We start from the raw sequence: 55,487 nt of genomic DNA on the forward strand, positions 1-55,487 counted from the left end.
GGGAAACGTTGCACGGAAACCCACAACTACATAACAACACCACCCCTGGACCCGCCCGGTCCAGGACGTTGTAACCACACAAATTTCCCACCCCCGGCCCCACGGCCAGGGCGGTGCGGTAACAGGGTTACGGCGGTCATAGCGTGGGGGAAACGCCCGGTCCCATCCCGAACCCGGAAGCTAAGACCCACAGCGCCGATGGTACTGCACCCGGGAGGGTGTGGGAGAGTAGGTCACCGCCGGAACATCATTAAACGGTCGAGGACCCCAACCACCACGTTGGGGTCCTCCCGCATTTAACCCTAAAATCGTCGGCCGGCATCCTGGCCGGGACCCCTTGTAGAGTTGTTGCTCATGGATAACCTCTTCAGCCACGTTGCGTCAGCTCCGGCACCCGGGCCCTCCGAAGGGCTGGACCCCGTGGTGTTCGCTGTCGTCGTCCCGGGAACCCTTGCGAGGGCGTTCGTGGGTTTCACCGAGCACACGCACCTGTGGTGGCCGCTGGACGGCCACAGTGTCTTCGGCGCTGGTTCCTACGTGGAGTTCGAGGAAAACCTGATTCTGGAAACCGCGGAGGACGGCCGGAGCGCCATCTGGGGATCGATTGACGACTGGCAGCCGCCGTTGTCCTTCCACGCCAGCTGGCACCCCGGTACCCAGGCCCTGTGGTCTACCGAGCTGCGGGTTGCCTTCCGGGCCGTCGACGGCGGCACCGAGGTGCGGTTGGTGCACAACGGCTGGGAGGGCGCCCAAAATCCCGCGGCCACCCGCATGGAGTACCAGGCCGACTGGCCCGGGGTGCTGCAGCGGTTTGTCCGGTTCATGGGAGGTTCTGGTGAGTAGCAGCTACAGGCGCCCCAGGGCGGGTGCCCTAGATTAAATGCCGGCACCAAGGACCGGGGCTGAATGCCGCCGGATTTGACGAAGAACTGGAGAGCGCATGCGCAGCATTGTCGATGAGCTCGTCTCCGTACTCGGTGCGGATAAAGTTTCCGTGGATGAGGCCACTTTGGCCGCATACGCCATGGACCGGGCCCCCGTGCTGGACTATCAACTGCCGGTAGCCGTGGTGCGTGCCGGGTCCGTGGCCGACGTCCAGGCGGCCGTCCGTGCCTGCACGGCCCGCCGGGTGTCGTTGGTGGCCCGAGGCGCCGGAACCGGGCTATCCGGCGGCGCCCACGCCAGTGAGGGCTGCGTGGTGCTGAGTCTGGAACTGATGAACCGCATCCTGGATCTCAACCCGGACGACGAGACCGCCGTCGTCGAACCGGGCGTCATCAACGCCGATCTAAATGCGGCGGCAGCGCTCCACGGACTGATGTACGCTCCGGACCCTGCCAGCTATAAGCTCTCCACCATCGGCGGCAATGTCGCGACCAATGCCGGCGGACTTCGCTGCGCTAAGTACGGCGTCACCCGGGACTCTGTGCTGGCGCTGGACGTTGTGCTCGCGGACGGCACCCTGATCCACACCGGACACCGGACCTTCAAGGGGGTGGCCGGCTACGACCTTACGGGGCTGTTCGTTGGATCCGAGGGAACCCTCGGGATCGTCGTCGGGATTACGGTGCGGCTGAGGTACCTCCCGCGGGAGGTCCACACCATCGCCGCGTTTTACCCGGACTTCCGCAGTGCCGCCGCGGGCGTCCTCACCGTCGGCAACGCGCGGGTGCAGCCGGCCATCATGGAACTGCTTGACGGCGGCTCGCTCGCCCAGCTGGACCGAATCCACGGCTCCGAGCTGGCCTCCCGGGGTGCCTCGCTGTTGCTGATCCAAACGGACGGCTTTGGCGCCGCAGCCGAAGCCGCCGCGATCCGGCCGCTTCTCGCTGCCGGCGGGGCCGTGGTGACCATGGCGGCAAGCGCCGAGGCCGAACAGCTCGTGGAACTGCGCCGCAACAGCCGTGGCGTGGAGGTCGACGACGAATACCGTGTGGGCGAGGACGTGGCGGTGCCCCGGTCCAGGCTGGTGGACTACGTCGCGGAGCTGCAGGCCATGGCCGTGAAGCACGCGGTCCAGCTCAAGGTGGTGGCGCACGCCGGCGACGGCAACCTGCATCCCACCTTTTGGGTGGACCGGACCGGCACTGGCGTGGACGCGGACGCTATGGAGCGCCTCGGCGCAGCCCTGGACGATTCCGTCACCGTGGCCCTCGCGATGGGTGGCACCATCACCGGTGAGCATGGCGTGGGCCAGTACAAGCTGCGCTGGCTCGGCCTGGAGCAGAAGGAACCGGTGCGCGAACTCCAGCGCCGGATCAAGGAGCTCTTCGACCCGGCCGGGATCTTAAACCCCGGGAAGGCGATTTAACCCTGCAGTGCTCGTAACGCCCAACTGACTGGCAGCTAAGGGCGTTTTGGGTGCTCAAAACGGCTTTAACTGTGAGCTAGTTGGGCCGGAGACGGTTAGTCGTCGGAGTCCGGGTATTCCTCGACGGGCTCCTCGTCGCCGCCGTAGCGGGACTCCTCGGTCTCCACCTCGAGGATCTTGAGAAGCCCGGTGTCCGGGTTCAACATGATGGCGGCCTCGTCCCGGCGGTGCCGGAGCTCGGAATCGATGTAGGACTGCACGGCCTCGGCGAGCGGAATGTACCGGTTTTCCTTCTCTGACATGTACCAGCGATGCTCCAGGATCTCGTGCACGGCCTCCGCCGGCTCAAGTTTCCCGGAAAGGTCGCGGGGGATCGAGCGGACAATCGGCTCGAAGATCTGGCTCACCCACAGGTGCGCGCTGTATTCCTCGTCCATGCCGGGATTGTTGTCCGCCCGGAAGGTGTCCATGTCGTTCAGCAGCCGCCGGGCCTGATTTTCCTGGACATCCAGTCCGGTCAGGCGCAAGAGCCGGCGCTGGTGGTGCCCGGCGTCCACCACCTTGGGCTGGAGCTGGATCGTGGACCCGTTTTGAGTGGTCTTAATATTGTATTCCTCGACGTCGAAGCCCAGATCGTTGAGCCGCCGAATGCGCGCAGTCACCCGCCAGCGCTCACCGATCTCGAAGGACTCCTTCGCCGTCAGCTCGGTCCAGAGCCGCCGGTAGCTGTCCATGATGAGCTCACTCGTGGCAACCGGGTCCACCTTCTCCTCGATCAGGCCGCCGTCCAGCAGGTCCATCAGCTCGCCGGCGATGTTGACCCGCGCAATCTCCAGGTCGTACTCCCGCTGCCCCGTGGACAAGTCGGGGTACAACTCGCCGGTCTCGGCATCGACGAGATAGGCGGCGAAGGCGCCGGCGTCGCGGCGGAACAAAGTGTTGGAGAGCGAGACGTCGCCCCAGTAGAAGCCGATCAGGTGCAGGCGGACCAGCAGCAGGGCCTGGGCGTCGATCAGCCGGGTCAGCGTGTCCTTCCGCAGCATCTGGGAAAACAGTGCGCGGTACGGCATGGAGAACTTCAGGTGCCGGGTAACCAGCACTGGGTTCAGCGGCCGTCCGTCCGGGGTGGTCCGTCCGGTGATGACAGCGACCGGTTCCACGCAGGGGACATCCAGCCGGGCGAGCTTACGGAGCATGTGGTACTCGTGCCGGGCAACGTGCTCCGAGGTTTCCTTGATGGCGATCACGGAGCCGCCCAGGTGGGCGAAGCGCACAATATGCCGTGAGATGCCGCGGGGGAGGGCGGCGAGGTATTCCGCCGGCCAGTCCTCCAGTGCGGTGTGCCAGGGCAGGTCCAGCAGTTCGGGCTCCGTCGCTGCGGCCGTGATGCTCAGCGAACTCGCGACACTCTTTTCGTCGTTGCTGGCAGCCACGTACCGGGGCAGCTTGCCGATCTGTCCGTAATCAGTGGGTTCGTCGTGCCACTGGGCACCGTTGTCCTCGGTCATGCGGTTCTCCTCGGTCATGCGGCAATTCTCCCGTACGTGGGCGGATTGCGCCCACCTTCCGCCGGATAACGGCCGACGGCGGCCCTCCCGTGGGAGGACCGCCGTCGGAAACAGCCGGTGGCTGGATCAGCCGGGGATCAGGCGCCCAGGCGCAGGCCGGTCTGGGTGTCGAACAGGTGCACGTGGCCCGACTGCGGCCGGACGCAGATGGACTCGCCCTTCATCGGGGGGCGGCGGCCGTCGACGCGGGCCACGATGTCGTGGCTCTTGCCGTCGAGCGTGGTGTGGCCGTAGACGTAGGCGTCGGCGCCGAGCTCCTCGACGACGTCGACCTCGACCTCGAGGCCTTCGCCCTGCGGCGCGGTCTCGAGGTCCTCGGGACGGGAGCCGAGGGTCACAGTGTTGCCCTTGGTACCCTCGAGGACGTCACGCGGAACCGGGTAGACGGTGCCGCCGAACTGCACGCCGCCGTCGACGACGGGAAGCTCGAGCAGGTTCATCGCGGGGGAGCCGATGAAGCCGGCGACGAAGACGTTTTTCGGCTTGTCGTAGAGGTTGCGCGGGGTGTCCACCTGCATCAGGAGGCCGTCCTTAAGGACGGCGACGCGGTCGCCCATGGTCATGGCCTCGACCTGGTCGTGGGTGACGTAGACGGTGGTGACGCCAAGGCGGCGGGTCAGCGAGGCGATCTGCGTGCGGGTCTGTACGCGGAGCTTGGCATCGAGGTTGGACAGCGGCTCGTCCATGAGGAACACCTGCGGGTTACGCACAATAGCGCGGCCCATGGCAACACGCTGGCGCTGGCCGCCGGAGAGGGCCTTCGGCTTCCGGTCCAGGTACGGCTCGAGATCCAGGAGCTTGGCCGCTTCACGGACCCGCTCGGCGCGCTCTTCCTTGCTGACGCCGGCGATCTTCAGCGCGAAGCCCATGTTGTCCGCGACCGTCATGTGCGGGTACAGGGCGTAGTTCTGGAAAACCATGGCGATGTCCCGGTCCTTCGGCGGAAGGTCGGTGACATCCCGGTCGCCGATCAGGATCCGGCCGGAGTTCACATCCTCAAGGCCCGCGAGCATCCGCAGGGAGGTGGACTTTCCACAGCCGGAGGGTCCAACGAGGACCAGGAACTCGCCGTCAGCGATTTCAATGTTGAGCTTGTCAACAGCGGGCTTCTCTGTGCCCGGGTACAGACGCGTAGCGTTATCAAAAGTAACTGTAGCCACAGTTATCAATCCCTTCACCGGCAGGTACGTGCCGGACGATCCGTAGTGAATGGTTCTTTTTATTCAGTTATGGGTGTCAGTCTCACAAAAGGATGCGCATGCTCCCCGGCCGAAGCCGAGGAGCATCCATGACGCCGCACGGTAGTTGTGCGCCACATCACATACAGAGTATGTCAGACATTTAACTTTTGCGGAAAACGGTTACAGATCCCACAGGTGAGGCTCCTTACCTTTGCCCCCCGGCGGCCCGCCGCCGCCAGCCGAACCTAGGCGCCAACGGCTATCGTCCGTTCGCGCAGCAGCGCCTCCAGCAGTTCGGAGATGTGCGCGGGCGCTTCCACCCGAAACTCGGCCCGGGTGAAGTCCAGACCCACCTTCACGCCCAGGTCCCCGCGGACCAGGCTGCCCAAAGCGTCCTCGTCGGTGGTGTCGTCGCCGGCGAAGACGACGACGGTGGCCCCGGTAGACTGCCGCAGGAACGCGACGCCGTCGCCCTTGGAGGCGTGCACCACGGAGGTCTCCAGCACCCGGTTTCCGGTCTTGAGGAAAACCCCGGGGCGGTCCTGGAGAGCGGCCTTCGCGGCGGCCACAGCATCCTCGGCGACGTCGTCCGCCGCCAGCCGGGTATGCAGCACGACGCCGGCCGGCTTGTCCTCGAGGAGAGTGCCGGGAGCGACGTCGACAATCTCGGCCAGCTGCTGCCGCACCTGCGCCAGCAGCTCCCGCTGGCCGTCGTCGAGCTGAAGTTCGGCGGAGCCCGGCCCCATCCAGACCTCAGCGCCGTGGCTGCCAATCAGCAGGGTCTGCTCCGGCGGCGAGGCGACCGCCCGCAGGCTGTCCAGGGCCCGGCCCGAGATGAGCGCCGTCGTCGTTCGCGGCAGCTCAGCGAGGGCAGCGAACGCGGCGGCTGAGCGGGGGAGCGCCCGGGAGTCCGCCGCGTGGTCCACCAGCGGGGCCATGGTGCCGTCGAAATCCATCGCCACCAACAGCTGCTCCGTGCCGGCGACGCGGTGCACGGCCGCCAGCAGCTCCGGGGACAGTGAAAGCCCATCCCCGGCGGGGCTGGCCTCAGGAGTCATCGCGGACCACCTTTTCCTGCAGCGCCCGGAGGAAATCGGCGGACCAGAGGTCGACGTCGTGGTCCAGGATCTGCTTGCGCATCGCGCGCATCCGGCGTGCGGCCTCGGCGGGCTGCATGTTGACCGCCCGCATGATGGTGTCCTTGAGTCCGTCGATGTCGTGCGGGTTCATCAGGAGCGCCTGTTTGAGCTGGTCCGCGGCTCCGGCGAATTCGCTGAGTACCAGGGCACCGTCGTTGCTGGTCCGCGCCGTGACGTATTCCTTGGCGACCAGGTTCATGCCGTCGCGCAGAGCGGTGACGAGCATGACGTCCGCCGCCAGGTAAAGGGCGACCATTTCCTCGATCGGGTAGCTGTGGTGCAGGTAGCGGACTGCGGTGTTCTGCATCGTGTCGTAGGTGCCGTTGATGTGGCCGACCGTTCCCTCGACTTCCTCGCGCAGCAGGCGGTATTGTTCGACGCGCTCGCGGCTGGGGCTGGCCACCTGGATCAGGGAGGCGTCTTCCACCGTGACCTTGCCGTCCTGCAGGAGTTCCTCATAGGCCTTCAGCCGGTGCCGGATGCCCTTGGTGTAGTCCAGCCGGTCCACGCCCAGCAGGATGGTCTTAGGATTGCCAAGGTCGCGACGGATCTGCCGGGCCCGCTCGATGATCTCCGGCTTCCGCGCCAGTTCAGTGATCTGCTTGACGTCGATGGAGATCGGAAAGGCCTGGGCACGGGCAATGTGGGTGGTTTGGCCGTCAGGACCCTTGACATGGACCTGCTGCCGCTTGACGCTGGCTCCGAGGAAGCGGCGGGCGGAGCGCATGAAGTTGCCGGCGTCGCTGCTGCGCTGGAAGCCCACCAGATCTGCGCCCAGCAGGCCGTCGATGATCGCGTGGCGCCACGGCAGCTGCGCGAAAATCTCCGGCGGCGGGAAGGGAATGTGGTTGAAGAAGCCGATCTTGAGGTCCGGGCGCGCCTCGCGAAGCATCCTGGGCACGAGCTGGAGCTGGTAGTCCTGCACCCAGACGGTGGCGCCCTCGGCGGCGTGGCGGACGACGGCGTCGGCGAACCGTTTGTTGACCTTGCGGTACGAGTCCCACCAGGCACGGTGGAATTCCGGCGGCGCGATCACGTCGTGATAAAGCGGCCAGAGGGTGGCGTTGGAGAAGCCCTCATAAAACAGCTCGATGTCCCGCGTACTGAGCTGGACCGGGACGAGGTCGATGCCGCGGTGGCTGAACGGCTCGAGGTGTTCATCGGGGGCGCCGTGCCAGCCCACCCAGGCGCCGTCGGTCTTGGTCATCATCGGTGCAAGCGCCGTTACCAGGCCACCTGGTGAGCGGCGCCAGCCGTCTTCGCAGCCGGGCTCATCAGCGGAGCAGCGGTCCACGGGCAGGCGGTTGGACACGACCATGAAGTCGAAGGTCGCGGTCTGGTGTGCAGTGTCGTGCCCGGCGCGGTCGTGCTCGGCGCGCGGCTCGACGTCCTGCCCGGCATCCGTTTCTACGTCCTGCTCGGCGCGCTGCTCGGCGCGCTCGGTTGCTTGCATTTGGTGCCCCCTGGGATCGCTGATGGCTCTCATCCACCCTAGCGGGGCGGAATCTTCTGTGCTATCCGTCCGTTGGGCATACCGATGAAACTTGAAAGCGCAAGCTCCCGGGTTTCTCCCCTAAAATGGTGGAGTTGCCACCAAGTGGACCATTCAGGCCGATCAACACGAGGAATCAATGAGCCCCGCAAACGAACCCCGACAGTCTAAGGCAGAGCGCACTGCCGCGGCGCGTGAGAAAGCCCGTGAAATCCGCGCGGCGCAGCTGAAAAAGGACAAGCGCACCAAGCGGCTGATCGGCTGGGGCATTGTTGTCGCCGTCGTCGCCATCATCGCGATCGTTGCGCTGGTGGTCACATCCAACATCAAGAACAGCGCTCCGATTGCCGACTCCGGTCCGACGCCGGCAAACGGCAACGTGCACGGCGGCGTCACTTTGCTCGCCAACACCGAGGTGGTGAAGTCAGCCCCGGCCACGATCAATCTCGCGGACCTGCCTTCGGCGCCCGCCACGCCTCCGGCGCAGATCAAGGTTCCCGGTGCCGACGCGGAGGCCGGCAAACCGGTCAAGGTGGTCCTCTACATCGACTTCATCTGCCCGGTGTGCAAGAACTTCGAGACCCAGTACAACCCCACGCTCACCAAGCTGCGCAACGACGGCAAGATCACTGTCGAATACCGGCCGCTGGGCTTCCTGGACAGAAGTTCCAGCACCAACTACTCGTCCCGGGCAGCCAACGCCGCTGCCTGCGTGGTGAACGAATCCCCGGAGAAGTACTCGGACTTCGTCGACGCGCTCTTTGCCAAGCAGCCCGCCGAGGGCAGCGCCGGCCTTTCCGACAACGAACTGAAGAAGCTGGCCACTGACACCGGGGCCAAGAACATCGACCAGTGCGTGGATGACAAGACCTACCGGCCGTACGTGAAATACGCGACGCAGGAGGCAGCGGCGATCGGGGTTACCGGAACGCCCACCGTCTTCGTCGAGGGCAAGCAGTGGGGCACCGGCGACAGCGCCAAGACCCCGTTCGACCAGTTCCTGCAGGCCGCGGTGGACGCCAAGAAGTAGCACCTCGCCCGCGGAAGCAGCCCGGCTCCGGTTACGTCCGGGGCCGGGCTGCTTTTTTGTGCCACTTTTTACCGGCAGGCCTCCGTGGGCTACCCTTATCTAGCGCCCCGCGTCCGGCCCTTTCAAAGCCGGACGACGACGGCGCGGATTGCCTCCTTAGCTCAGTTGGCCAGAGCACCGCTCTTGTAAAGCGGGGGTCGTCGGTTCGAATCCGACAGGGGGCCCAGAAAGCCCTCCGCTCCCGCGATTTTGCCCGGAACGGAGGGGTTTCGTGCACGACACGCTTTGGATGTGCACTACGGGCCTAAACCAAATGACGGCGGGTACGCACATGAAAACCACCGCAGTCGCGGCCCGGGCGGTTTGGTCCGCGGTCGCAGGGGCCAGCCTGATCCTGCTTTGCCTAGGTCTGGGCCAGAAGCTCTACGTGGGGTCCGTCCCGGACGCATTTACGCGCGACCAGGCCGGCAACACCCTCATCCTGGCCGGGGCAGCAGCGGGGTTTGCGGCTGCCGGCTGGTCCCGCTACCGGGGTGACCGGGTGTGGATGACCAGCCTGGTCGCAGTCCCGGCCGTCGTCATCGGCGGGCTCAATCTGGTTGCTGGTTACAGTTTGCTGCCACACCTAAGCGCCCTCGTGGCTGTGCCGCTCGGGCTGGCCGGGATCATCGGGGGAATGACGGCCCGTCTGCGCTAGCCGGGACCGACTCCTCCACGCGGAATGTCTGTCATGCTGACGCCAACCGCAACGGGGCCAATACCGTACGGAACATGGGCGCCGGGCAATGATCCGCAGTAGCTGACAGCGGCACGCTTGCGACAAGCTTTTGAACAAAACTGTCGGGAAGCCCCGGTGTACGACTTCGACATCAACAGTCACAAAACCGCTGGTCAGGGCCGGATGCGAAAAGCCGGTCCGGTCATCACCGGGATGACCGCACCGGCTTTCTAGCGCCGAAACGAGCATCTAAGGAACCCGGCCATAACCGCACCGCGAAACGGCACCTTCACAAAGTGCCCTAACCGTCCGGGACTAATCCGGTGACTTTTGCAGTTGTGCACTGGGACGCGGGAAACCGGGTCGGCGCGCAACGCGCTTTTGGCGACGACGGGAGCATGATCACGTGACAACAACGACTGCCGAGGGAGTCGGCTTCCGCTCCCGGCGGGGACCCGTTCTCATCGCCCTGATGCTTTCGACCGGATTGGTGGCAATAGACTCGACGATTGTCGCGACGGCAGTGCCCTCGATCGTGGCTGACGTCGGCGGGTTCACGTCCTTCCCGTGGCTTTTCTCGGCCTATCTGCTGGCGCAGGCCGTGTCCGTGCCGGTCTACGCGAAGCTCTCCGACGTTGTTGGCCGCAAGCCGATCATCCTCATCGGCATCGGTCTATTCTTGCTCGGCTCGATCCTCTGCGGAGTGGCCTGGAGCATGCCGGCCCTCATCGCGTTCCGGGTGCTGCAGGGCCTCGGCGCGGGAGCCGTTCAGCCGGTGGCGATCACCATTGCCGGCGACATCTACACGCTGACTGAGCGTGCGAAGGTCCAGGGCTACTTGGCGAGCGTTTGGGCGATCTCCTCAGTGGTTGGCCCGACGCTCGGCGGCGTGTTCTCCACACTGGGCATCTGGCGCGGGATCTTCTTCGTGAACATCCCGCTGTGCCTGCTGGCGGGCTGGATGCTGACGCGATCGTTCCATGAGAGTGTCGAGCGAGCGAAGCACCGGATCGACTACCTGGGCGCCGGACTGCTGACCGTCTCGCTCAGCCTGATCATCCTTGGGGCCCTCGAGGGCGGCCAGGCCTGGGCCTGGAACTCCGCCATCAGCATCGCCGTCTTTGCGGTCGGAGCAGTCTTGTTCGCCGCGTTCCTCGTCGTCGAGCGGCGGGCGGCGGAGCCCGTGCTGCCGCCGTGGGTCGTGTCGAGGCGGTTGCTGGCGACGACGGCGATGGTTTCCTTCGGCGTCGGGGCCGTCATGCTCGGCCTCACGTCCTACGTCCCCACGTTCCTCGAGGGAGCCCTCTCGACCTCCCCGATCCTGGCCGGCCTCGCCCTGGCGGCTTTGACCATCGGGTGGCCGATTAGTGCGTCCCAATCGGGCCGGTTCTATCTTCGGATCGGGTTCCGGAGGACCGCGCTGATCGGCGTCACGGTCACGGTCATTGGCACTGCCTTGCTTGCGTTGACCGCTTCCTCACCCAACATTTTGTTGGTGGCGGCGGGCTGCTTCACCGTCGGGCTGGGTCTTGGACTGGTGGCGACCCCGAGCCTGATTGCCGCCCAATCCAGTGTCGAATGGAATGAGCGCGGCGTGGTCACGGGGACGAATCTTTTTGCCCGGTCCATAGGCAGTTCAATCGGTGTAGCCGTTTTCGGGGCGGTGGCCAACGCGATCTACGCCGGTAACCCGGGCGGCGAAACTGATCCGCACACGATCGTGTCTGCCTCCGGCGCCGTGTTCCTGGCGGTTCTGGCCGGTGCCCTGCTCACCGTGGCCGCCGTCATCGCTATGCCCGCCATGGCCGGCCAGACCGCCACCCGGGTGCCGGCCGCGAACTCCGGTGCGGCGTCAACTTAGGTTCTCCCCCAGGACGGGGCCAGGGGACAGTATTTAGACGGCAAGCAATTCAGCCACGTAGTGGAGCTGCTTGACCCAGTGGTGTTCCTGGCCGCCCTCGTGGTTGTTGAAGCGGTAGACCTCCACGGACTTGGCGGGAACGGGCTGTGGGTTCCAGGCTGGGGCCCCGGCTGTGCCAGGGCCTCCCGCGCCCGAACCGTAGGCGTTGTAGGCGGCAAAGACCGTTGACGGCGGGCAGACATCGTCCATGAGTGCCACGGAGAACAGCGCGGGCGCCGTTGCCCGCCGGCCCAGATGGACGCCGTCGAAGTAGTTCAGCACGGCCAGGGCGGCCTCGTAGCGGTCCCGGTGGCGGGAGAGAAAGCCTGCAATTTCCGTGTAAGGCCCGCGCGGGGCCAGATCAATGGCACGGGGAAAATCCTGCAGGAACGGCACGTCGGCCATGGTGCCGAGGATGCCGTCCAGGCGTCCCGCGGCCAAGCCGGCGGCTGCGACGGCCAAGCCTCCACCCTGGCTGATGCCGGTAAGGAGCACCTTCGCGGCATCCACCTCGGGATGGCTCTGCGCAGCTTCGATCGCCCGGAAGGCGTCGATGAACACGCGGCGGTAGTAGTAGTCCTCCCTGCCGGAAATGCCGCGCGTCATCAGCCCGGCATAGGACACCTCACCGGCCGACAGGTGCGGGTCCGCAGTGTCGCCCAAAATACCGCCGTAGCCCTGGCCCCGGGTGTCCATGATGAAGTGCGCATATCCGGCCTGCGCCCATTTGGTGTCCTGTTGGACCAGGCCGCGGCCGCCCGAATAGCCAACGTACTGGACCACCGCGGGAAGTGCGCTGCCGGCATCCCGGTTGGCCGGAAGATGCAGCCAGCCCTTGATCCGGGCCCCGCCGAACCCGGCGAAGCAGACATCAAAACTGTCGATCACGCGCAGCTGGTTTTCGACCGGCGTGTAGACGGCATCGAGGGGAAATTCACGGGCCTCGGCAACGGTCTCCGTCCAGAACTCGTCGAAGTCCAGGGGCTCGACTGCGGCTGAGCTGTACGCACGCAGTTGGTCCAACGGCATGTCAAACAAGGGCATGGCGGTCTCCGGGTTGTGGCGGACGTTCGATAGGTGATCCTACGTCCCGCCTAAAAATTGTGGGACACTTCCATGAAATCTTGACGCATGGCCCTGGGTTTGAAACAAGTTTTTCTCAACACTAGGACAAAGGACGTCCCATCTCCGCTAGGATGATGGAGACTAGCTGCCGCGTCCAGAAGCGCGGGCGAAGGAGATGACGTGTCAGTAGCACCGCAGGGAGTGTCGTCTGCCCGGTATAGCGCACAAATCCGTTCCCATGCCCTCCAGACCAGGATTATGGACCTGATCCTTGAGCAGGGACTGGACGTGGGCGACTCCCTCCCGACCGAAGGTGAGCTTTCCGCGGTCCTTGGAGTAGGCCGAAACACCGTCCGGGAATCCCTCAAAGTCCTGCAGGCCCTGGGCGTGATTGAAATCCGCCATGGCTTCGGAACCTTCGTGGCCCCCAACAACTTCAGCGCGCTGACCGACGGGCTGGTCTTCCGCGGGCGGCTGTCCCTGCGGCACCGTGGCGAGGAAGCCATGGAACTCGTCGACGTGCGGCAGGCCCTGGAGTCGGGACTCATCGGCCCGGCTATCGATCTGGTGACGGCCGAACAGCTCGGCGACCTCCGCGCCGTCATGGAAGCCATGGAAAAGGCCGCCGCGGTGGGAGAGCCGTTGACCGAGCTCGACGCCGAATTCCACCGCCGACTCTATGCGCCCTTGAACAACGAGCTGCTGATGAACCTCATGGATGTGTTCTGGAAGGTGTACCGGCAGATCCATCAGGCCCTCGGCGCCGCTCCGATGAACCTCGCGGACCAGGTCCGCATTCATTGGGAGATTTATGAGGCGGTGGCGGACAAGGATAAGACCGTGGCAGCCGAACGCCTTCAGCGGCACTTCGACGGCATCCGCCAAAAGCTCAGGGAAGTCGCTGCCCGGTAAGCCCGGTAAGCCCGGAACGGCCTGGGTGCCGCTCCCCGCCCGGAACCAATTCGTCCCAGAAAGTGTTTCCATGGACTTGTTTGTAGTGCCCGACGCCGCCTCAACGGGCGCCATTGCTGCCGGTATCGTGGCGGCCGTCATCCGGAGCAAGCCGGATGCTGTCATCGGCCTGGCGACCGGGGGCTCTCCGCTCCCTGTGTACGCTGCGTTGGCTGCCCACCGGCTGGACATGTCCGGTATCCGGGGCTTCGCCCTGGACGAGTACGTGGGCCTGCCGGCCGGCCACCCGCAAAGCTACGCCGAGGTGATCCGCCGGGAAGTGACGGAACGGCTGCACCTGGACCCGGCGAAGGTCTCCGTCCCCGCAGGCGCCGCTGAGGACCCCGAGCGCGCAGCCGCGGCTTATGATGCCGCGATCGCGCAAGCCGGCGGGATCGACGTGCAGATTCTCGGCATCGGCCACAACGGACATGTGGCGTTCAACGAACCCGGCTCCGCCCTGGACTCCCGCACCCGCGTTGAAGCCCTTACGGAGCGCACACGGCAGGCCAACGCCCGCTACTTCGCCTCGCCCGACGACGTCCCGGACCGCTGCATCACCCAGGGCCTGGGCACCATTCTCGAAGCGCGCCAGCTGCTGCTGGTGGTCAGCGGGGCAGATAAGGCCGACATTCTGTTCACGGCACTAAACGGTCCGGTCACGACGGACTGCCCGGCCTCGGTTCTCCAGTTGCACCCGCACGTGACTGTCGTCGCGGACGAAGCTGCCGCCGCGCGGCTCGGTGCCCGCGCCTCGGCCGGCGCCACCCCGGTGGCCGTGCGCTCGCAGGCCGCCGGCGTCTGACAGAGGTTCAGGGCCGGCCAAGTACCCGGCCGGCGCGCAGCACGGTGACAAGGCGGAAATCGCTGTCAACGGCAACGATGTCCGCCCGGATCCCCGCCGTCAGGCTCCCGATCCCGGCCTCGAGCCCCAGCAGTTTCGCCGGCACCGCCGTCGCTGACTGAACCGCGTCGGCGGGGCTGATTCCCGCGTCGATGGTCCTGCGGACAACTTCCAGCAGGGTGGCGGTGCCGCCGGCGAGGGCGCCGTTGCTCCGCAAGCTAGCGACGCCGTCGTGCACCACCACGGCGGAGGGCCCGAGCTCGTAGTCGCCGTCGGGCAGCCCGGTTGCCGCCATCGAATCCGTCACGAGGACGACGTTCTCTGCTCCGACCAGCTCGAACACCATCCGGACCGTCTCCGGGTCCAGGTGGACGCCGTCGCCGATGAGTTCCACGGCCACCGTGCCGGCGCGGGCCAGCCGCAGGCACGCCGCGACGGGGCCCGGGTTCCGCTGGTGCAGCGGGGGCATGCCATTAAATAGATGCGTGACCGTTGGCCGGGTAGTCGCGCCGGGGCTGGCCGGGCCGGCCGGGCTGGCCGGGCCGGCCGGGCTGGCCGGGTCTGCCGGGTGTCGGGCAACCAGGGACTCCGCTGCCTCGGTCAGTGACGCCGCGGCGGTGTGTGCGTCCGCGTCCGTGTGGCCAAGGGAGGGGACGATTCCATGCGCGGCGAGCGTGGTGACGAGCTCACGCGCACCGGGCAACTCAGGGGCGTAGGTCATGGTTTTCAAGGTTCCGTCGGCCGCCAGCAGCAGTTCGTCGAGCAGCGCCGGATCGGGGGAGCGGAGCCAGTGCGGGTTCTGCGCGCCACAGCGCGCGTGGGACAGGAAGGGGCCCTCGGAGTGGATCCCAGCGATCAGCCCCTCGACGGCCAGGGGCCTGAGGATGGCCAGGGACTTCAGCAGGTCCTCACGTGAGGCCGTGACAAGACTCGCCAGCAAGGTGGTGGTGCCGCTGCGGTGCAGGAAGTCGACGGCGGTCCGGCAGGCCTGGCCGTCACCGGTGGGAAAGTCCCCGCCGGCCGCGCCGTGGCAGTGGAGGTCGATCAGGCCGGGCAGGATCGAACTGCCTGGCGGCAGGGGGATTTCCTCGGCCCGGGCGAAATCCGCGGCTCGGTAGCCACTCCTCGGCCCGGCGTAGGCGATCCGGCCCTCGCTGACGGCCACCACGGAGTCTGCGTGGACGTGGCCGTCCGAGATCATGGCGCCGGACAGCAAATACGCCGCAGTGTTGGACGTTCCGCGCGGGGCCGGGGTCTGCATGGTGGTGCCTTTCACGGGTTGCGGCTTGCCGGGCTGGTGGCAGGCGGGGTTCAGGAGCGCAGCGCCGCCGCGAACCAGCCCGTGACGGTGGCCGGGTGCGTGATGGCGGTGCCCACGACGACGGCGAACGCGCCGGCGTCCAGTGCCTGCCGCGCCTGCTCCGGGGTGTGGATGCGGCCCTCCGCGATGAGTGGCCGGCCGAGGCCGGCGGACGCGAGCTGCTCCAGCAGTTCCAGGTCGGGCCCCTGCGTCTTGGGCCGTTCCCCGGTGTAGCCGGCCAGGGTGGTGCCGATCAGGTCGGCGCCGGCCTCCACTGCCGCCTCGGCATCGGCAAGGGATCCGCAGTCGGCCATGACCAGGGCGTGGGACTCCGCATGGATGCCGGCCACCGTCTGGGCCAGGCTGAGGCCGTCCGGGCGTCCGCGGCGGGTGCCGTCGACGGCGACGATGTGGGCGCCGGCGTTGGCCACTGCCAGGGCGTGGCGCAGGGTGGGGGTGATCAGGACGCCGTCGTGCCCGTCCTTCCAGAGCCCGATCACCGGAACCTCGACCGCGGCGCGGGTATGCTGCACGTCCGCGAGGCCCTGGACACGGACAGCGGCCGCACCGCCGATGACCGCCGATGCCGCCATCTGCGCCGTGGTGCGGGGGTCCCGCATCGGCTCACCCGGGTACGCCTGGCAGGACACAATGAGCTGGGAGCGGAGGGCTTCGAGGGCTTCGGGGGTCAGGATCACGGTCAGTTTCCTCTGAAAGTTTGGTGGGCGGTTAGGCGAGGGGCTTAGGGAGATAGTGTCAGGACGGGGAAGTGAGGACCAGGCGCGCGGCACCTATCATGGCGGCAGCGTTGCCGAGTTTAGCCGGGAGGACAGGGATGTCGGCCAGCGCGGGCAGAAGTTCCGCGCGGAGGGCGCGTTCCATGGGGCGCCACCAGGGCGCCCCGGCGTCGGACAGGCCGCCGGACACCACGACCACTTCGGGGTCCAGGATGTTGGCGAGCCCGCCCACGGCCTGCCCGGCCGCACCCGCGCCTATGCCCACAGCCTTGATGGCGGTCGCGTCGTTCGCTCCGGCCAGGGCAAAGACGGCCCGCGCGTCCGGTGCGTCCGCTGTGCCGCCCAACCGCAAGTATGTCCCGCGGATAGCGGGCCCGGAGGCTATGGCCTCAACGTGCCCGGCTCCTCCGCAGACGCAGGGCACGGGGGCGCCTTCGTGGAATGCATAAGGCGAAGCGAAGTGCCCCACGTGTCCGCCGACGAAGCGGTGCCCGAGGACTGGCTGCCCGCCGAGTACAAAACTGCCACCGACACCGGTGCCGAAGGCCACCAGCAGGGCACTCGCCCTGCCGGCGGCGGCACCCGCCCAGGCCTCACCGAGAGCATGCGCATGGACATCGTTCACCGCCCGCACAGCCTGCGGATCCAAACCGAGCCGGGCGGCCAATCCACCCGTCAGTTCCGTCCCGGCCCACCCGAGAATCGCATCCGTAGCTGAAATCACAACCCCGCGCCCGGCATCAATAACCCCGGCGGAGCCGATGCCTACCCGTCCGATGGACATGCCCTCCGCAGCGGCCCGCTCCCGCAGTCCCGACACCAGGACCGCAGTCGTATCCAGGATCGCCCCGCCCCCGGCCCGGTTCAGAGTCGGAATGGCCTCGGTGAAGAGCACCTCCCCGGCCGCCGAAACAACCCCGGCAGCAGTCTTAGTACCGCCAAGATCAACACCGATCGCGTACATCATTTTCGTCCTAACAAGGGATGTCGACAGCATGGTTCAGCGGGGTGCGGCCAAAGCGCGGGGCGGAGGATGGCATTTTTGTAGGCTGCGTTGTTGCGTGAGGAACGAGCGCAGCAGCCGAAAAATGTCGCCAGCCGCCCCGGGGAGACTAGACCAGTCCGTTGCGTTCCAGGATGACCTTGATTGCCGTCGTCTCGTCCTCGTTCAACGCCGGCATGGGCGTGCTCATGGTGTTGGATTCAATCACGCCCATGAGCTGCAGAGCGGTCTTGAAGGCGCCGAGTCCCGCGGCGCCGCCGGAGACGCGGCCGTTGGGGGTGTAGACAATCTCAAACACGTCCGCCAGCCGGTCCTGTTCGGCGGCGGCCTTGGCCCAGTCACCCGCGGCTGCGGCGTCGAGGAGGTTGCGGTAGCCGCGGGGGTCCACGTTGCCCAGACCCGGCACAACGCCCTGGGCGCCGCCGAGCAGAGCACCGTCGACGACGACCTCGTGGCCGGTGAAAATGTCGAAGTTCGGGATGTCGCGGGCCGCCAGCAGGAGCTGGCGGAAGCCGACGTCGTCGCCCGAGGAGTCCTTGACGCCGGCGATCACGCCGTCGCGGCCGAGACGGACCAGTAGTTCGGTGGGCAGCTTGAAGTGGGTGCGGACGGGGACGTCGTAGGCGAAGATCGGCGTGTTGACGGCGTCGTGGATGGCACGGAAGTGGGTTTCTGTCTCGTCCGTGTTGCCGATGGCGTAGTACATCGAGGTCACCACGATCGCGTCGGCGCCAAGGTCGATGACTTTTTTGGCCTCGTCGATGACCCGGGTGGTGGTCTGTTCGTTGGCGCCCACGATCAGCGGCACGGTCCCGGCATTGGCCGCTGCGATGGTGCTGACGACGAGTTCGCGCTCGGCATTGGTCAGATAGGGGACCTCCCCGGACGAGCCGAGGACGAAGAGCCCGGAAACGCCGCCGTCGAGCAGGTGCCGGGTGAGATTTTTCAGCGAATCGGTGTCGATGCTGCCGTCCGCGTGGCGGGGGGTGACGACCGGGGGGATAACGCCCTGGAATGTGGACACAGGAAACTCCAATGATGGGGGATTGAACAAGGGGTGAAACGAAAAATCAGGGGTGCAACAGGCTGGGCGCCGCGCCGAGCAGCTTCTTGGTGTAGTCGTTGCGGGGATTGTCGAAAACTTCGGCGGCGGCTCCTTCTTCCACGATTTCGCCGAAGTACATGACGCAGATCCGGTCCGAGACGTAACGGACGGTCTGGATGTCATGCGAGATGAACACCATCCCCAGGTTGAGCTGCGTCTTCAGGTCCGAGAGCAGGTTCAGTACCTGGGCGCGGACGGAAACGTCCAGCGCCGACGTCGGCTCGTCCGCGACGATGATGTCCGGATCCAGCGCCAGGGCGCGGGCGATGGCCACCCGTTGGCGCTGTCCGCCGGAGACCTGCGAGGGCGTGACCTCGGCCGCGGACTGGGGCAGCCCGACCAGGGCCAGGAGTTCCTTGACCTTGGCGGAACGGGAAGCTGCCGTCCCGATTCCGTGGATCTGGAGCGGGTCGGTGAGGATGTCCTGGATTGTCATGCGCGGGTTCAGCGCCGTGGCAGGGTCCTGGAAGACCACGGCGACGGAGCGGCCGAATTCCTTGCGCAGGGCGGCGTTCCGTTTGATGGCGGGCCTGCCCCGGAAGAGGACGTCGCCGGAGGTAGGCGTCTGGAGGCCCACGAGCACGGCGGCCAGGGTGGACTTGCCGCACCCGGATTCACCCACGATGCCGACGGTCTCGCCCCGGCTGATGCTGAAGTCCACACCGTTGACGGCCTTGACGATGTTGGGCCGGAACAACCCGCCGGTCCGTGCCCGGTGGTGGACCTTGACGTTCTTCAGTTCGATCACGGGGGTGGCGGCTGACATGCTCACTTGGCGTCCTCCTTAAGGTGGCTGGCCCAGTAGTGGTCGGCGTTGCCGCTGACGGGGGTCAGGACCAGTCGCTGGTCCGGGTCGGCGTCGGACCGCAGGGAACGGGAGGCGAACCTGTCGCCGGCGGCGAACGCGTTGGGCGACGGTACGGTGCCGGGGATCTGGTGCAGGCGGACCGCGTCGGCCTCGATGGAGAGGACGGCGCCGAGCAGGCCGCGGGTGTACTCATGCTTCGGGTTCTGCAGCAGCGCGGAAGCCTGCGCCGATTCGACCACCTGTCCGGCGTACATCACGGTGATGCGGTGCGCGAGCGATGCCACCAGGGCGAGGTCGTGGCTGACGAACACCATGGCGAAGCCCAGCTGCTCGCGCAGTTCGTTGAGCAGTTCCACCACCTGGTGCTGCACGGTGACGTCCAGGGCGGTGGTGGGTTCGTCCGCCACCACGACCTTGGGCGAACGGGACAGGGCCATCGCGATCAGGACGCGCTGCCGCTGGCCGCCGGAGAGCTCGTGCGGGTAACTGGCCAGCGTGCGGACAGGATCGAGCTTGACCATTTCGAGCAGCTCGGTGGGGGTCTTGCGGCCGCCGCGCCGGGTCAGCTGTTCCAGCTGGTCCTTGATTTTCATCGACGGGTTCAGGGAACTGAGGGCGTCCTGGTAGACCATGGCGATCTGCTGGCCGCGGAGCCCTTCGTAGGCCTTCGCGTTGCTGATTCCGTTAACCGGGTCGAGCAGTTCCTTGCCGTCGAAGGTGATGGAACCGGAGATTTTCGCGGTCTTGGGCAGGAGTCCCATGACGGCGAGGGAGGTGATGGATTTTCCGCAGCCGGATTCGCCCACGAGTCCCATGGTTTCGCCTTCGCGGACGGTGAAGGAGACGTTGTCCACAATGGGGGTGTCGCCGAAGCGGCCGGGGAAGCGGATGGAGAGGTTCTTGACCGCCAGGACCGGCCGGGCCCCCGCCGGGACCTGGGCGAGCCGGTCGGTGCGGGTGGCTTCGACGGCGGCCAGCAGTTTCAGTTCCCGGTCGAGCAGGGCGTGCGGGTTGGCGAGGGCGGCGTTCCGGTCCAACAGCAGCCCGGCTTCTGGAATCGCGTCGCCGGAGGCGCCACGTACGCCGTCGAGCTCATGCTGTTCGACCACTGACCCCTGGGCCACGGAGGTGCCGATCTCGGTGTCGACGGCGACGGCCGCGGCGGTGGAACCGTCGTCGTCCTTCACCGCCGGCGCGCGCCGGAGCTTCGGGTTCACCATGGCATCGGTGAGGCCCTCGGCGAGGATGTTCAGGGCCAGCACGGTGAGCAGGATGGTGAGACCGGCGAACGTCGTGGCCCACCAGCCGCCGGAGAGGACCAGGTTGCGGCCGTAGGAAATCACGTTGCCCCAGGACGGCGCGGGGTCCTGGACGCCGGCGCCCAGGAAGGACAGCGAGGCCTCCAGGATGATGGCGTCGGCCACCATGACGGTGGCGAACACCAGGACCGGAGCCGCGGTGTTCCGCACGATGTGCTTGAGCAGGATGTAGAAGCGGCCCGCGCCGATCACACGCTCGGCCCGGACGTAGTCTTCGCCGTACTGGGAGAGCACGTTGGCGCGGACCACGCGTGCCAGCTGCGGGGTGTAGATGACCGCAATGGCGATGATGATGGTGGGGACTGAGTTGCCGAATGCGGCCAGCAGCACGGCGGCCAGGGCGATCCCCGGGAAGGCCATCAGGATGTCCATGAGCCGCATGATCAGCTCGTTCACGGCCTTGCTGGAAGTGGCGGCGAGGGAACCGAGCAGTGCTCCGGCCGCCACGGCCAGCGCCACCGCGCCGAGTCCGATCATCAGGGAGGACTGGGAGCCGTAGAGCAGGCGGGAGAAGATATCGCGGCCCAGCCGGTCAGTGCCGAACAGGTGCTCGCCGCCCGGTGCCGTCGCCGGGATGAAGGTTTCCAGCGGATCGTGCGGGGCGATGAACGGCGCGAAGATGGCGGCGGCGATGATGACCACCAGGAAGACGAGGGCGGAGCGGGAGCTCCAAGGCAGTGCCTTGAACCGGATTCCCGGGGCGCTCAGGCGTTCAGCGAGTTTGCTGCGCATGGGTCAGACCGTCCTGATTCGGGGGTTGATAAGCAGGTAGAGCAGATCGACGGCGATATTCACCAGAACGAACGTGACGGAGATGGTCAGGACCACGCCCTGCACCAGGTTGACGTCCAGGTTGGTGATGCCGTTGAGGATCAGCTGGCCCATGCCCGGCAGGGCGAAGATCATTTCGATCACGACGGCGCCGCCGAGCAGGTAGCCGATTCGCAGGCCCAGCACGGTGACCGGGGTGACCAGGGCGTTGCGGAGCACGTTCTTGGAGACCACCTCGCGGTAGGGGACGCCGTTGCCGATGGCCGTGCGGACGTAGTCCCGGTCCAGTTCTTCGACCATGGACGTGCGGACTACCCGGATCAACGAAGCGGAGACCGGGATCCCCAGGGCCAGGGCGGGCAGCGCCATCGAATTCAGCCACCCGCCGAAGCCGGACTCCGGCGTCGCGATGCCGCCCGAGGGGAACAGGGGAGCGCTGCCCAGGGCGAACCACTGGATGAGCAGGATGCCCAGCCAGAAGGAGGGGGTGGCGACCGCGGCGATCGAGAAGACCCGGACCACCTGGTCCTGCCACTTGTCCCGGTACAGCGCGCCGACGATCCCGAAGGCCAGGGACAGGACTATCGCGATCAGGACGCCGAGGAAGGTGAGCTGGAGCGTCAGCGGGAAAGCCGTGCCGATCATCGCCGCCACCGATTTCGCCGGGGGAGTGGTCACGCCGAGATCCAGCTGGAGCAGCCTGCCGAGGAACCGGAAATACTGCAGGAAGAGGGGATCGTTAAGCCCGTTGTCCTGGCGGTACTGTTCCTTGGCTTCCGCGCTGGCGCCGTCGCCGAGAGCGCTGCTGGCCTGGTCGCCAGGCGCCGCCTGCAGGACGAGGAAGACCAGCAGGGTGATGCCCAGGACCATGAGTGGCAGTGCTGCGAGCCTGCGGCCGAGCAGACGCAATATGGTGACCAATGTTGTCTCCGGAATTCTTGGGAAGTTGGCGCAGTGTCGGCTGCGTCAACGGGCAGGGCGGGAAGGTGGAGGCGCTGCGGGGGGAACAGCGCCTCCACCTAGTTCGGGGGCCGAATCAGGCCGTGCGGCCGACGCCGACGAAGGACACCCCGGTGGTGGGCAGTGGCTTGAATCCGCTGAGCTTCTTCGCATCCCACGCGCTGGGGAGTTGGCGGTGGAAGATCGGGTAGAGCGGGAGCTCCTCGGAGACGAGGTCCACAATATCGCCGGTGAGTTTCTTCGCGTCAGCCGGGGCCGACTGTCCGGCCTTGGCCATCAGGTCCACCAGCTTCGCGCGCTCCGGGGTTGCGGCCCAGTAGGCCCGGCCCTTCATCCAGGTGTCGCCGGCGTAGAACCAGCTCAGCAGCAGGTCCGCGTCGTTGCCAAACACGGACGGATCGCCCGGGGCCGCCACGACGGAGAAATCGGCTTTGCCGACACGGTCGCTGTACAAAGCGCCGGACTGCAGGTTCTTCAGGCTGACCTTGACGCCGGGGATCTTGTTCCAGGATTCCAGCATCAGCGGGGCAACGTCCTTGACCCAGGCGGTGTCGGTGGTCAGGAGTTCGAATTCCAGGTTGGTCACGCCCGCCTGCTTGAGCAGGTCGGCTGCCTTCTGGGCGTCGTAGCCGTAGACGTTCTTGGCCTTGACGTAATCCGGGTGCCCTTCCTGGAAGTAGGAGCTGGCGGCCTTGGCGTTGCCGAACAGCGCCTTCTTAATGATCGAGTCCTTGTCCAGACCGTAATGCAGGGCCTGGCGGACCAGCTTGTTGTCGAACGGGGCCTTGGCGCAGTTGAACATCAGGAACAGCATCCCGAAAGACTGCACGGATTCCACTGTGGCCTTGGACTTCAGCCCGTCCATGTCCAGGTACGGGACGTCCTCCATTGCCTGCACGCGGCCGGACTGCATTGCAGTGACGCGGGCGGCGGCGTCGGAGAGCAGCAGCCAGGTCATGCCCTTGGCGAGGGCGGGCATCGGTCCGTTGTAGTCCGCGTTCGCCTCGAACACGATCTTGTCGTCCTTGACCGCGGAGATCAGCTTGTACGGACCGGTGCCAACCGGCTTGGCGTCGAAAGCCTTGAGCTGGTCGGAGCCGACGGGGAAGTTGGTCAGGGCCTTGGGCACGATCTTCACAACGGAGATGCGCTGCGGGAACGCGGGGAATGCGTACGACAATGAAAATTCGACGGTCTTCGCGTCGACGGCCTTGACGTCCTTGATGAACGGGATGAACTGGGAGAAGAGGGACTTGTTGGCCGGGTCCATGATGCGGGTGAAGGAGAACACGACGTCCTCTGCGGTGACCGGGGTGCCGTTGTGGAACTTCGCACCCTCGCGGAGGGTGACCCGATAGGTGGTGGGGGTGACCATCTTCGGGTCCGCGGCAGCGAGCGCGTTGTAGGCCTCCCGGGTCGCCGGGTGCAGCTCCACGAGGCCCTCGAAGACATGCAGGTTGGCTGCCAGCGGGGTGGCACCGGAGGAGGTTAGCGGATCGAAGCCGGTGGAAAGGGCGTAGGAGATGCCCGCCTCAATGGTGAGGTCTTTGTTGATCGGGGCCGTGGTCCCGCCCGCGCCCGTGGTGGTCGCGGCAGGGGCACCACAGGCGGCCAGGGAGCTGGCGAACGCCGCAGCGGCGCTCACGGCACCGGTCAGCTTGAGAAAGCTCCGGCGGCTGGCATCAGTGGCCAACGGCAGGTTTTTGATGGTCTTGCTCATATGATGCCTCACCATTCCAATCTGTATATCGGATGTAGGACGTCCGATGCTCGTAAGGAAACTGTAAGGGGCGTCACAGCACCTCGTCAAGCGGCCCGATCCCGGCTCCCGAATCCCGAATCCCGACGGGGCGCCGGATCTCTGCAGCGCATGAGATCGGATATCCTATGTCTAGTCGGACATAGGCAAGGGAGATTCATCATGTCGCTCATCGTTGGCGCTTACCCCGCCCAGAGTACCGGCCCGCTGGCGCGGCAGTTTTTCGATGAACTGGGCCGGATCCCGTCGATCCGCGGACTTGAACTTCCCTACCGGGCGGAGGGCGGGGATCCGTGGCCCGCCGGTGCCCCGGCGGCGTGGTCGGCGGTGGTGACCTCAATCCCGGGAACCATGCAGCGCTTGGCCTTGGATGAACACTTCGGTCTTGCCTCAAGGAACCCCGGTGGGCGGAGGGCAGCCCTGGACTTCGTCGCCGGGATACGGGACTACGTGGGCGCCCTCGTAAGCTCAGGCCACCGGGTCGAAGCGGTTGAGCTGCATTCGGCACCGCCGCATCACGGGTCTCCGGAGGCCTTCGCGGAATCACTCAATGAGGTACTGGACTGGGACTGGCAGGGTGCCGGGATCGTCGTCGAGCACTGCGACGCACCGCGGGCCGGCAGTGTCCCTGAGAAAGGGTTCCTCTCCTTCGAGGAGGAGGTCCAGGTGGTCAGGGGCCTCCGGGACCAGGGCCGGGAGGACATCTCAGTCCTGGTCAACTGGGCCCGGTCAGTTATCGAAACCGGACAGAGCCATACGGCCGCGGACCACCTCAGGTACGCCCGCGAGGCAGGTGTCCTCGGCGGGCTCATGTTCTCCGGCTGCTCACCCGAACCGACAGAGTTCGGTTACCCGTGGATCGATGCGCATCTTCCCGCCGTCGAGGTCCAGGGAGCGCCGGCCAGTTCCCTGCTCACCGGCGGCGAGATCGCCCGCTGTCTCCGCGAAGCCGGCGAACTGCCGATCACAGGGTTCAAGATCGGACTCCCGCAGGACGCGGTGTCCCCCGGGGACCGTGTCGAGCGGCTGCGGCAAATGTGCACGCTGATCACCGGCGCAGCCCGGGCCGGCGGCGACCCTCAACGGCCCTAACCCTCCGCCGCCTGAACCGCGCCCGTTGCCATGTCGAAATGGAATGCTCGCCCGAGCCGCACCTCCGCGGACCCCACGGCCGCACTCACGCTGAAGGTGAGGGTGAGGGCGCCCCGGGCCACATCCTGTTCCGTCACCGTGTAGGTCGGGGTGAAATAGAGGGCTTCCTCGCCGGAGGAAAGGTCGGACGGCGGGAATGCCGCGGCTCCCGGCCCGCTCAGCCGCGCAGCAATTGCCGCCCGGGAGCCTCCATTCCGGACCCGTCCGGTAAAGGCAAGGATGTCGCCCGCCTTATAGCCGGGGATGATCGGCCCGTAATTCAGATCCTGCGCCTCCCGGGTGCCCAGCACCTGGGCCGCATCCGGTGAGTAGCCCTGACCGATTTCCTTCCAGGTGTGCACCCCCCAGTCGCCGGCCTCGGAGGCGATGATGTGGGATTCCCCGGCGTCTTGCCAGACGGCGGGCCGGCCCGGAGTGATGGAACGCAGTTCCATGTCGAACACCAGGCCGCGCGCGGCGTCGGGATCGGCTCGGGGCGGTGGAGAATCCTGTGGAGCGTCGAGCTGGTCGGAAAGCTGTTTGGCGGGAACGGAGATGAAGACGATTTCGCGGTACCCCTGCCGCTCATAGAAGACCCCGATGTTGCCGTCCGGCAGTCGCGCAGCCGTCGAATACGCGGAGCTTCCGGGGCACACGCAAAGCTTCGCGGGCCAGGTCAGCCCATTGTCGGGGGAGAGGCTGAGGACCGTGTTGCGGCGCAGCTGCTCGTCCTGATTGTTGCTGGCCAGCAGCCAGGCCGCGGTGGTCTCGGAGGCGAAGGCCGTCACTGTTGGAAGACCGTCAAAACGCACCAGCGAACCGTTGTCGCTTGGATCCGGCAGATCCTCCACCGGCCGCAACGGGCTCCAGCTCTGGCCGCCGTTGTCCGACACCGCCGCCAGCCGGCGCGGAGTGGCCCGGCTATGCAGGAGCAGCCGGCCGTCCGCGAGGACGGCCACCTTGTTTTCGTTGGCGCCGATGCCGTCCGGCCCGGCACCGATGAGGTCCCCGAGCACCCAGTTCTCGCCGTGGTCATCGCTGTAGGCGGACGCTGCCATGATCCCGCCGCCGGCCAGAACGACAAACTGCTGCACCAGCCGGCCCCGGAACGGCCCGGCATGGATCTGGACGCCCTGGCCGGCCGAGGCGAAGATCCCGGTGATCGCCCGGTCTTCCGCGCCTCCGGTGGCCGGGCGCAGCTTCAGTTGCCCGGTGATCCGCCGGTGCCCCCAGGTCACGCCGTCGTCGTCGGAGAAGCTGAGATCGCAGTGCTGGACATCATCCTCGGGCTGCAGCCCGGCCCTGGCTTCGAAGAAACCGGCCCGCGTGCCGGCGGCGTGGAACATGAAAATCCGTCCGGTTTCGGCATCGACCAGAAGGCTCGGGTCACCGAAGCCGCTAAGCCCGACGCCGGTGCGCACCACCTGCTGGCTGCCCCAGGTCCGCCCGCTGTCGGTGCTGCGGCGCAGCAGCAGATCGATCGGGCTGGGAAGGTCATCCAGGTTGGGCCGCCCGTCGTAGGCCGCCAGCACCGTTCCCCGCACGGACACCGCCAAGGCGGGAATCCGGTATTGCCGGTAGCCGCCGACGCCGCGGACCGCGAGGACGTGTTCGACGTCGGGAGCGGCCAGCGGGATGGCAGCACCCGCCGCGGGGAGGAGGTGGGATGTCATACGTACATCGTAGGCGGTGACCGGCGTTTCCTTCGGTACTGTTGTGCCGGCTCGAGGGGGAGTAGGTTGCTCGAATGGACGATTCTTATCAGGTCATCGTGGTCGGAGGCGGGTTCGCGGGCATGACGGCAGCCCAAGAACTTGGCCGCAAGGGCGTCAAGGTGCTGCTTATCGATTCCAACAGCTACCACCAGTTCCAGCCGCTCCTTTACCAGGTCGCGACGTCCCAAATCGGGGTGTCGGCCATCGCGCGGCCGCTTCGTTCCGTGTTCCGCCGGCTCAGGCAGGTGCGCGTGCTCACCGCCGATGTCGCGACGTTCGACGCCGCCAACCGCACCGTCACCACGGCCGACGGCGACACCTTCCGGGCGGAAATCCTGGTGCTTGCGGTCGGTGCGGTAGCGAACTTCTTTAATACGCCGGGGGCCGACGAACATGCCTTCCCGCTATATTCGGTGACCGATGCGACCCGCCTGGGTTCCAAGCTAACCCACCTGCTGGACGAGGCAGACGGGGAAGCTCACGGGTCCGTCGACGTCGTCGTGGTCGGCGGCGGCCCCACGGGTGTGGAGACCGCCGGTGCCATGGCGGAAAACGTCAAGTTCGTGGTGCCGAAGTACTATTCGCCGGAACTCGCGGCCCGGTGCCGTGTCCACTTGGTGGATATGATCCCGACAGTTCTCAATGCATTTTCGACAGATTTGCAGGAGTACACCAAAAAACGCCTGACGAAGATCGGGGTGCAATTGCATCTGGGCGTGGGGGTCTCCGAGGTCCGCGCCGACGGCGTGACCCTCGTGGACGGGACCGTCATTCCCGGCCGGGTGGTGGTGTGGGCTGGAGGTCTGAAGGCCGGCAAGATTTTCACCGGCTCCGGCCTGACGCAGGGCCGTGGCGGGCGCATCGATGTACGCCCCGACCTGACCGCACCTGATGTCGACGGTGTGTACGTCCTGGGGGACGCCGCCAACATGACCGACTCGACCGGGACCAAGCTCCCGCAGCTGGGCTCCGTCGCACAGCAGGCCGGTAAATGGGCTGCCCGCAACATCTACGCAGACCTCAACGGCGGTGACCGCCGGCCCTTCGAATACTTTGACAAGGGCTACATGGCGATGATCGGACGGGGCGCCGCGGTTGCCGAGATCGGCCGGAAACGCATCCCGCTGCAGGGGCCGCTGGCCTTCATGTCCTGGCTCCTGGTGCACCTCGCCCTGCTGTCCGGATTCCAGCAAAAGGTCCGCGCACTGTTTTCCTGGCTCAACGGCTACGTCACCCACAGTCCTGCGCAGGTCGTCGTCGGCCGGCCGGACTGACCTTCCATCCCGGGAAGACCGGCCCGGGTGAGGCCTTAAAGGCTACTTCTTCGGATCCTCCGGGTGGCGTGACTGCTCGCGGATTTGCAATTCCTCTTCGTATTCGCGCAGGTCATTGGCTTGATCGCCGGCATCCCCGTGCCACTCCTCGCCGCTGACCTGGCGCTCAAACTCCTGGGTAGGCTGTGCATCCTCGAGGGCGTCGACTTCTTTCTCGAACTTCTCCTGCTTGGGCTCTTCGCTCATTAGCTCGCCTCTCCGCTCTTGGTGAACCTGCTGCCGGGACCGGCAACCAGTCCCTGTGTCATCAGCTTAGGTCCGCTGGGGGGACTGCAACAGTCAACCGGGCAGGGGGCGCGTACCCCAACTCCCGCTTGGTCCTTACGCCGAAAGCCCTCAGAGCTCCGTGCGGCAGACCGTTCTGAAGGCGTCAACCGCCCGGTCCAGGGCGGCCGGATCGCCGGCCACGACGGCGGCCAACTCTGTGGCGTAAGCGTGCTTCAGGATGGTGCCCGCGAGAAGTTTCACCACCTCCACATGCTTCTGGTGGTCCGCCGGCAAGTCCGAATGATCTACGGCATCAGCGGCCAGCCGTTCAGAAATGACGGGTTCGACCAACTGGTGCACCTCCGTGACGTGCTGCTTGAGGCGGGTCGTCAGTGCCGGCACGGCCAGGAGTACGCTGCGCATCCGCGAGTCGGTCATGCTGCCAAGACCGGCGGCCCGCATCGCTGCGGCCATCAGGTGAACGGCGTCGCCGACGGGCGACCGGTTTCCAGCGCGGAACTCGGCGACGGCGTCCGCGGCCAAAGCGGGTTCCCGGAGCCCGAGGATGGCATCCTCCTTGGTGGGGAAGTAGTTGAAGAAGGTCCGGCGCGAGATGCCGGTGCGCTCCGCAATTGCCTCCACAGTGGCGGACCCCAGGCCGCCCTCCAACGCCGCGTCGGCGGCGGCCTCGTGGATCGCCGTCCAAGTCTCGCCCTTATGGCGCTCCCGGAGCGACGGTCCTTGAGCTGCCGTGCCGCGTCCAGTCACGCAGAAATTTTATGCACCAGTGCATATTTGCACAAACGCCAGGTGGCGGCGGGTGATGGGCCTTTGACCGTCCGGCACCGGCGGCGGAGTTTGTGCCTATGAATGAGGCGAATCCGAGCGATGAGCCGTGACTGCCTTGCGTGAATACTTCGACCCGGCCTGCCCGTCGGTGATGGCGGCCGTCCAGCAGCAACACGCCGAGTTGGCCGGGACCCCCGTTCGGTGGCTTGAGCGGGCGAGGACGGACCTAGTCCGCGTCGATCTCTTCGAGGCGCTTCTTTGCCCCTTCGGCGATGTCGTCGTGGCCATGTTGTGCGGCCCGGCTCTCGAGCGATATGACAGCGCAACGGTGGATTTTCTTGAAACCACCGAACGGGAATGTCACGCTGCCCTAGGTTCCTTCGGAGGCGTCCGGGTCCAGTCCCAGATGCCAGTTGGCGAACTCCTCGAATCCGCTTTTTTCGATGAATTTGTTCTCCTGCTCGGCGGACGGTGCGTCCTCGCTCCAATCGCCCCGGGTATCGCGCTGGACGTTTCCGTGCTTCACCAGCCGTCGGGCGCGGGCGAGGGCCTTCTTGCTTAGTTTGGTAGCCATGATTGCCTCCGGGATTGCTTAGCCAAGCGCCGCGGAATGTCGCACTAAACACAGTATGTTTCAACTCCTAGCTTGATGCCCTAAACTGCTTCACTGAGGTGCCTGAAATGGCGCAGTGCAGCAACGAAAGTGAACCCCGCTATGGCTACCGATTACGACGCCCCACGCAAGACAGAAGAAGAGTCTCCCGCTGAATCTCTGGAGGCCCTTCAGGCATCCCGCGGCGGCGGCGCCCAGACCGCTGTTATCGACGTCGACGAGAACGACACTGCCGAAGGCATCGACCTTCCCGGCGCCGACCTCTCCGGCGAAGAACTGACCGTCATTGTTGTTCCCGAGCAGTCCGATGAATTCACCTGCTCCTCCTGCTTCCTGGTCCGCCACCGGTCCCAGGTCGCCAAGGAAAAGAACGGCCAGAAGTACTGCCGCGACTGCGAAGGCTAAACAGCTTTCCAGCGCGTGCCAGCCCGCCTGACCGGGCTCGTTTCTAAGTATCTCGAACTACCCCCAGCAAAGCGTCGGATATCCCAGGGATCCGGCGCTTTGCCGTACCCCTGGCAGTGCCGAAATCATGATCAGATCCCCATTCGTGATCTGGGCCGTTTCAGGCTAACGGTTGGACGCCAAAGTTGATCCGGACCTCGTCAACGGAGGTGCGCAAACCTAGGCTTGAGGTGTCTGGACCGGGGTTGTCTGCATGACTGGAGGAGGCGGTCCGAGTGACCGGGATCCGTGGAAAGAAACTCACCGTTTGGTTGATGGCCGTGCTGATGGCCGCAGGGCTGGGGCTCCTGGCACCCGGGCCTGCAGCGGCGGCTCCATACTGCGGACTCGAGTGGGGGTCGCGGGCCAAGGCCGACGCCGCCATGAGCCAGGCAAAGGTGGTCAACGTCCGGACCGGCCAGCACTACTGCTTTGACCGCCTCGTCATTGACCTCAACGGACCGGTGGCCGGTTACACGGTGCGGTACGTGTCGAAGGTGGCGCAGGACGGTTCCGGACTGCCCATCCCATTGCGGGGCCAGGCCTTCCTCCAGCTCACCGTCAATGCGCCCGCTTACGACGACGCCGGCAAGCCGACCTACGCCCCGGGTGACAAAGGCGAGCTGAGCAACGTCGGCGGCTACCAGACTCTCCGGCAGGTGGCGTGGGCCGGCAGCTTCGAGGGCTACACCAGCCTGGGGATCGGAGTCCGGGCAAGGCTGCCGTTCCGGGTCCTGACCCTGGCCGGGCCCGACGCCGGTTCGCGACTGGTGATTGACGTCGCGCACTATTGGTGAGGCCGACGGCGACGGCAACGGCGAAGACAAGCCCCTCCCTGGGGTTTCAGTCGATGGCAGATCCGCGCGGCCAACAGACCCAGTCACGTCTTTAATGTCGGTGGCTGCTCGTAGTCTTTGGGTATGGAAGGCAGCGCGGCATTGAGTGCGGAGAGCAGGGAGGCGGTGGCGGCTGTCGCCGCGTCCGCCGCCGCGCTCGTTGCTTTGGCGGAGGCCGGGCCCGGTGCCGGGGCTGACCTTTGGCGGGACGCCGATCCGTTGCGTGCTCGGGCTGAGGCGTGCTTGGCCGGTCTGGCCGAGGTCGCCCGGGGTGAGTCCCGGTTCGCCGCGCTGAAAGTCAGGCTGGCCGCCGAGTACGTGGAAGCGGCCGAGGCCCTCGCGTCACCGGCAGTCTCCGCGCAGGAACGCACCTGCCAGGAGATGGCTGTGGTCGCCGAGGTCGCCTGCGTCCTGACCGTCAGCGAACGGGCCGCCAGCGCCCTGATCTCTGAATCCCTGGCGTTGACGACGGTGCTGCCGCTGACTCTGACGGCCCTGCATGCCGGGACGATGTCCTGGCAGCACGCCCGGATCATGGTGGACGAAACGTCCGGTCTGAATCCGGCCGGTGCGGCGGCGCTTGAGGCGCATTTCCTGGACGCCGCCGCGCCGGAGCCGGCTCGGGGCTGCCCGGCCGGGGAGCTGGTGCCGGGCCGATTCAGGGCGGAGGCCCGGACCTGGCGGGAACGCCACCACCCGGTCAGCATGGAAATCCGCCACACCAAGTGCGCCGCGGACCGGCGGGTCGAGTACGCGCCGGACCGGGACGGCATGGCCTGGCTTTCGGCTTACCTCCCCGCCGCCACCGCCGCGGGGATCTGGGAACGGACCACCGCCGCCGCCCGGAGCCTGCAGGGACCGGACGAGGCTAGGACGCTCACCCAGCTCCGCGCCGACGTCGCCGCGACCTGGCTCCTCACCAACGGAATGCCCGACGGCGGGACGGGCGCGGACGGTGCCGCGGCCGGCGGGGACTTGTCGGGCGATGTTGCCGGGGTTCCGTCGCCGCGGGCGCAGGTCCTGATCACCGTCCCGGCCCTGTCGCTGCTCGGCGCCACGGAGGAGCCGGCCGTGCTCGACGGGTATGGTCCGATCCCGCCGTCGATGGCCCGCCGCCTGGTCACGGACGGCGCCGAGTCGTTCTACCGCGTCCTGACCGACCCGCGGGACGGGGCGCCCTTGGAGATCGGGCGAACGAGTTACCGTGTCCCGAAGGCCCTGCGGCAGTGGCTCCGGCTGCGGGACGGTAAGTGCCCGTTCCCGGGCTGCAACAACCAGTCTTTGGATAACGAGGCGGACCATTTGCTGGCGTGGGCCGACGGCGGCGCCACCGGCATCACCAACCTGGGCCAGCCCTGCCGCAAACACCACGGCCTGAAACACAGCTCCGCCTGGACACCCGCCGGGGCCAGCAAAGACCACCCGCCCGGCTGGACCGCGCCGTCGGGCCGGCACTACCCCAGCGAACACCAGGACTGGGAACCACCCCACTGGCCGAACGGATTAATGAACACAGCTGACGGGAGCGACGATGGCCTGCCCCCTGACCCCGGGCGCGATCCCGAATTGGAATTGCCCCCGGACCCCTTCCCGGACTGGTATGAATTCATCTCCGCGCCGCCACTGCAAGTTGCGTAGCGTCTGGAGCGCTTCGAAGTATCTAGAGCGCGCCGAGTTCCGCCCGCAGCGGGTATTCCTTGCCGTCGAGCACGAGTTGGGTGCAGCGCCGGTTGGCCGGGTTGAACACGATCGGCGCCATCAGATTCACAGTGGTTGACGTGGGGGAGTGGTTGACCACCACCAGCACCTGGGGCTCCTCGCCGTCGCCGATTTCCAAGGCTGCCAGGGCAGCGGCAGGAACCCGCGGCGCGTAGCCCGGAACGAAGATTGCGGCGTCGGCGAGGAACAGGCGCACCGGAACGGGGTGTTCGGCCTCGAGGGCGAACAGGCCCGGGGCGCTGTCGATGTTCCGCAGGGCGAAGTCGTGGACGTTCTCGAGCCCGGGCATGGGGGCGGTAAATGTCACCGGGGTGCTGCTGAGGACGGAGTTCATCGGAGGAAGTCCATCAGGGTGGGCTGCAGGACCCGTGCCGTGGCGGCCAGGGCCACCTGGTAGTTGGTTTCCTGGAGCTTCAGGTCCATGATCACGCTGCCGAGGTCTGCTTTTTCAATCCCGGTCCGCTGGGCGTCCAAGGAAGCCTCCATTTCGGTGTTGACGTTGCCGGCACGTTCCAGCTGTGCCTGCCGTGTTCCAATTTCAGCACGGCCGTTGACGATGTCCTTAAAGCCCTTGTCCACGTTGGAGCTCCAGGGTGTCGCATCCTTGCCCGCGCGCAGGTCTGCCGCCAGTTTGCTGATGGTGTCGAAGACCGAGCCTGTGCCGCTGCCGAAGATCGCTTTGCCGTCGGCGTCAACCCGGACGGCCTGGGTGGCGCTGATGCGTCGTTCAACCGGGCTGGCGGGCAGGCCGTCGAGCGCGGGAGGGGTACCAGTGTAAATCATGTCGGCGTCGGAGTTACCGGCGAAGATGTTCCGGCCCAGGTGCTTGGAGTTGGCGATGGAGACAAGGTCCTTGTTCAGAGACTCCAGCTCCGCAGCGATTGCGTCCTTGCCCGACTGCGGCAGCGAGCCGTTGCCGGCCTGGACGGTGAGGTCCTTGATCCGGTGCATCACGTTGGTCGCCTGCTCCAGTGCCGTATCCGCCGCCGTGAGCCAGGTGTTGCCGTCATCGATGTTCCGGCCGTACTGGGAGTTGGCAGCCTGAAGAGAACGCGTGGCCAGAGCCTGGGCCGTGGCGGCCGGGTCGTCCGAGGGGCGGGAAATCTTGTTGAGCGAGGAGGCTTTGTCCTGCAGCTCGGCCAGCTTGGCTTGCTGGAACTGCAGCGTCCGCTGGGCGTTTGCGCTCATGGTCAGGTTGGTGACTCGGTTCAGCATGGTTCTACCTTCCTACCAATCCGGTGCGGTTGATCAGGACATCCAGCGCCTCGTCGACGGCGGTCATCACGCGAGCCGCCGCCTGATAGGCATGCTGGTTGGTCAGCAGGTTTACGTTTTCTTCGTCCAGGCTCACCGAGGCCTGCGAGGCTCGGCTGGTCAGCGCAGAAGCCCGGGCAGCGGAACTGAGTGCTTCGTGCTGCTGGGCCCCGCGGGACTGCACACCAATGCCGGTGACAATGCCGGACCAGACCTTGTCCGGTGAGCCCGCGCCCGTGCCGAGTTGGGAAATCTTATCCGCGATGCTGGTATCGAGGGCGCCTTGGCCCGACGTCTTGAGCGCAATGCCGCCGGTGGTCGCAGGGCTCTTGATGCTGAGGGCGGCGGGTCCGGTCCCACTGAAGGTGAAGAAGTCCTGACCTGTGGCGCCGGGATTGCCCAGCGCATCGTTGGGAAGCTGGCCATTCTTGTGGACGTCGTTGACGGACTTCGCGAGCGCGGTAGCGAAGTTATTGAACGACTCGGCTGCCTCGGCAATTGCGCCGCCGGAGCCGGGAGTCGAAGGCGCGGTAGCCGCCGGAGCCAGCACGGACAGGGCGCCCGCGATTTCGCCGCCGTCGGGCGCGGCCGCGCTCTTGGTGTCCTTCCAGAGCAGCTGCACCGTCGACCCGAGGGCATCTCCCGCCTGGCTGCCGGAGAGTTCAAGGGCCCGGACCGAGGTACCCATTACGAGGGCGTTGCCGCCGACGTGGACTTCCACCGTGCCGTCGGCCTGTTCGCGCACCGTGCCGCCAGCCAGGCGTGAAATGGTTTCGGTGAGTTTGGCGCGGGCGTCGATCAGTTCGTTCGCGGAGCCGCCGGCGGCGACAGTGGAGCGGATGGTGGCGTTGTAGGCCGCCACCTGCGTGGCTGCGGCGTTGACAGCGTCGACGGCGTCCGCAGCCTGTGCCCGGACGCCGCTCCACTGCCCCTGCAGTGTCTGGTAAGCGGAGGAGATCTTGTCCGTAACTGAGTTGGTCGCGTTCAACAGCAGCCCCTTCGGGCCGTCTTCGGCGGGCTGGTTGGCCGCGCCCTGCCAGGCGGACCAGAACTGCTGAAGGGAGGTCGAGATGCCGTTGTCGCCGGGTTCCTGGAGGACACCTTCGATGCCCTGCAGGGCCGAGGAACGGACATTCGCGTAGCCTGCCTGGGCTCCGGCCGAGCGGACACTGCCGTCGAGGAAGGTGTTGCCGAGGCGGGCGATGGCGTCCACCGAGACGCCCTGGCCGGGCTGGAGCGCGCCGCCGCTGAAGAGGCCGCGGGCGGGCGCGGCCAGCGAAGACTGTTCGACCCGCTGCCGGGTGTAGCCCTCAGTGGCAGCGTTGGCGATGTTCTGGCCGGCCACGTTCATGCCTTGCTGGGCGGCAGTCAGTCCGCGGTAGGCGGTGTTCAGGGCGCCGAAGGTGCTCATGGTCGCTTCCTTAGAATTGCTGGTCGAAGAGGCGGGAGCCGGCCGATTCGCCGGTCTTGCCGCGCGCATCGTAGGTGCCGGCTGCCACTGTGGGGTTGAGATCGGCTAGCGACTCCTGGGTGGAGCGGACCGCGGTGCGCAGGTACTGCTCGTTGGAATCCCGCAGCTCCTTGATCAGGGCGGTCTGGCGGGTCAAGGCCGTCAAATGCGCGGTGAGGACTTCGGCCCAGGCCCCTTCCGGGGCTGCGGCTGCGAGTTCGCCGAGTGTCGCGTCGGTGGGCAGGCCCCACATTTCGGCGACGACGGCGGCCTCGATGGTGCGGGCCAGGCTCGCTTGGGAGAGGTGGCCCAGGACCTGTTCGACTTCCTTGGTGCCGTGCGGCAGCCACCGGGATTTACCGGAGGTGAGCAGCAGCTGTTCTTCTTCCAGCTTGAAAGTCAGAACGTCCAGAAGTTCACGCTCCCGCCACAGCAGGGCAGAAAGTTCGTGGATGGCCATAGTCCGGAGGGCTCCCTCGGGTGTGTGAATGGTGCGGTGGCTTGTAAGGCGCGCCGAGGCGACTAATCATCGTGCGGACGATGCAGCCTGCAGCAGGGTTCGTACAAACTATCGGCAGGATTTCCGCACCCGTTAGCAGGAATAAGGGTGATAACACGCGGGTCTTGGAGGCCGGGAAATTCCGAAAAGAATTTGGGATTTCTCCTTACCCGAGCATCCCAAGTGGCGATAGCTACTCGTGAAGGCCCACGGATGGGCCATCGCTTACAGTCCCAACTCACGGAGGAAATACCATGGGCTTCGTTATTAACAACAACCTCGCGGCAAACAACTCTTACCGCAACCTCAACGCCACGCAGACTGACCTTTCCAAGTCACTGGAGAAGCTGTCCACCGGCCTGCGCATCAACCGCGCCGGCGATGACGCAGCGGGCCTGTCCATCTCCGAGGGCCTCAAGGCACAGGTCACCGGTTCGGCCCAGGCCGCCCGCAACGCCCAGGACGGCATCTCGGTCATCCAGACCACTGAAGGCGCCCTGACCGAGGTTCACTCGATCCTGCAGCGCATGCGTGACCTCGCGGTCCAGGGCGCCAACGACACGAACAACACCGACGCCCGCAACGCCATCAAGTCCGAAGGCACCGCCCTCGGTCAGGAGCTGGACCGCATCACCAAGGGCACCAACTTCAACGGCATCACGACCCTGGACTCTGCAAAGACACTGAAGATCCAGGTCGGCACCGGCGGCGGCACCAACGACTCGATCTCCGTCTCGCTCGTCGACACCAGCTCCACCGGCACCCTGGGCACCCTTGCCGGCACTACCAATGCCGGGTTCGACGTGACCACGGCTGGCAACGCGCAGACCACGATCGGCACCATCGACACCGCCATCAAGGCCGTCTCCGCCCAGCGCGCAGACCTGGGTGCAACCCAGAACCGCCTCGAGCACTCCATTAAGTCGCTGAACGTTGCCGGTGAGAACCTGCAGGCCGCTCAGTCCCGCATCGCCGACGTTGACATGGCTCAGGAAATGGTCAAGTTCACCAAGGCCAACATCCTGTCCCAGGCCGGCACCGCAATGCTGGCCCAGGCCAACCAGTCCAGCCAGGGCGTTCTTTCGCTTCTGCGCTAGGCCTGAGCCGGCAGACGGGCAGCCACAGAGGTCAGTCTGCCACCCTGATCAGACGAAGACTTACCCCCGATCACCACGCTGCGGAAGGGCCGGACGATGCCAAAACCATCGTCCGGCCCTTACGTGCAGCATCAGTACTTTCGAAACAGCAGCGGGATCAGCATTTATTAGCAGCAAGGAGCGGCAGCGATGGGAATTTCACTCGACGGACTGGCCAGCGGGCTCGACACCACCGCCCTGATCGGCTCCATCATGCAGTCCGAAGCCCTCCCGCAGACCCTGCTCAAAAACAAGTCCTACGACATCCAGACCATGGTGTCCGCGCTCCAGGGGCTCAACGGCAAAGTCGCCGCCCTGGCGATGCAGGCCACCGCCGCCGCCAAGCCCGGCGCCCTCGATCTCTTCACCGCCAGCACTAGCAGCGACAAGGTTGTCGCCACCACCACCGCAGCGGCCAAAGCGGGCTCCCTCGATTTCCAGGTCACCAAGTTAGCCCAAACCCAGGTCACCGTGACGCCCAAGGTGAATGCCGTGACGGGCTGGCCGTACACGACCATGACCATCAACAGCGGCGGTACCCCGTATACAATCCAGCCGCTCTCGAGCAACCTCGACGACGTGGTCACCGCGGTCAACGCCGCGGGTGCGGGCGTCACTGCCACTAAGGTGGACGTGGGCGGCGGAGACTTCCGGCTCCAGTTCACCGCGACGAAGTCGGGCGCAGCAGGCGCCTTCACCATCAGTGATCCGGGAACGACGTTCACCGACGTCAAGGCCGCCCAGGACGCGGAGATCTCACTCTGGCCGGGCAGCACCGCGGCCCAGACGGTAAAGTCCTCGACCAACACGTTCACGGATCTCCTCCCCGGCGTCTCCGTCACCGCTAAGGAAATCAGTGCGGCCCCGGTATCCCTCACGGTGGGCCGCGACGACGCGGGAATCACGAAGATGGCCTCGGACCTTGTCGCCGGGGTGAACGGCATCTTCTCCTTCGTGGCCGCCAGGACGGCGGTCAGCACCACTACCGGCACCACCGGATCCAAGACATCAGCCGGGATCTTCGCCGGTGACAGCACGGTCCGCTCGGTGAACCAGAACATTCTCTCGGCCGCTTCGCTGCCGGTGGGAACCCCGCCGCGGTCGCCGTCGGAAATCGGCATCAGCATCACCAAGACCGGCACCATGGAATTCGATGCCACCAAGTTCGGCGCCGCCCTCGCCGCCGATCCGGCTGGGACGGCCGCCAGGGTGCAGGAAATCGCCGGGCGCATCGCCGCCGCAGCCAACACCGCCTCGGACAAGTACGACGGCACCCTGACCAAGACCATCACCGGCCAGCAGTCCGAAGTCAGCGATCTTGCTAACCGAATCAGCGACTGGGACACCCGGCTGGCTTCCCGCCAGGCAACGCTGAAAAGCACCTACTCGGCCCTTGAAGTGGCAATGAGCAACATGAAGGCGCAACAGTCCTGGCTCACTTCGCAACTCGCGGGCCTCTCCGGCGGGAGCAGTAAGTAATGACCAGTAACCCCTTTGGAAACGGCATCGGCGGCTACGGAAGCGGCAGCGCGGCCCAGCGCAACCAGTACCTCGCGGACTCGGTCCTCTCGGCGCCGCCGGCCCGGCTCCTGACCATGCTCTACGACCGGCTCCTGCTGGACCTCGGCCGCGCCGAGACCGCGCAGCAAGCCGCCAACTGGCCGGTCGCTTCGGAGAACCTCCTGCACGGCCAGGCCATCATCGCGGAGCTGATTTCCTCGCTCAAGACCGACGCCTGGGACGGCGCCGACGGCCTGCTGGGGCTTTACAACTACGCTTTCACTGCCCTGGTCAACGCCAACATCCAGCGCGACGCTGCCCTGACCAGGGAAGCAATCGAACTGCTGGAGCCTCTACGCCAAGCCTGGCACGACGCCGCCGCGGCCATCCCCGCCGCCCGGCCGGCCCCAGCGGCCGCCGCGGGAGCGCCGTCGTCGTCCGCCTTTGCGGGAGCCGGTGCCTGGAACACTCAGCCCGGCGCAGCTGGCGGGAGCCTCGGTTTTGGCTGAGCCCGCGTACTGGGAGGACCCCCGTGCCACGGAGCCAACAGCCGACTCCGCCCTCCAGGCCTGGTCCCGGGTGCTGGACCTCCTGGAGATGGCCGTCGTTTCCGCAGAAAAGACGCTGAAGGACCCGCTGGGTCCCTTATCCGCGACAGCTCAGCCGGTGGCAGCGCTGCCCGTCGAGCGCTGGTCTCCGCCGTCGCTCAACACGCCATTGCCGCCCTCGGCACGGCGGCGGGCCATGGCGCTGTCCGCGGCGCAGGAGCGGGTGGCCCGGCGCCTGGAGGCGGCGAAACACGACGTGGCCCGGCAGTTGCACGCCGTGAGCTCGGTACCCGGCGTCGGCGGTCAGTCCGGGGCGATCTACCTCGACGTGAACGGCTAGACCAGCCGCAGGCAGGCCGACCGGAAAGACGCGCAATAAACCTTTCGCATTTTTCGCTAACGCGGCGCTGACCAGTGCCGATAGCCACAGTTGGAGCACGGATCGCTCGTTTACCGGCCACGGATCGGCCACCCCACAATTCCCCAGGCAGGACTCTGTGCTCGAATCCGTGACTTCGACAGCGCTGGCCAGCGCTATGGACGGTCTGGCCCTGCGCCAACGCGCCATCGCGAACAACATCGCGAACGTCAACACCCCGAACTACCACGCCCAGCGCGTCAGCTTCGAAGCTGCCCTTGCCGCGTCGGTTCAGTCCGGTGACGGCCGCACCGAAGCCACGACAGCGACGTCGCTCGAGCCCAGCCAGCTCAACGGCAACAACGTCAACTTGGATACCGAGACCCTGTCCAACATCGATACGGTACTGCGTTTCCAGTTCGCCGCCCGCGCCATCGGCGGGGAATTCACTGCCGTCCGCGCCGCGATGAGGACCAACTAATGACCTTCGACGCGATCGGCATTGCCGGCTCCGCCCTCACCGTGCACCGGAAGTGGCTCGACGCCGTCTCGGACAACCTCGCCAACATGAACAACGCCTCGGCCACGTCCGGCCCCGCGTTCCGCGCTAAGTACGTCGAAGCCACCGCGGGCGCAGGGGAGACCGGCGTGTACGTCAAGGGCACCCCCCTCGGTGACGCCAAAGGCCGGATCGTCTACCAGCCGGACCACCCCCTGGCCGACGCCAACGGCAACGTGAAATACCCGGACATCGACATGGCCGAGCAGATGGGGTCCCTGATCATTGCCCAGCGCGGCTACCAGGCCAATGCCCAGGTGGTTGACCGCGCCCGTGAGACCTACCTCGCCGCCCTTGAGATTGGAAGATCCTGATGCCCGTTTCCCCGATCGCACCGGTACAGGGCGTCGTTCCCACGGACTACCTCTCCGGCGCCGCATCCGTAGCCGGGACCGACGGTAGCGGCTTCGCATCTTCCCTCACCGGCGCCGTGGATAACCTCCAGCAGCTGCATTCGACGTCGAAGGAGCTTGCCGTGTCCGCCGTTACCGGCAACCTGGACGACATCCACAACGCCACCATCGCGGCCAGCCGGGCGCAAATCACGCTCGAACTCGTGGCCACCGTGCGCAACAAGGGCGTTGACGCGTTCAACGAGATCATGAGGATGCAGGCCTGATGCCTCCGCAGATTACAGGCTTCTTCCAACGTCTGGGCGGCGGCCTCAAAGGGTTCAACACCGGCCAGCGCACCCTGGCCGTCATTGGCGCCGCCCTACTGGTGGTCGGCATCGTCGCGCTGTCGGCCTGGCTGTCCAAGCCCACCATGACGCCGCTGTTTTCCGGCCTCAAGAACACCGACGCGAACGGCATCGTGGAGCAGTTGCGCAAGGACAACGTGCCATACCAGCTCAGCGACGGCGGCGCCACCATCCTGGTGCCCGAGGAGAAGGTGTACGACGAGCGGCTCAAGGCCGCCGCAGCCGGGCTCCCGAGTGCCGCAGCCACCGGCTACTCGCTGCTGGACAAGATGGGCGTCACCTCCTCCGAGTTCCAGCAATCCGTCACCTACAAGCGCGCTCTCGAGGGTGAACTGGCCAGCACCATCGGCGCGATGGAGGGCGTGAAGACCGCGGCCGTCCGGCTCGCGATCCCGGAAAAAACCGTCTTCGTCTCCAAAACCCCGGACACCACCGCCTCCGTATTCATCGAAACCGCCCCCGGCGTCACCCTGTCCGGTGACAAGGTCCAGGCCATTGTGCACCTGACCTCCGCCGCGATCGAGAACCTCAAGCCTGCCAACGTCTCGGTGGTCGACGCGCAGGGCAACGTCCTGTCCACGGTAGGGGGCGGCGCCGCAGGATCGTCCTCCAAGCAGGCCACCGACTACCAGCAGCGCACCGGCGACGCCGTCCGAGCCGTCCTGGACCGCGTGGTGGGCCCCGGCAACTCCACCGTGGCGGTCGCCGCGGATGTTACCGGCGAATCTGCCCAGCAGAAGAGCGAAACGTTTTCCAACACCCCCGGTGCGCTGCCGCTGAGCGAATCTGCCAAGTCGGAAAAGTACACCGGCACCGGGGGAGGAGCCGCCGGCGTCCTCGGACCGGACAACATCGCCGTCCCCGGCGGCACCAGCGGCAACGGCAACTTCGACTCCACGACGGCAACCAAGAACAACGCCGTCAACAAGGTCACCGAAGACCGCGTGATCCCGCCGGGCGCCATCAAGCGCCAGACCATTTCGGTGGCGGTCAGCCAGTCCGCCGCCGGCGGGCTGAACCTCGGCTCGCTGACCGCGCTGGTCACCTCCGCCGCCGGCATCGACAAGGCCAGAGGCGACGTCGTCACCGTCGAGGTGATCCCGTTCAGCACCGCCGCCGCGGACCAGGCGAACGCCTCCCTCGACGCCGCCAAGGCCGAGATCGAGGCGCAGAAGCAGGCCGCGTTCTTCGGGACCCTGGTCACCGCCGGCAGCATCCTGCTGGGGCTGCTGATCCTCGCGCTGATCGTGATCGTCATCCTGCGCCGCCGGCAGAAGCGCGAACCCGTGGACCTCGGCGAACGCCTGGACCTGCTGCCGCCGCTGCCCGCCGTCACGGCCTTTGACCCGGCCCCCGCGACGTCGGCCATCCCGCTGACCGCGCTGCCGCTGCAGCCGCTCCCGGCCCCGCCGATGGAAGTGCTCGAAGCCGAACGGCGGATGCAGGAGATCGACAACATGGTCGCCGCGAACCCGGAGAAGGCCGCCGATTACCTCCGCGGCCTGATGGATGACAGGCAGCCCGCATGAAACTCGCCGACTCGACCCTCACCGGCACCCAGCGCGCCGCCATCATCCTGATGCAGATGAGCCCGCCCAACGCGGCGCAGGTAATGGCACAATTCACGGACACCGAGGCGGAGGAAATCGCCGCCGAGATTGTTCGGCTGCGCAAGGTGGATCCCGCGGTTGCCGAGCAGATCATGAAGGACTTCCACGAGGCCGCCCTGAGCAGCCCGCGGCAGGCCCGCGGTGGCCGGGAACTCGCCGAAGGCCTGCTCGAGGCGTCCTTCGGCTCGGAAAAAGCCGCCGGCCTGATCAACCGGCTGACCGTCAACATGGCCGGCAAGTCCTTCGAATTCCTCGAGGACATCGAGCCGGTGCAGATCCTTGCACTGATCGACGGCGAACTTCCGCAGACCATCGCCCTGGTGCTGGCCCACCTCAGCCCCCGCAAGGCCTCGGCCGTGATGTCCGGGCTGCCCGGCTCGCTCCGGGCCGACGTCGCCCTGAGCATCGCCACGATGGGTTCGGGTGCGCCCGAAGCCATCGGCATCGTGGCGGACACGCTCAAGCTGCGCGGCGGCGCGGCCGTCTCGCAGCAGGCCTCCAAGGTGGTGGGCGGCATCCAGCCGCTGCTCGAAATCATCAACCGGACCGACGCCGGCACCGAACGTTCCGTCCTGGACGGCCTGGACCTGCTCGATCCGGACCTCGCGGTGGAAATCCGCGCCCAAATGGTGACGTTCGACGACATCGTCAAGCTGGAACGCCGCGACGTGCAGCTGGTGCTCCGCGGCCTGGACGCCTCCGTCCTGGCGGTGGCCATGAAGGGCGCCTCGGAGCAGGTCCTGGAAACCGTCACCACCAACGTGTCCGGCCGCAACCTCGAGATCCTCGAATCCGAGATGGCCGCGCTCGGACCGCTGCGCGCCTCGCAGATCGAGGAGGCCCGGGCCGCCGTCGTCCGCTCCATCCGCGAACTCGACGCCGAAGGCGCGATCACCATCCACCGCGGCGACGAAGAAGACTATGTCTACTGACGGTGCTTTCACAAACCGGGCCGCTACCGCCGGATCCGCCGCCGGCAGCGCCCCCGCCCGGATCATCTTCCCCTCGCTGCGTTCCGGTGGACCCGCCAGCGAACAGGCCGGCTACACCGAAGGCCACGCCGCCGGCTACGCCGCCGGGGTCCGCGCCGCCGCCAAGGAACAACGGCGCTGGCGCGACCGGATGGCGGCCGAACAGGCTGCCGCCCTCGCTGCCGGACAGCAGGACCTGGACCGCGCCGTCCGCGCCCTCGCCGTGGCCCGCACCGACTTCGCGCACCGCAACGTCCAGGCGCTCCAGGACGCCGAAGAGGTCCTGGCCCGCATCGCGCTGGAGCTTGCCGAAGCCATCCTCGGCTACGAACTCGCCGCGGGGACCCGGACGGCCCGCGCCGCCCTGGACCGCGCCCTGTCCGGGAACGACGCCGCCACCGTACTGGCCATCCGCCTGCACCCGGCCGACATTGACGTGCTCGCCAAGGAAGGCCAGGACCTGCCGGCCGGGCTGCCGCTGCTCGCCGATCCGTCCCTGCAGCGCGGCGACGCGAAGGTGGAGTACCAGCAGGGCTGGCTCGACGCCAGCCTCGGGAGTGCCCTGGCCCGGGCCAGGACGGCCCTGCTGGGGGACCAGCAGTGGGCTTCCAACGCCACGAACGAACTTTCCGGCGGTCAGCCATGATGGCCCCCTGGCGCCCCAAAAGCGAGGACTTCGCCGCCGCCCTCGCCGCGGCCGCGCCACAGCGGGTGGGCACCGTCACCTCCGTGATGGGCCTGGGCCTTGAAGTGTCCGGCCTTGACTGCGCCCTCGGTGACCTGGTCACCGTGGGGGAGAACCCCGGGCTCGACGCCGAAGTGGTGGCGGCCCTGGACGGCGCCGTGCGGTGCATGCCGCTGGGACGACTGGCGGGCGTCGCCGCCGGCGACCCGGTCCGCGCCAAGGGCGGGACCGTGCTGGTCCCTACCGGCGCCGGACTCTTCGGGCGCGTCCTCGACGGCCTCGGCCGGCCGATTGACGGCAAGGGCCCGCTGCTCAGCGGCCCCCGCGTTCCGATCGACAACGAAGCCCCCAACGCCATGAAGCGCGCCCGCATCGACACCGCCCTGCAGACCGGCGTCCGCGTCCTGGACACCATGACCACCCTGGGCAAGGGCCAGCGGATGGGTCTCTTCGCCGGCTCCGGCGTCGGCAAGTCTTCCCTGCTGTCCATGATCGCCCGCGGCACCGACGCCGAGGTCTCGGTGATCGCCCTCGTGGGGGAGCGCGGCCGTGAAGTGCGCGAATTCCTGGAGGACGACCTCGGCCCGGCCGGCCTGGCCCGCTCGGTCGTCGTCGTCGCCACCTCCGACGAGCCGGCGCTGATGCGCATGCGCGCCGCGTTCACGGCCACCCGCATCGCCGAATCCTTTCGGGACCAGGGCCAGGACGTCGTGCTCATGATGGATTCGCTGACCCGCGTGGCCATGGCCCAGCGCGAAATCGGCCTCTCCGCCGGCGAGCCGCCCGCCACCCGCGGCTACCCGCCGTCGACCTTTTCCGTCCTCGCACGGTTGCTGGAGCGCGCCGGTACAGCAGAAACCGGCTCGGTGACCGGCATCTACACCGTGCTGGTGGATGGCGACGACCACAACGAACCGATCGCCGACGCTGCCCGGTCCATCCTTGACGGTCACGTGGTGCTGGACCGGAAGCTCGCCGTGACCGGGCACTTTCCCTCGGTGGACGTCCTCGGTTCGATCTCGCGCGTAGCCTCCAAAGTCAACGCCCGCCCCCACCTCGAGGCGGCCTCCGCGCTGCGCCGGGTCCTCGCGGCCCGCAAGGCCGCCCAAGACCTGATCGACGTCGGCGCCTACCAGGCCGGGACCAACCCGCTGGTGGACGCCGCACTGGCGCACGAGGACTCCGTCAGCGGATTCCTGCAGCAGCCGATGGACGAATCCACCCCCCACCCCGAGTCCTGGCGCCAGCTGGGCCACCTCACCTCAATCCTGGGAGCCGCGGCATGAACCGGGAATTTTCGCTTGCGGGGCTGCTCCGCCTCCGCCAGATCCAGCAGGACCAGGCCGCCACCGGGCTGGCCCGCGCCCGCTCCCGGTCCAGCTCAGTCCGCGCCCGGGAGGCCTCCGCCCGCCGCCAGTTGGCCGCCAACGACGAGGACATCGTCAGCTCGGCGTCGTTGCGCGCCGTCGCCGCGTCCCGGTCGGCGTCCCACAGCATGCTGGCGGACCTGCAGAACCTCTCCCGCGTCGCCGAGCTCGACGAAGGGGCCGCGCGGGAGGAATTTATCGCGGCCCGCACCCGCTCCGTTGGGCTCGAAAAGTTGCAGGCCCGGCACGACTCCGAGGTCAACACCGCGCAGCTGCGCGCCGAACAGTCTGCGCTGGACGAGATCGCCTCGACGATCTGGCACCGGGACGAACAGCAGGTGCGCTCGTGAGCATGACCGAGGCCCTGGGCCGCATGCAGGGCATCCAATCAATGATCGCTGAGCTCACCCGCACCACGACGGCCGAGACCAATACCGCGGCGCTCAAGTCCGCCGCTGCCGCGGCCCTTGCCACCGGGACGGGGACCGGCGACGCCGGCTCGTTCACCGATGCGCTGACCGCGGCGCTGGGCGGGAGCAGCGCCTCCTCCGGAACCGACGCGTCCTCGCTGGTCAGCGGCCTGGGGCTACGCGGCGCAACGGGACCGGGTGCGCTCAGCGGCCTCACAGCGCCGGCCGCGGGATCGGTCAAGGCAGGTGCCGCGACCGGCACTGACGTGGTGGCCATGGCCAAGAAGTACATCGGGGTGCCGTATGTTTGGGGCGGCACCAACCCGGCCACCGGGATGGACTGCTCCGGCTTCACGCAACGGGTCTTCAAAGACCTTGGCATCGAACTTCCCCGCGTCGTCAGCGACCAGATGAAGCAGGGGACCCCGGTGGCATCCCTCGCCGAGGCCAAGCCCGGCGACCTGCTGGTCAGCTTCGGCGGTAACCACATCTCCATCTACCTCGGCAACGGCAAAGCGATCGACGCCCCCGTACCGGGCAAGACCATCCAGATCCGCGACGCCTGGGAGCAGCAGTCCAACCTGACCTCCATCCGGCGGATCGTCCCGGCCGGAGGCTCCTCATGAAGGGCATGGCTTCGATGGACCTGGCCTCGGCGCTCGCGCCGGCGCCGGCCCGTGGCGCGCGTGGCGCGCTGCAGGACAGCCGTGGCCGTTCCGAGGCCGGGGCGTCCAAGGGCTTCGGGACCGCGCTGAACGACGCCGTGAGCAACGAGGCGGCCTCAGCTGCGCCAAGGTCCAAAGTTCCAGGCTCCGCCGCTTCGGTTCGCGGCGAAGCCGGCCACTCCAAAAAGCGCGAGGCCGGCGCCGGGACGCAGGCGACTGCCTCCGCGAGCCTGCCGGACGGCGCCTCCGCCGCGGCAACCGAAGCCCCGGCAACCGACGCCCCGGCCGCCCACGCAGGCATCCTGGCTGCCTCGGCGCAGTTCGCGGCGGGGATCCAGCCGGCCCCGGCCGCGGGGCCAGCCGCCACCGCGGATCCAATCCAGGCTCCCGTGGCGCTGCCCGCGGGCGCTCAGGCCATTGGTGGTTCTACCCAGCCCTTGGCGGGTCCGCGTCTGGCGCTTCAAGCCACCACCACCGCCGTCCCGACAGTCGGCGTTACCGCTGTCGCCGCGCTGGCCGTGCCCGACGTTCCCGCTGCCGGCCAGGAACCGGGAACCACGGCCGCGGCCGGTAGCGCTGCGGCGCCGGACGGACCGCTTCCGGGCGCCGTCGTGTTCCCAACTGCCGACGGACAGGCCGCTGGTGGCCAGAGTTTCGGTGGTCAAGGTGGCCGACCGGCTACCTTGCCGGCGCCGGGCCCCGTTTCCGCCGTCGTTCAAGGTCAGACTCCTGCTACCTCCGCGGGAGTCCAGGACCCAGCCGCCGCTGCGGCAACGGTGCTTCCGACAGTCTCTGCTCCGACCGCGACGCCGGCGCCGGCCGGAGCCGCGGCGGCAGCCATCGCCGGAGCCGTCGACCAGCCGGGCGGGCTTTCGTGCCGGGCAACGGCCGCTCCCGCGGACAGCCTTCCAGTCACTGCCGCGCCTGGCGTTTCCGGGTCTGTAGACGGTCTGGCCGCGGCCGCCGTCGCGGGTTCCGCGGCGGCACCTCCATCGGCCGCGCCGGCCCAGACCGCGGCGGCACCCCAGGCCACGGCCCCGGCGCCGCAGCCGGCGCTCCAGCCGCAGCTGGCCAAACCGCTCTTTACCCTCGCCGGTGCGCCGCACGGCCAGCACATCATGACCCTCAAAGTCACCCCGGAGGACCTCGGCCCGCTGACGGTGCGCGCACACATCGATGGCGCCGGTGTGCGGATCGAACTGTTCGCCCCCGGCGACACCGGGCGGGAGGCCCTGCGCGGCATCCTGCCCGAACTACGCAAGGAACTCGCGAACTCCGGCTTCGGAGCCAGCCTCGACGTCTCGGACCACAACGGCCCACCCGGCCGGGGGCAGGACCGGGGGCAGGACCCGGGGCAGGACCCGGGGCAGGACACCGGTCGGGACGGCTTCCAAGCCGGCAGCGGCGCCGGTTCCGGCTCCGACAGCCGGAGCGGGCCCGGCGCGCCACGGCCCGGACACCGCTGGGACGCTCTGGCAGACGAAGCCTCGCTGCGCACCGCCAGGATCCTGAACGGCCCCTCAACCACCCTCGACATTCTCGTCTGACACGAAGGAACCCGACCCATGACTATCCAGCCCATCGTCCCCCAGCCGGTCACGGCCACGGGGACGGCCCAGCAGGCTGCTGCCGTCCGGGCGCCCGTGCAGTCCATGGACGCCAACGTTTTCATGACCCTCCTCGTCGCGCAGCTCAAGAACCAGAATCCTAGCGCCCCGATGGACACGAATCAGATGATGGCCCAGACCATCCAGCTGTCCATGATGGAAAAAATGACCGAGCTGACCACCAACAGCAAGGAGGGATTCTCCCTCCAGATGCGCTCGGCCGCAGCCCAGCTGATCGGCCATTCCGTCGGCTACACGCTCGCCGACGGCACCACCGGCACCGGCATCGCCAGTTCCGTCTCCTACGCCGGCGCCGTACCGGCCGTCAAGGTCGGCGACCTTTCCATTCCCCTCGACTCCATCACCGGCCTGACCGCGCCGGCCGCTTCCTGACCTGTTTCCTCCCGAAGAAAGGCAGTTCCCATGCTCCGCTCGCTGTACTCCGGAATCTCCGGCCTCCGTGCCCACCAGACCATGCTGGATGTCACCGGCAACAACATCGCCAACGTCAACACCGCCGGCTTCAAGGCGTCCACCACGCAGTTCCAGGACACCCTCTCGCAGATGACCCAGGGAGCCTCTGCGCCACAGGGTCAGACCGGCGGCAGCAACCCGGCGCAGATCGGCCTGGGCGTCCGCGTCGCGGGCGTGAGCACCAACTTCGCCCAGGGCTCCTCGCAGAGCACCGGCCGCGCCACGGACATGATGATCTCCGGCGACGGCTTCTTCGTCACGAGCAAGGGCGGCCAGCAGCTCTTCACCCGAGCCGGATCCATGACGTTCGACGCCGCCAGTCAGCTTGTCAGCCCCGACGGCGGCATCCTGCAGGGCTGGACCGCCAACCAGAGCGGCGGCGTGGACCAGTCCGGGGCCATTGGGGACATCACGCTTAACCCCAACACCATGATCGCCAACGCCACTAGCAAGGTCACGCTGGACGGCAACCTGCCCAGCGACGCCCTCGTCACCAGCCCTCCGTTTGACCGTGTCGTCAAGGTCTACGATGCCACCGGCGCCGAGCGCAAGGTGACCCTTACGTTCGCCAAGGCCGCCGGCGGCTGGAGTGCTAATGGCGTCGACGACAACGGTGCCACGGCCGGCATCACCCTTGGGCAGCAGGCGGACGGTACGCTCACGCCCAGCGGTCCCTTCGTTATCGGCACGAGCCCGAACGCAATCACAGTTGATCTCTCAAAGGTCTCCGGTTACGCCTCCATGAGCTCCCTGACCGTTGCCAGCCAGAACGGTTCTGCCGCTGGCAAACTGGAGTCCTTCACTCTCGGCAACGACGGATCACTGATCGGGTCCTTTAGCAACGGCACCAAGCAGGTCCTGGCGAAGATCGCGCTGGCCAAGTTCACCAACCCGGCGGGCCTGGAGAAGGCCGGCGGCTCCTCCTACGTCGCCACTGCCAACTCCGGCAACGTTCAGCTGGGCGCGGCCGGCGCCCCGGGCATCGGCACCCTGGCCGGCGGCTCACTGGAAATGTCCAACGTGGACCTCTCCCAGGAGTTTACCAACCTGATCGTGGCCCAGCGAGGCTTCCAGGCCAACGCCCGCATCATCACCACCTCGGATGAGGTCCTGCAGGAGCTCGGCAACCTCAAGCGCTAAACACACAGCCGCCGGCGCTCCACCCTAGGTTGCCCTATCACTCATGGCCGGCAAGAATCGGCCGAACCAGCCCTGAGTGATAGGGCAACGGGGGATTGGCCGGCTCAACCGGCGCGGAGGGCGAAGCGGACCCTGCGCACCGCGCCCCTGAAATCGTCGGCCAGGTCGTCGGCGTTGAACTTGAAGTACCGCCATCCGGCAGCATTGAAGATTTCGTCCCGGCGGTTGTCCCGGGACTGCTGTGCGGGCGTGCGGTGATGGGCGCCGTCGTACTGGATGGCTATACGCTGCTTGCGGTACCCAAGTTCCGCGGCCGGCGAATATGGGTCCCGTGGCATCAGCCTCAGCTGTAACTCCGGTTCCGGGAGCCCGGCGGCGGTGAGCGCCAGCCGCAGGAAGGTCTCCGGTGCAGAGTCTGCTCCGACGCGGATCAGCTCGACGGCGTACCGTGCTTTCACAATCCCCTGAAACTTCGGGTGACGCTTGAGCATGGTCCGCAGGTCCTCGCGCGTCGTCCAGGGCTCGGTTCGGAACTCCAGACCCGGCCGTGGGTGACGCACCAGCTGGTCGCCCATGGCCACGAGGCCTTCCAGAGGCAGGATGCGGGCGAGATCGAGCCAAGTACGGGCCGGAGTCGAAATGTGGATGCCGTCCTGCACCGTTACCTCCTCCGGGAAGACCAGCACGGTGTGCCCCACCACGCCTATTCGTCGGACCTGCGGCAGCGCCTTGGGTTTGCTCAGGTGTAGTTCCCTGCATTCGCGAAACCAGGCCGGAAGCCACAGGCCATGAATGACCGCCGCGGTAAGGTGCGAGATCCAGCCGCCCGGTGTCGCGGCCGAGAGTGCCCGTGCCAGGCCCCTCATCTCAAAGTCCCAGCCAGTCGGAAGGTAGATCAAGCGGCCGGCCGGGGCAAGATCGGAGGCTCGGAGCCGGGCCCGGCCGAGACTAGCCGCTCTCGCCTCGTGCACGGTGAACGGTGCAGCCGATAGATGGGAGGGCAACGGTGCGGGAGCTCTCATGCGGATCATTGTTGCCGCAACTGGCGTGATGCTGCCGAGGTTATCCACAACCTGCCGTTGCGCTATCACTCGTGGCGGCCATAAGGCGCTCTTAGCGGCCACGAGTGATAGCGCAACGGGTGCCTCAACGGCCGGGCCAGGCGGCGCCTAACGAAAGCCCGGGGCCGGCCGACAGTAGGGAGTGAACACCCATACCCGCCGCTTGGCCGCACAGCCGAGCACTCCCCAGAGCAGAATCGGCCCATGATCGTCGTCACACGCCTCAACGGAACGCGCTTCGCGGTCAATCCGGACCTGATCGAACGGATCCACGAGAGCCCGGACACCCACCTTGTCACGCTCGACGGCGCCGCTTACGTGGTGCTGGAAAGCCTTGCCGAGGTGGTTGAGCTGATCGCCGATTACCGCGCTTACGTGCTGAGCAAGGCGCGGGACTTACCGGCGGTCACCGGCTACCCCCTGAGCCTGGTCCCGCCTGCCGGGCCGGAGGCCGACGCCGGCTCGTCCGCGCCTGAACCACCAAGGAAGTAAGCCATGGATCCCGCAACAGTCATAGGACTGCTCCTCGCCTTTGGCTCCCTCATCACCATGGTCCTGCTTGAAGGTGGCAGCCTCTCCTCGCTGGTGCTGCCAGCCCCCATGATCCTCGTGTTCGGGGCCACCCTGGCTATCGGACTTGCCGGCAACACTCTCAAGGACGTTATCCAGGCGTTCAAAGCCGTCCCGGCAATGTTCATCGGCAAAACGGCGAAGCCGCAGGAAAGCATCGACCAGATGGTCCGCTTCGCCGAAAAGGCCCGGGCCGAGGGGCTGCTCTCCCTCGAGGAGGAAGCCGCGAGCGTCAAGGATCCCTTCCTTGCCCGGGCCCTGCAGAACATCGCCGACGGCACCGATGCTGAAGACCTCCGGATGCAAATGGAGGACGAGATCGACACCAAGGCCCGCACCGACCACTCCAACTCGAAGTTCTTCGCCTCCCTCGGCGGCTACGCCCCCACGGTTGGTATCGTCGGGACCGTGGTGTCCCTGACACACGTCCTGGAAAACCTGTCCAAGCCGGATGAGTTGGGGCACATGATTGCCGCCGCGTTCGTCGCCACACTCTGGGGACTGTTGTCTGCGAACTTCATCTGGCTACCTTTCAGCGGCCGCCTCGCGCGGCTGTCCGAACTGGACCTCGAACGCCGGACACTCCTGATGGAGGGGATGCTCGCGGTGCAGTCCGGCGCCCAGCCGCTGCTGCTGGCCGAGCGGCTGCGTTCCATGGTCCCGGAGCACCAGCTTAAGAGCTCCTCACGGGGCAAGAGTGCCGGCGGGGACCCGGAGAACCTGGACACGGCCGCGTGAGTTCAAGGCGGCGCCCGCGCAAAAAGCCGGAAGCGCATCACGTCGACGAACGCTGGATGGCGTCCTACATGGACATGGTCACGGTGCTGATGTGCCTGTTTATCGTCCTCTATGCGATGTCCACCGTCGACGCAAACAAATTCGAGAAGCTGCGCAACTCGCTCGCCACCGGATTCGGCGCCGTCGCCTCGGAGACCGTGGATACGGCGTCCGGGACAGTGGTCCCGCCCGAACTCGTCGACAAGAACCTCGAGGCGTTCGCGGCTAGCCAGACGGCCGGTAATACATCCTCGCCGGCGTCCATCGAGGAAGCCATGAAGGAAGTTGACCGTCTGCGCGCCCTGGAGGCGAAGATGCGGGCCGGCCTCGCCGCTGCCGGCCTCACCGAGAACGTCGAATTCCAGATTGACCAGCGCGGGCTGACGGTCAAATTGGTCGGCTCCCAGACCTTCTTCGAAGCAGACCGGCCCGAACTCACGGCGCGTGCCTCCCAGGTGCTGCAGGTCATTTCGCCGATCCTCGGCCCTGCGGCCCTGGAAATCATGGTGGAGGGCCACGCGGCCAACGGCGTCACTGCCTACCCGTCCACCTGGGAGCTGTCCTCGGCGCGGGCAGTCAACGTGCTGCGGTACATGGTGGACCGTGGCGGGATTCCGCCGGGAACCATCGGGGCCATCGCTTTCGGCTCCGCCCGGCAGGTCAACGACGATTCCACCCCCGCGCTCATGGAGCTGAACCGACGGGTGGATATCGTGGTGATTTCGGACAAGCCCGAGGTGGTCCGTGCCCTCATTCCCCAGGTGCTGAAACTCAGCCAGAAGTAGGCTGTGTTGCCGGGTGCCTATCGCCCGCATTATTGCTGAGGACGTTCTGCTTACGACGGCGATTCCCGTGCCGATAGTGGCAACCGTGAGTGTTCTGGATGAGCGGGAAGTGGTACGGGAGCGGACCGTCAGCGTCTATGACTTCCGGCGCCCCGCGACGCTGGCGCGGGAGCACAGCCGCGTCCTGGAGCTCGCCTTCGAAACCTTCGCCCGCCAGTGGGGAACCCAGCTGACCGCCAAGGTCCGGGTTAAGTCCGTGGTGCGCCTCGAAGACGTGGGCATGCAGAGCTACGACGAATATGCGGCCTCACTGCCTGCCGTGACGGCGATGGTGCTATGCACGATCGAAGCGCAGGACTCCAAGCTGGTGGTGCAGTTCCCGGCGCCCTCCGCCCTCGGCTGGATCAACCGGATGCTCGGCGCCTCGAATGACTCGGTCATGCCTGACCGGAAGTTCACCCAGATCGAACAGGCCCTGGTCAAGGGACTGATGGACGAGGCCCTCGAGGACCTCGGCTACTCGCTGGGACCGCTGTTGAGCGAGACCATCCGGGTGGACACCGTCCAGTACAACTCCCAGTTCGCCCAGGCTGCCGCGCCCAGCGAACTGATGATCGTCGCCGCCTTCACGATCAATGTCGGCGACATTAGCGCCCCGGCCACCCTCGCGGTTCCGGCGGCCATCCTGCTGGGCCGGCTGAAGAAGGTCAACCCCACGGACAACCGCGGCGACGCCGCCGCCCGTGTCAGCTCCCAACTGGAGCGCGTCCCCGTGGAGCTCTCGGTCCGGCTCTCGACCTCGTACGTCACCCCCAGCCAGGTGCTGGGCCTCGCGGTCGGGGACGTCCTGACCCTCCCGCACCTGGAAAACCGGCCCTTCGACCTCACCCTGGACGGCACAAGGCTGGCCACCGCCGCCCCGGCCCGCAACGGGTCCCGGGCCGCCGCCGTCATTGTCACAATTGAGGAGAACAACCAATGAGCATGACCCTGACCAAGCATGAATCGTCGGCGGAACGGCTCGTAGAGGAGCTGCCGAGCCCGGTGGCCCTGAAAGTAGTTGCCCTGGTCCCCGCCCGCGCCGCGTCCCCCTACGCCCGCCAGGCTGTCACGGCGACCTTCGTCGGTGCCGTGACCGCTGATCTGGCGCTCATGCTCAGCGACCGCACCTTCCTGGACGAGGCCGCGGGCGGCATGGCCGGCGGTCAGCTCGGCGTCGTCTCCGTCACCGATGTGCTCCGCCCGGCCATGGAGGCGGCCAGTTCCGTCTTCGGCGCCGGCGTGCTGTCCGACCTGCGCGAATCCGACGCCTCCGGGCTGCTCTCCGACCCGGACACCGCCATCTTCGAACTCTCTGACGGCACCAACCCGGCGGCCTGGTTCGCCGTCCGGCTGCGCGAACACAGCACCGGCCAGGACCGCGCGGGCGACGTCTTCGGCGGCGGCGACTTGGCGGCCGGCCGGCTGGGCCGCATCAACAACATCGAGATGGCCCTGACCGTGGAGATCGGCCGCACCCGCATGTCCGTCCGCGACGTGCTCTCGCTCGAACCTGGCAAGGTCATCGAACTGGACCGCTCCGCCGGCGCCCCCGCGGACGTGCTCCTCAACGGCCGCCTGATCGCCCACGGCGAGGTCGTCGTGCTGGACCAGGACTACGCTGTCCGGATCACCCGCATCCTCGACGTGGCCGAGGGGCTCAGCTGAATGGACTCGCTGATCCTTGGGCTGCGGGTAGCCGTAGCCCTGGGCGCGGTGCTTGGCCTGATCTGGTTGCTGCAACGCCGTCTCGGCAAAGGCACGGGACGACGCCGCGCTGACGCCGCCCTGAGCATCGTCAGCCGCCAAAGCGTCGGCCAGCGCGCCTCGGTGGTCGTGGTCGACGCCGGCGGCCACCGCTTCCTGCTCGGCGTCACGGACCACGCCGTCAACGTCCTGCACACCGGCGCCATCCCGGAAGACACCGAAGAAGCCGCTGAAGCCACGGTTCCGGAATCCCGACGCCGCGGCGGTGCCGCCGCTGCCTTCGCCCAGATCCTCGCCGGAGCCGGCTCCGGAGCCGGTGCCGGAACTGGCCTAGCCGCACCCCTAGCGGGGCCCGGGTCCTCCACCGACGACCCTTCTTCCGACGACGCTTCTTCCGACGATGCCGACGGCATCCCGGTGACCGGTCCGGGCGCGCCGGAACTGCCGCTGTCCCGACGTCGTTCCCTCCATCGCGATTCCCACAACGGGACCGCCCCCGGCCGCAGCAATCTGACCGGCGCCGGGACCCACCCGCCGCTGCACGGCTCGATCCTCGCCGGTTCCACCTGGAAGCAGGCCGCTGCCGCTCTCAGGAGCGGACGCCGCAATTGATCCGCCCCGCCACCGCCCGCTCCGCCCGCGTCCCGTCACCCAGCACCAGCACCAGCGCCCGCCTCGGCTACGCCGGCAGGGTCTTGGCGCTCGGCCTTGCCGCCGTCCTTTTCGCCGTACTGCTGCTCTGGCTTAACGCCTCCGCCGGCCACGCCGCGCCCACTCCGCCGGTTCCGCCCACACCGCCCGCCAGCCCGGACACCGGCAGCGTCAACATTCAGATCAACGGCATGGACGGGAAGCCGTCCACCGCG

Annotated in this window: 58 protein-coding genes, 1 tRNA gene and 1 rRNA gene (1 of these 60 running past the window's edge); 37 read left to right on the forward strand and 23 right to left on the reverse strand. The window is 67.1% G+C overall.

From position 1 onward, the window contains the following. Positions 1-128 precede the first annotated feature (128 nt). The 3 genes from rrf (at position 129) to ABIB14_RS01435 (ending at position 2,311) form a co-directional block, all read left to right on the forward strand. A 5S ribosomal RNA gene (gene rrf / locus ABIB14_RS01425) occupies positions 129-245 on the forward strand. Positions 246-354: 109 nt separating this feature from the next. Then, positions 355-843 (forward strand): SRPBCC family protein, encoded by a 489-nt coding sequence (locus ABIB14_RS01430; protein ID WP_354233549.1) that lies wholly within the window; start codon positions 355-357, stop codon positions 841-843. A 97-nt stretch (positions 844-940) separates the two neighbouring features. After that, positions 941-2,311, forward strand: a complete 1,371-nt coding sequence (locus tag ABIB14_RS01435; RefSeq protein WP_354233550.1) for an FAD-binding oxidoreductase — start codon at positions 941-943, stop codon at positions 2,309-2,311. A gap of 95 nt (positions 2,312-2,406) precedes the next feature. Here the strand turns inward: ABIB14_RS01435 and ABIB14_RS01440 are convergent, their stop codons facing one another. From ABIB14_RS01440 to ABIB14_RS01455, 4 genes are all read right to left on the reverse strand, one after another. Then, entirely contained in the window at positions 2,407-3,819 is a 1,413-nt protein-coding gene (locus tag ABIB14_RS01440) for a DUF4032 domain-containing protein (RefSeq protein WP_354233831.1), read from the reverse strand. A 137-nt stretch (positions 3,820-3,956) separates the two neighbouring features. Continuing rightward, the gene (locus tag ABIB14_RS01445; RefSeq protein ID WP_354233551.1) at positions 3,957-5,039 is read right to left on the reverse strand and encodes an ABC transporter ATP-binding protein; all 1,083 of its coding nucleotides are present in this window, start codon (positions 5,037-5,039) and stop codon (positions 3,957-3,959) included. 266 nt (positions 5,040-5,305) lie between these two features. Beyond that, on the reverse strand, positions 5,306-6,118 hold the full coding sequence (otsB, locus tag ABIB14_RS01450) for a trehalose-phosphatase (protein ID WP_354233552.1): 813 nt from the start codon (positions 6,116-6,118) through the stop codon (positions 5,306-5,308). Further along, positions 6,108-7,517: an alpha,alpha-trehalose-phosphate synthase (UDP-forming) gene (locus tag ABIB14_RS01455; protein WP_354233833.1), complete on the reverse strand. Its 1,410-nt coding sequence runs from the start codon at positions 7,515-7,517 to the stop codon at positions 6,108-6,110. The genes otsB and ABIB14_RS01455 overlap by 11 nt, the downstream gene beginning before the upstream one ends. A gap of 313 nt (positions 7,518-7,830) precedes the next feature. Here ABIB14_RS01455 and ABIB14_RS01460 point away from each other — a divergent pair, with 313 nt between their 5' ends. From ABIB14_RS01460 to ABIB14_RS01475, 4 genes are all read left to right on the forward strand, one after another. After that, complete coding sequence (locus ABIB14_RS01460; RefSeq protein WP_354233554.1) at positions 7,831-8,721, forward strand: DsbA family protein; 891 nt, start codon at positions 7,831-7,833, stop codon at positions 8,719-8,721. A 150-nt stretch (positions 8,722-8,871) separates the two neighbouring features. After that, positions 8,872-8,945: transfer RNA gene (locus ABIB14_RS01465), tRNA-Thr, on the forward strand. A gap of 107 nt (positions 8,946-9,052) precedes the next feature. Then, positions 9,053-9,418 carry a hypothetical protein gene (locus ABIB14_RS01470; protein WP_354233555.1) on the forward strand — a complete coding sequence of 122 codons (366 nt, stop codon included), beginning with the start codon at positions 9,053-9,055 and terminating at the stop codon, positions 9,416-9,418. Between the two features lie 427 nt (positions 9,419-9,845). Beyond that, positions 9,846-11,300 (forward strand): MFS transporter, encoded by a 1,455-nt coding sequence (locus ABIB14_RS01475; protein ID WP_354233556.1) that lies wholly within the window; start codon positions 9,846-9,848, stop codon positions 11,298-11,300. A gap of 33 nt (positions 11,301-11,333) precedes the next feature. On the opposite strand, the gene ABIB14_RS01480 is transcribed toward ABIB14_RS01475, so the two are convergent. After that, positions 11,334-12,383 carry an acetylxylan esterase gene (locus ABIB14_RS01480; protein ID WP_354233557.1) on the reverse strand — a complete coding sequence of 350 codons (1,050 nt, stop codon included), beginning with the start codon at positions 12,381-12,383 and terminating at the stop codon, positions 11,334-11,336. A 201-nt stretch (positions 12,384-12,584) separates the two neighbouring features. Here ABIB14_RS01480 and ABIB14_RS01485 point away from each other — a divergent pair, with 201 nt between their 5' ends. Together ABIB14_RS01485 and ABIB14_RS01490 are read left to right on the forward strand one after the other, a co-directional pair. Further along, positions 12,585-13,316 (forward strand): FadR/GntR family transcriptional regulator, encoded by a 732-nt coding sequence (locus tag ABIB14_RS01485; RefSeq protein WP_354233558.1) that lies wholly within the window; start codon positions 12,585-12,587, stop codon positions 13,314-13,316. 70 nt (positions 13,317-13,386) lie between these two features. Next, the gene (locus ABIB14_RS01490; protein ID WP_354233560.1) at positions 13,387-14,160 is read left to right on the forward strand and encodes a glucosamine-6-phosphate deaminase; all 774 of its coding nucleotides are present in this window, start codon (positions 13,387-13,389) and stop codon (positions 14,158-14,160) included. A gap of 7 nt (positions 14,161-14,167) precedes the next feature. On the opposite strand, the gene ABIB14_RS01495 is transcribed toward ABIB14_RS01490, so the two are convergent. The 8 genes from ABIB14_RS01495 to ABIB14_RS01530 all read right to left on the reverse strand — a co-directional run bounded on the left by ABIB14_RS01495 (position 14,168) and on the right by ABIB14_RS01530 (position 23,937). Next, on the reverse strand, positions 14,168-15,460 hold the full coding sequence (locus ABIB14_RS01495) for an N-acetylglucosamine-6-phosphate deacetylase (protein WP_354233561.1): 1,293 nt from the start codon (positions 15,458-15,460) through the stop codon (positions 14,168-14,170). 50 nt (positions 15,461-15,510) lie between these two features. Then, a complete protein-coding gene (locus ABIB14_RS01500; RefSeq protein ID WP_354233562.1) occupies positions 15,511-16,197 on the reverse strand; it encodes an N-acetylmannosamine-6-phosphate 2-epimerase in 687 nt (228 codons plus the stop codon). Between the two features lie 58 nt (positions 16,198-16,255). Next, complete coding sequence (locus tag ABIB14_RS01505) at positions 16,256-17,203, reverse strand: ROK family protein (protein ID WP_354233563.1); 948 nt, start codon at positions 17,201-17,203, stop codon at positions 16,256-16,258. 145 nt (positions 17,204-17,348) lie between these two features. Continuing rightward, a complete protein-coding gene (locus ABIB14_RS01510) occupies positions 17,349-18,263 on the reverse strand; it encodes a dihydrodipicolinate synthase family protein (protein ID WP_354233564.1) in 915 nt (304 codons plus the stop codon). 46 nt (positions 18,264-18,309) lie between these two features. Next, positions 18,310-19,110 (reverse strand): ATP-binding cassette domain-containing protein, encoded by an 801-nt coding sequence (locus ABIB14_RS01515; RefSeq protein WP_354233834.1) that lies wholly within the window; start codon positions 19,108-19,110, stop codon positions 18,310-18,312. 2 nt (positions 19,111-19,112) lie between these two features. Next, positions 19,113-21,203 carry a dipeptide/oligopeptide/nickel ABC transporter permease/ATP-binding protein gene (locus ABIB14_RS01520; protein ID WP_354233565.1) on the reverse strand — a complete coding sequence of 697 codons (2,091 nt, stop codon included), beginning with the start codon at positions 21,201-21,203 and terminating at the stop codon, positions 19,113-19,115. 3 nt (positions 21,204-21,206) lie between these two features. Next, complete coding sequence (locus tag ABIB14_RS01525; RefSeq protein ID WP_354233567.1) at positions 21,207-22,163, reverse strand: ABC transporter permease; 957 nt, start codon at positions 22,161-22,163, stop codon at positions 21,207-21,209. A 115-nt stretch (positions 22,164-22,278) separates the two neighbouring features. Next, on the reverse strand, positions 22,279-23,937 hold the full coding sequence (locus tag ABIB14_RS01530) for an ABC transporter substrate-binding protein (protein ID WP_354233569.1): 1,659 nt from the start codon (positions 23,935-23,937) through the stop codon (positions 22,279-22,281). Between the two features lie 186 nt (positions 23,938-24,123). Here ABIB14_RS01530 and ABIB14_RS01535 point away from each other — a divergent pair, with 186 nt between their 5' ends. After that, entirely contained in the window at positions 24,124-25,053 is a 930-nt protein-coding gene (locus ABIB14_RS01535) for a DUF4862 family protein (protein WP_354233571.1), read from the forward strand. Here ABIB14_RS01535 and ABIB14_RS01540 read toward each other — a convergent pair. Further along, complete coding sequence (locus ABIB14_RS01540; RefSeq protein WP_354233572.1) at positions 25,050-26,765, reverse strand: sialidase family protein; 1,716 nt, start codon at positions 26,763-26,765, stop codon at positions 25,050-25,052. The two genes, ABIB14_RS01535 and ABIB14_RS01540, sit on opposite strands and share 4 nt — an antisense overlap. Positions 26,766-26,839: 74 nt before the next feature. Here ABIB14_RS01540 and ABIB14_RS01545 point away from each other — a divergent pair, with 74 nt between their 5' ends. After that, complete coding sequence (locus ABIB14_RS01545) at positions 26,840-28,081, forward strand: NAD(P)/FAD-dependent oxidoreductase (RefSeq protein WP_354233573.1); 1,242 nt, start codon at positions 26,840-26,842, stop codon at positions 28,079-28,081. 42 nt (positions 28,082-28,123) lie between these two features. Here the strand turns inward: ABIB14_RS01545 and ABIB14_RS01550 are convergent, their stop codons facing one another. The 4 genes from ABIB14_RS01550 to ABIB14_RS01565 form a co-directional block, all read right to left on the reverse strand. Continuing rightward, complete coding sequence (locus ABIB14_RS01550) at positions 28,124-28,327, reverse strand: hypothetical protein (protein ID WP_354233574.1); 204 nt, start codon at positions 28,325-28,327, stop codon at positions 28,124-28,126. Positions 28,328-28,477: 150 nt separating this feature from the next. Beyond that, positions 28,478-29,116, reverse strand: a complete 639-nt coding sequence (locus ABIB14_RS01555) for a TetR/AcrR family transcriptional regulator (protein WP_354233575.1) — start codon at positions 29,114-29,116, stop codon at positions 28,478-28,480. A gap of 247 nt (positions 29,117-29,363) precedes the next feature. Beyond that, the gene (locus tag ABIB14_RS01560; RefSeq protein WP_354233577.1) at positions 29,364-29,501 is read right to left on the reverse strand and encodes a hypothetical protein; all 138 of its coding nucleotides are present in this window, start codon (positions 29,499-29,501) and stop codon (positions 29,364-29,366) included. A gap of 6 nt (positions 29,502-29,507) precedes the next feature. Beyond that, complete coding sequence (locus ABIB14_RS01565) at positions 29,508-29,711, reverse strand: hypothetical protein (protein WP_354233578.1); 204 nt, start codon at positions 29,709-29,711, stop codon at positions 29,508-29,510. A gap of 141 nt (positions 29,712-29,852) precedes the next feature. Between ABIB14_RS01565 and ABIB14_RS01570 the strand changes: the two genes are divergently transcribed. From ABIB14_RS01570 to ABIB14_RS01580, 3 genes are all read left to right on the forward strand, one after another. Continuing rightward, the gene (locus tag ABIB14_RS01570) at positions 29,853-30,155 is read left to right on the forward strand and encodes a DUF4193 domain-containing protein (protein ID WP_354233579.1); all 303 of its coding nucleotides are present in this window, start codon (positions 29,853-29,855) and stop codon (positions 30,153-30,155) included. Between the two features lie 314 nt (positions 30,156-30,469). Further along, the gene (locus tag ABIB14_RS01575; RefSeq protein WP_502909584.1) at positions 30,470-30,991 is read left to right on the forward strand and encodes an AMIN-like domain-containing (lipo)protein; all 522 of its coding nucleotides are present in this window, start codon (positions 30,470-30,472) and stop codon (positions 30,989-30,991) included. A 123-nt stretch (positions 30,992-31,114) separates the two neighbouring features. Next, positions 31,115-32,668, forward strand: coding sequence for an HNH endonuclease signature motif containing protein (locus ABIB14_RS01580; RefSeq protein ID WP_354233580.1), 1,554 nt, complete (start codon positions 31,115-31,117; stop codon positions 32,666-32,668). Positions 32,669-32,690: 22 nt separating this feature from the next. Here the strand turns inward: ABIB14_RS01580 and ABIB14_RS01585 are convergent, their stop codons facing one another. From ABIB14_RS01585 to ABIB14_RS01600, 4 genes are read right to left on the reverse strand one after another with little or no spacing between them, the layout of a single operon-like run. Further along, positions 32,691-33,083: a flagellar assembly protein FliW gene (locus ABIB14_RS01585; protein WP_354233581.1), complete on the reverse strand. Its 393-nt coding sequence runs from the start codon at positions 33,081-33,083 to the stop codon at positions 32,691-32,693. Then, positions 33,080-33,964 carry a flagellar hook-associated protein FlgL gene (gene flgL, locus ABIB14_RS01590; protein ID WP_354233583.1) on the reverse strand — a complete coding sequence of 295 codons (885 nt, stop codon included), beginning with the start codon at positions 33,962-33,964 and terminating at the stop codon, positions 33,080-33,082. Before flgL ends, ABIB14_RS01585 begins: the two co-directional genes overlap by 4 nt. 4 nt (positions 33,965-33,968) lie before the next feature. Further along, positions 33,969-35,414, reverse strand: coding sequence for a flagellar hook-associated protein FlgK (gene flgK, locus ABIB14_RS01595; protein WP_354233585.1), 1,446 nt, complete (start codon positions 35,412-35,414; stop codon positions 33,969-33,971). A 10-nt stretch (positions 35,415-35,424) separates the two neighbouring features. After that, positions 35,425-35,913, reverse strand: a complete 489-nt coding sequence (locus ABIB14_RS01600; RefSeq protein ID WP_354233587.1) for a flagellar protein FlgN — start codon at positions 35,911-35,913, stop codon at positions 35,425-35,427. A gap of 293 nt (positions 35,914-36,206) precedes the next feature. Between ABIB14_RS01600 and ABIB14_RS01605 the strand changes: the two genes are divergently transcribed. The 16 genes from ABIB14_RS01605 (at position 36,207) to ABIB14_RS01680 (ending at position 49,682) form a co-directional block, all read left to right on the forward strand. Then, entirely contained in the window at positions 36,207-37,049 is an 843-nt protein-coding gene (locus ABIB14_RS01605) for a flagellin N-terminal helical domain-containing protein (protein WP_354233588.1), read from the forward strand. 189 nt (positions 37,050-37,238) lie between these two features. Next, complete coding sequence (gene fliD, locus ABIB14_RS01610; RefSeq protein WP_354233590.1) at positions 37,239-38,567, forward strand: flagellar filament capping protein FliD; 1,329 nt, start codon at positions 37,239-37,241, stop codon at positions 38,565-38,567. Then, positions 38,567-39,097: a flagellar export chaperone FliS gene (fliS, locus tag ABIB14_RS01615; RefSeq protein WP_354233591.1), complete on the forward strand. Its 531-nt coding sequence runs from the start codon at positions 38,567-38,569 to the stop codon at positions 39,095-39,097. The genes fliD and fliS overlap by 1 nt, the downstream gene beginning before the upstream one ends. Continuing rightward, entirely contained in the window at positions 39,090-39,476 is a 387-nt protein-coding gene (locus ABIB14_RS01620; RefSeq protein WP_354233592.1) for a hypothetical protein, read from the forward strand. Before fliS ends, ABIB14_RS01620 begins: the two co-directional genes overlap by 8 nt. A gap of 157 nt (positions 39,477-39,633) precedes the next feature. Further along, complete coding sequence (locus ABIB14_RS01625; RefSeq protein ID WP_354233593.1) at positions 39,634-39,975, forward strand: flagellar basal body rod protein FlgB; 342 nt, start codon at positions 39,634-39,636, stop codon at positions 39,973-39,975. Then, positions 39,975-40,367, forward strand: a complete 393-nt coding sequence (locus tag ABIB14_RS01630) for a flagellar basal body rod protein FlgC (protein ID WP_354233594.1) — start codon at positions 39,975-39,977, stop codon at positions 40,365-40,367. The genes ABIB14_RS01625 and ABIB14_RS01630 overlap by 1 nt, the downstream gene beginning before the upstream one ends. Next, positions 40,367-40,672: a flagellar hook-basal body complex protein FliE gene (gene fliE, locus ABIB14_RS01635; RefSeq protein ID WP_354233595.1), complete on the forward strand. Its 306-nt coding sequence runs from the start codon at positions 40,367-40,369 to the stop codon at positions 40,670-40,672. The genes ABIB14_RS01630 and fliE overlap by 1 nt, the downstream gene beginning before the upstream one ends. Beyond that, on the forward strand, positions 40,672-42,282 hold the full coding sequence (fliF, locus tag ABIB14_RS01640) for a flagellar basal-body MS-ring/collar protein FliF (protein ID WP_354233597.1): 1,611 nt from the start codon (positions 40,672-40,674) through the stop codon (positions 42,280-42,282). Before fliE ends, fliF begins: the two co-directional genes overlap by 1 nt. After that, a complete protein-coding gene (gene fliG, locus ABIB14_RS01645) occupies positions 42,279-43,295 on the forward strand; it encodes a flagellar motor switch protein FliG (protein WP_354233598.1) in 1,017 nt (338 codons plus the stop codon). Before fliF ends, fliG begins: the two co-directional genes overlap by 4 nt. Then, a complete protein-coding gene (locus tag ABIB14_RS01650) occupies positions 43,285-43,980 on the forward strand; it encodes a FliH/SctL family protein (RefSeq protein WP_354233599.1) in 696 nt (231 codons plus the stop codon). Before fliG ends, ABIB14_RS01650 begins: the two co-directional genes overlap by 11 nt. Next, positions 43,977-45,305 (forward strand): FliI/YscN family ATPase, encoded by a 1,329-nt coding sequence (locus ABIB14_RS01655; protein ID WP_354233600.1) that lies wholly within the window; start codon positions 43,977-43,979, stop codon positions 45,303-45,305. The genes ABIB14_RS01650 and ABIB14_RS01655 overlap by 4 nt, the downstream gene beginning before the upstream one ends. Further along, entirely contained in the window at positions 45,302-45,736 is a 435-nt protein-coding gene (locus ABIB14_RS01660) for a flagellar FliJ family protein (protein WP_354233601.1), read from the forward strand. Before ABIB14_RS01655 ends, ABIB14_RS01660 begins: the two co-directional genes overlap by 4 nt. 2 nt (positions 45,737-45,738) lie before the next feature. Beyond that, positions 45,739-46,422 (forward strand): C40 family peptidase, encoded by a 684-nt coding sequence (locus tag ABIB14_RS01665; RefSeq protein WP_354233836.1) that lies wholly within the window; start codon positions 45,739-45,741, stop codon positions 46,420-46,422. Beyond that, the gene (locus ABIB14_RS01670; RefSeq protein ID WP_354233602.1) at positions 46,419-48,008 is read left to right on the forward strand and encodes a flagellar hook-length control protein FliK; all 1,590 of its coding nucleotides are present in this window, start codon (positions 46,419-46,421) and stop codon (positions 48,006-48,008) included. Before ABIB14_RS01665 ends, ABIB14_RS01670 begins: the two co-directional genes overlap by 4 nt. 18 nt (positions 48,009-48,026) lie before the next feature. Next, positions 48,027-48,461: a flagellar hook assembly protein FlgD gene (locus ABIB14_RS01675; RefSeq protein ID WP_354233603.1), complete on the forward strand. Its 435-nt coding sequence runs from the start codon at positions 48,027-48,029 to the stop codon at positions 48,459-48,461. Positions 48,462-48,491: 30 nt separating this feature from the next. Beyond that, positions 48,492-49,682, forward strand: a complete 1,191-nt coding sequence (locus ABIB14_RS01680; protein ID WP_354233604.1) for a flagellar hook protein FlgE — start codon at positions 48,492-48,494, stop codon at positions 49,680-49,682. Between the two features lie 104 nt (positions 49,683-49,786). Here the strand turns inward: ABIB14_RS01680 and ABIB14_RS01685 are convergent, their stop codons facing one another. Further along, positions 49,787-50,704 (reverse strand): DUF559 domain-containing protein, encoded by a 918-nt coding sequence (locus ABIB14_RS01685; RefSeq protein ID WP_354233605.1) that lies wholly within the window; start codon positions 50,702-50,704, stop codon positions 49,787-49,789. A gap of 243 nt (positions 50,705-50,947) precedes the next feature. On the opposite strand from ABIB14_RS01685, the gene ABIB14_RS01690 reads away from it, so the two are divergent. The 7 genes from ABIB14_RS01690 to fliP form a co-directional block, all read left to right on the forward strand. Then, a complete protein-coding gene (locus tag ABIB14_RS01690; protein WP_354233606.1) occupies positions 50,948-51,235 on the forward strand; it encodes a flagellar FlbD family protein in 288 nt (95 codons plus the stop codon). Positions 51,236-51,238: 3 nt separating this feature from the next. After that, positions 51,239-52,051 (forward strand): motility protein A, encoded by an 813-nt coding sequence (locus tag ABIB14_RS01695; protein ID WP_354233607.1) that lies wholly within the window; start codon positions 51,239-51,241, stop codon positions 52,049-52,051. Continuing rightward, entirely contained in the window at positions 52,048-52,875 is an 828-nt protein-coding gene (locus tag ABIB14_RS01700) for an OmpA/MotB family protein (protein WP_354233608.1), read from the forward strand. Before ABIB14_RS01695 ends, ABIB14_RS01700 begins: the two co-directional genes overlap by 4 nt. A gap of 85 nt (positions 52,876-52,960) precedes the next feature. Continuing rightward, positions 52,961-53,857, forward strand: a complete 897-nt coding sequence (locus ABIB14_RS01705; RefSeq protein ID WP_354233609.1) for a flagellar motor switch protein FliM — start codon at positions 52,961-52,963, stop codon at positions 53,855-53,857. Then, positions 53,854-54,582 carry a flagellar motor switch protein FliN gene (gene fliN, locus ABIB14_RS01710; protein WP_354233610.1) on the forward strand — a complete coding sequence of 243 codons (729 nt, stop codon included), beginning with the start codon at positions 53,854-53,856 and terminating at the stop codon, positions 54,580-54,582. Before ABIB14_RS01705 ends, fliN begins: the two co-directional genes overlap by 4 nt. Beyond that, positions 54,583-55,233, forward strand: coding sequence for a flagellar biosynthetic protein FliO (gene fliO, locus ABIB14_RS01715; RefSeq protein ID WP_354233611.1), 651 nt, complete (start codon positions 54,583-54,585; stop codon positions 55,231-55,233). Further along, on the forward strand, positions 55,230-55,487 hold the 5' end (the start) of the coding sequence (fliP, locus tag ABIB14_RS01720; RefSeq protein ID WP_502909576.1) for a flagellar type III secretion system pore protein FliP. 621 nt of this gene lie beyond the right edge of the window; 258 of the gene's 879 nt are visible here — the first part of the coding sequence; the start codon lies at positions 55,230-55,232; the stop codon falls past the right edge of the window. The genes fliO and fliP overlap by 4 nt, the downstream gene beginning before the upstream one ends.

This window comes from Arthrobacter sp. UYEF3 (assembly GCF_040546245.1).
Classification (GTDB): Bacteria; Actinomycetota; Actinomycetes; order Actinomycetales; family Micrococcaceae; genus Arthrobacter.

Coding starts and splice junctions, on each gene's coding strand:
- ABIB14_RS01430 (WP_354233549.1), top strand. CDS start 355: ATGGATAACCTCTTCAGCCACGTTGCGTCAGCTCCGGCACCCGGGCCC.
- ABIB14_RS01435 (WP_354233550.1), top strand. CDS start 941: ATGCGCAGCATTGTCGATGAGCTCGTCTCCGTACTCGGTGCGGATAAA.
- ABIB14_RS01440 (WP_354233831.1), bottom strand. CDS start 3,819: ATGACCGAGGACAACGGTGCCCAGTGGCACGACGAACCCACTGATTAC.
- otsB (WP_354233552.1), bottom strand. CDS start 6,118: ATGACTCCTGAGGCCAGCCCCGCCGGGGATGGGCTTTCACTGTCCCCG.
- ABIB14_RS01455 (WP_354233833.1), bottom strand. CDS start 7,517: ATGGTCGTGTCCAACCGCCTGCCCGTGGACCGCTGCTCCGCTGATGAG.
- ABIB14_RS01460 (WP_354233554.1), top strand. CDS start 7,831: ATGAGCCCCGCAAACGAACCCCGACAGTCTAAGGCAGAGCGCACTGCC.
- ABIB14_RS01470 (WP_354233555.1), top strand. CDS start 9,053: ATGAAAACCACCGCAGTCGCGGCCCGGGCGGTTTGGTCCGCGGTCGCA.
- ABIB14_RS01480 (WP_354233557.1), bottom strand. CDS start 12,383: ATGCCCTTGTTTGACATGCCGTTGGACCAACTGCGTGCGTACAGCTCA.
- ABIB14_RS01490 (WP_354233560.1), top strand. CDS start 13,387: ATGGACTTGTTTGTAGTGCCCGACGCCGCCTCAACGGGCGCCATTGCT.
- ABIB14_RS01495 (WP_354233561.1), bottom strand. CDS start 15,460: ATGCAGACCCCGGCCCCGCGCGGAACGTCCAACACTGCGGCGTATTTG.
- ABIB14_RS01505 (WP_354233563.1), bottom strand. CDS start 17,203: ATGATGTACGCGATCGGTGTTGATCTTGGCGGTACTAAGACTGCTGCC.
- ABIB14_RS01515 (WP_354233834.1), bottom strand. CDS start 19,110: ATGTCAGCCGCCACCCCCGTGATCGAACTGAAGAACGTCAAGGTCCAC.
- ABIB14_RS01520 (WP_354233565.1), bottom strand. CDS start 21,203: ATGCGCAGCAAACTCGCTGAACGCCTGAGCGCCCCGGGAATCCGGTTC.
- ABIB14_RS01530 (WP_354233569.1), bottom strand. CDS start 23,937: ATGGTGAGGCATCATATGAGCAAGACCATCAAAAACCTGCCGTTGGCC.
- ABIB14_RS01535 (WP_354233571.1), top strand. CDS start 24,124: ATGTCGCTCATCGTTGGCGCTTACCCCGCCCAGAGTACCGGCCCGCTG.
- ABIB14_RS01540 (WP_354233572.1), bottom strand. CDS start 26,765: ATGACATCCCACCTCCTCCCCGCGGCGGGTGCTGCCATCCCGCTGGCC.
- ABIB14_RS01545 (WP_354233573.1), top strand. CDS start 26,840: ATGGACGATTCTTATCAGGTCATCGTGGTCGGAGGCGGGTTCGCGGGC.
- ABIB14_RS01550 (WP_354233574.1), bottom strand. CDS start 28,327: ATGAGCGAAGAGCCCAAGCAGGAGAAGTTCGAGAAAGAAGTCGACGCC.
- ABIB14_RS01565 (WP_354233578.1), bottom strand. CDS start 29,711: ATGGCTACCAAACTAAGCAAGAAGGCCCTCGCCCGCGCCCGACGGCTG.
- ABIB14_RS01570 (WP_354233579.1), top strand. CDS start 29,853: ATGGCTACCGATTACGACGCCCCACGCAAGACAGAAGAAGAGTCTCCC.
- ABIB14_RS01575 (WP_502909584.1), top strand. CDS start 30,470: ATGGCCGTGCTGATGGCCGCAGGGCTGGGGCTCCTGGCACCCGGGCCT.
- ABIB14_RS01580 (WP_354233580.1), top strand. CDS start 31,115: ATGGAAGGCAGCGCGGCATTGAGTGCGGAGAGCAGGGAGGCGGTGGCG.
- ABIB14_RS01585 (WP_354233581.1), bottom strand. CDS start 33,083: ATGAACTCCGTCCTCAGCAGCACCCCGGTGACATTTACCGCCCCCATG.
- flgL (WP_354233583.1), bottom strand. CDS start 33,964: ATGCTGAACCGAGTCACCAACCTGACCATGAGCGCAAACGCCCAGCGG.
- flgK (WP_354233585.1), bottom strand. CDS start 35,414: ATGAGCACCTTCGGCGCCCTGAACACCGCCTACCGCGGACTGACTGCC.
- ABIB14_RS01600 (WP_354233587.1), bottom strand. CDS start 35,913: ATGGCCATCCACGAACTTTCTGCCCTGCTGTGGCGGGAGCGTGAACTT.
- ABIB14_RS01605 (WP_354233588.1), top strand. CDS start 36,207: ATGGGCTTCGTTATTAACAACAACCTCGCGGCAAACAACTCTTACCGC.
- fliD (WP_354233590.1), top strand. CDS start 37,239: ATGGGAATTTCACTCGACGGACTGGCCAGCGGGCTCGACACCACCGCC.
- fliS (WP_354233591.1), top strand. CDS start 38,567: ATGACCAGTAACCCCTTTGGAAACGGCATCGGCGGCTACGGAAGCGGC.
- ABIB14_RS01630 (WP_354233594.1), top strand. CDS start 39,975: ATGACCTTCGACGCGATCGGCATTGCCGGCTCCGCCCTCACCGTGCAC.
- fliE (WP_354233595.1), top strand. CDS start 40,367: ATGCCCGTTTCCCCGATCGCACCGGTACAGGGCGTCGTTCCCACGGAC.
- fliF (WP_354233597.1), top strand. CDS start 40,672: ATGCCTCCGCAGATTACAGGCTTCTTCCAACGTCTGGGCGGCGGCCTC.
- fliG (WP_354233598.1), top strand. CDS start 42,279: ATGAAACTCGCCGACTCGACCCTCACCGGCACCCAGCGCGCCGCCATC.
- ABIB14_RS01650 (WP_354233599.1), top strand. CDS start 43,285: ATGTCTACTGACGGTGCTTTCACAAACCGGGCCGCTACCGCCGGATCC.
- ABIB14_RS01655 (WP_354233600.1), top strand. CDS start 43,977: ATGATGGCCCCCTGGCGCCCCAAAAGCGAGGACTTCGCCGCCGCCCTC.
- ABIB14_RS01660 (WP_354233601.1), top strand. CDS start 45,302: ATGAACCGGGAATTTTCGCTTGCGGGGCTGCTCCGCCTCCGCCAGATC.
- ABIB14_RS01665 (WP_354233836.1), top strand. CDS start 45,739: ATGACCGAGGCCCTGGGCCGCATGCAGGGCATCCAATCAATGATCGCT.
- ABIB14_RS01670 (WP_354233602.1), top strand. CDS start 46,419: ATGAAGGGCATGGCTTCGATGGACCTGGCCTCGGCGCTCGCGCCGGCG.
- ABIB14_RS01675 (WP_354233603.1), top strand. CDS start 48,027: ATGACTATCCAGCCCATCGTCCCCCAGCCGGTCACGGCCACGGGGACG.
- ABIB14_RS01680 (WP_354233604.1), top strand. CDS start 48,492: ATGCTCCGCTCGCTGTACTCCGGAATCTCCGGCCTCCGTGCCCACCAG.
- ABIB14_RS01685 (WP_354233605.1), bottom strand. CDS start 50,704: ATGAGAGCTCCCGCACCGTTGCCCTCCCATCTATCGGCTGCACCGTTC.
- ABIB14_RS01690 (WP_354233606.1), top strand. CDS start 50,948: ATGATCGTCGTCACACGCCTCAACGGAACGCGCTTCGCGGTCAATCCG.
- ABIB14_RS01695 (WP_354233607.1), top strand. CDS start 51,239: ATGGATCCCGCAACAGTCATAGGACTGCTCCTCGCCTTTGGCTCCCTC.
- fliN (WP_354233610.1), top strand. CDS start 53,854: ATGAGCATGACCCTGACCAAGCATGAATCGTCGGCGGAACGGCTCGTA.
- fliO (WP_354233611.1), top strand. CDS start 54,583: ATGGACTCGCTGATCCTTGGGCTGCGGGTAGCCGTAGCCCTGGGCGCG.